Genomic DNA, 57,671 nt, shown 5'->3' on the forward strand with positions numbered 1-57,671 from the left:
TCCCGACTTCGCTGAGTTTGACGAATCCGCGGATCTTTTCGCCGAGGCGGATTTCTGCAAAGTTGCCTTGCTCGCCGATGACTTCAAAGCTCGTACCTTCGCTGAGTGTGTTGAGCGTTTGCGACTTGTCGCTCGGGGCGCTCGTCACGTCGGCGCTTGAGGCTGTTACGACGCCTGTGATGTCTGTTTCGAGCGTGTACATTTTGTAGAGAGCGCTTGCGCCAATCGTGCAGAGAATAACACTCATACCGAATACGACGCCTGTGCAGATGTTCTTGCCGCGGCTGCTGTTCACGAAACGGCGGGCGAGAATCACGAGTGCAATTGCCCAGAAGAGTACGAGCGAAATGTTCATCTGGCTTTTGAGCGAAAGCGCGTGGTGCAAATCCATGAGTCCTTCGAGAATCGGGTTCTCTTCTTCGTCACCTTCCTTGTCGCGGGTCTTGGTCTGGGCGAAATTTAGGTTGTGCTGGATATCGTCATCGCTTGGGTGCAAACGCAATGCCGATTTGTAGTAGAAAATGGCGAAGCCGAGTTTCCCGCTGCGGTAGTAGGCGTTACCCAGATTGTAATAGAGGTCTGCATTGACGATGCCTTCGTCAACGCATGTGCGCCATTCGTCAATTGCGCGTTCAAAATCGTTTTCGTTATATGCCTTGGTGCCGGCTTCGAGGCCGTTGCATTTGTCGGCAGCGCTTGCTGCGGAGGAGAGGAGGAGCGCTGCGGCGATCGTCAAAATAATCTGCTTAAAGTTCTTCATGTTTTTACCGACGCTACTTGAGTTTTTCGAGGCTTTCGCAGAGCTTTTCGACATCTGCGAGCATTTGGGACTGTTCTTCGGTCGATGCTGTGACCGGAGCAAAACGCACAAACGAGCATTTTTCAAGCCAACTGTTGATGGCTTCAATCGTTTCTTCCTTGACGCCACGCTTTGAAAGTTCCTGCTTCATTTGCGGGCGGGTCATGCCCTTGAACTCGACGTTCGTCAAATTGCTGAGGTAATCGATGAGGCCGTTTTCAAGTGCGGCGAAGAAAGCCTTGCCGTCGCCGTTCTTGAGGGCTGTGCGGGCGTTCGCGAACTTTTCCTTGAGCAGCTTGTTGGCCTTGCCCTTGCGGACGAGAGCTGTGTTGCTGTTGCGCTTACGCTTGCGTGTGATGGCGAAGTTCACAATCAGGTAGAACGGAATCGCTGCTGCAAACAGAATCCAGAAGAGCACGCTCCTGTGCGGGGCGCTAGATTCGGACTTGTCCGTAATCGGGTGGATAAAGCGGATGTCGCTGCCTAGGAATTCAATTTCTTGCTTTTGAACGACAGGAGCCGAGGTGCCAGTGCCTGCGGAAACCGGAGCTTGATAAATAGGTTCTGCGGGGGCATCGCTCTTTTCAACTTCGATAGTCCACGGGCCTGCCGAAGTGGTTTCATATTTCTTTTTAGCTGGGTTGAACCAGGAATATGTAATGGCGGGGATTTCGAAAGTTCCCTTTTTCTTCGGGTAGAGGAAAACTTTGATATCCTTCGAGGTGATGACCTTGTTGCCCTTGACCTTCTTGTTGATGCTGTTTTCGGGCGGAACAGAGCGGAATTCGCTAAAGTCGGGGAGTTTCGGGTCCGTGATGGTACCCGGGGTGCCGTCGCCCTTGATGCTGATGGCGAGTGTCAATGCTTCGCCGACCTTGAGGTTTGTGCGGTCGAAGTTGGCGCTAAAGCTGTAGTTACCGACCATTCCCGAGAAATCGGCGGGCTTGCCTTCGGTCGGGAGCGGGAGTACGGTGATGGAAAGCGGGGCGGTGGAGGTTTCCGTTTCGATGGATTCCTGTTTAACGCTTCTGCTAGAGAACGACATGCCGCCCATTTGCTTCTTTTCTTCGACAACTTTGGGTTCACCGAGCTTGGTGTACTTGAACTTGAAGGACGGAATTTGGAGCGTACCGCTCTTGGTCGGGCTGAGCCATGCGTATTTGGCGGATGCCTTCATTTCGCGACGGGCGCCTTCGACTGGCTTGAAATCCAGATTCGAGAGGTCGTTGCGGTGGACGATGAAATCATTGCCGGTGCTCATGTCGGTGGCCTGGAGGCCGCCCTGGAAATGCTCAAAAGTGTGGAGGCTGAGGGTGACGCTGAACTGTTCGCCTTCGTAAATGGACTTTTTGCTCGGGGTAAGGCTTACGGCGAGTGCGTCATCGTTGTAGGAACGCTGCACGCTGACCGGAATTTTGCTGCTGATGGTGTTGGCTTCACCGTTAATCATCCAGGTAAGCGTTCCGAGGTCTTGTGTACCCGTCTTTTTCGGGGCTTTAATCTTGAAAGAATAGACGCGAGCCTTGTAGGCTCTTCCACCACCGCTGAAAAACGAGTTGAAAATATCGTCCATGTCCGGGCGCATTACCTGATCGGCACTGTCGAGCCCGAGGAGCTTAAAGTTGTTGCGTGTTTCGAGGCGGAGCGCGCCTCTGTTCTGCGGCAGTTCCTGAGTTGGAACGATGAACTGCAAATTGAATGTCTGACCCGCTTCGATGCGGTCGCTATCGACTTGAAGAGATGGCTTTGCGTTTACAAATGCTGTTAAACCGAGACATAAAAGCAAAAATCGTTTCATAGCCCATAATTTACCAAATTTCCACCCCGGAGATTGCAATATATATAGAACAATTGCAAGAATTGTGTTCTATAAGTCTTTTTATGGAATTTGCGAGATATTGTTTTAAAATGAAAAAAGTTGAAAAACGTCGAGAGAATAAAGCGTCGGCCAAGGATGGGGAGGGTGCAGGGAGGGGCCCGTGCGGCCTTCGCAACTCCGAGCTGGGGCCCCGCCCGCATGCTTTTACATTTGCAAAATGCACGTTTCAAAAAATTTGCCCAAATTTATATTTTTCCCCCTTGAAACGTTAGTAAAAAATTGTTATCATTGGCGCCGTCAAAAACAAGGAGTCAAAAAACAATGTACTGCATTCTCGCCGCCCTCTTGATTAAGAGCTTTAAGAAATACGCAAAGCGTGCTTAATCGAAAAAGATTTTCTCTCTCCAACTAATGAACGCGACGCCACGGAATTTCCGTGGCTTTGCTTTTTTATGAAGATGTGTATGGCGACCCCGGCACCCCGGAACCAGTCCGGGGCAGGCTCCAGCCGGGGTGACAAGTGCGGGGCGACATTTTGTTATGGACGAAATGTCCAAAAAAGTTGCTAAAATATATACTAAATTACCTTGACGTGTTAGTAAAACTTTGTTAATATTGGCGCCGTCAAAACAAGGAGTCAAAAACAATGTACTGCATTCTCGCCGCCCTCTTGATCAAGAGCTTTAAGAAGTACGCTAAGCGCGCTTAATTCTATAAAGAACGATTAAGAACAAGAATTGGTCTCGGGTTTCCGAGCCTTTTTTTATTTGCTAGCAATTTAAAAGATTCTTTTACAAAATTAGAGTTATATTTGAAGCATGCGATATGGTGATTTAACTTCCTTTCAAACCGGCGTAGCCGTTCCCCTTTTCAGTCTTCACAGCAAGCACAGCATTGGCATTGGCGAATTCTTGGATTTGATTCCGTTCGCCCAGTGGGCCAAGTTCTGCGGATTCAATATCATTCAGCTTTTGCCTGTAAATGATACCGGCTCCGAGCCGAGTCCTTACAGTGCCCGCAGCGCATTTGCCTTGAACCCGGTGTTCATCAACGTGCAGTCCGTCGAAGGCGCTACCGTCCTCGAACATGAAATCGAAAAGGCGCGTGAACAATTCGCTGAAATTGAACGTGTGGACTACTACCGCATTACCACATGGAAGCGAGCCATCCTCCGCAAGATTTTTGATAATCAGTACGATGTCCTGAAAGCTTCGAAGAAGCTCCTTGCCTGGATCGATAAGAATTCATGGGTCAAGTCCTATTGCGTCTACTGTACGCTCAAGGCTCAGAACAACGAAGCTAGCTGGAAAGACTGGAAAAAGTTCCAGAACCCCTCCGCTGCCGATGTCGACAAGCTTTGGATGAAGAACTACAGGGACGTGCTGTTCCAGGCTTGGATGCAGTACACTGCCGAAGGCCAGTTTACCGCCGCTGTGAACGAAGTTTCTAAGTTCGGGCTCCGCTTGAAGGGCGACGTGCCTATCCTCATCAACGAAGACAGCGCCGATGTGTGGTTTGACCGCAAGTATTTTTCGCTTGCTGACCGCGCGGGCGCTCCTCCTGACATGTTCAGCTACGGTGGCCAGAACTGGGGCTTCCCGACTTACCGCTGGGACGTTCTCGAAGCCGATGACTTTGGCTGGTGGCGCCGCCGTTTGGCTCAGGCTAGCAAGTTCTATCACGCCTACCGCATTGACCACGTGCTCGGATTCTTCCGCATTTGGGCCATTCCTGAATCTGAATCGACGGGTATCTTGGGCCGCTTCCAGCCGTCCATCCCGCTTACATGGGATGTGCTCCGCAATGCTGGATTCTACCGCGAAACGCTTGAATATTTGCGCCGTCCGAACTTCTCTGTGGACCAGTTGCGCGAGTTCCTCGGCAAGGAAACGGACAGGCTTATCTCTCTGTATTTTGAAAATTTGCCGGGAAAGTTCGACCGCTTTGTCATTAAGCCGGAATACTTGTCGGAACGCGCAATTCTTTCGCTGGACGAACCGCAAGAAGTCAAGGATTCGATGCTCCGCGTCTATTGGAACCGCGTGTTTATCCCGACGGGTGACGAAAATACGTTCTACCCGTACTGGTACTGGTACAACCAGCCGGTGCTCTTTACGCTCCCGCAGAACGAACAAGATAAACTCCACGATTTGATTGGCCAGAACGAACAGGCTCAGAACGCTCTCTGGGAACAGAATGCCATGAAGCTTTTGTCTGTTCTCGCCAACGAAACGGATATGCTCGTTTGTGCCGAAGACCTTGGCGCTGTGCCGCCGTGCGTGCCGACCGTGCTCAAGAAGCTCGATATCATGTCGCTGCGTATTGAACGCTGGGCTCGCAACTGGAATGTTCCGTATTCTCCGTACTATAGCATGGACGAATACCCGCGTCTCTCCGTTTGCACAACGAGCTGCCACGACACTTCGACCTTGCGCGGTCTCTGGGAAGAACCTGACTTTGACAAGGGCTTCTACTGGTCTCATGCAGGCTTGCCGGGTGTTGCCCCTGAAAAGCTTACACCGCCGGTGGTGCACGACATCTTGTCGCATGTATTTACTGCAAATAGTTTGTTCTGCATCCCGCCGATCCAGGACTACTTTGCACTTTCGGCTTCGCTTTCTGATTGCGACCCGAAGGAAGAACGCGTCAACATTCCGGGAACGGTCGGTGGCAAGAACTGGACATATCGCACACCGTGCAGTGTCGAGGACTTGCTTGCCAATGCGGGCTTGATTTCGGAGATTAGCAAACTTGTCGAAGAACGTAAGTCCCGTGCTCTCTGGAAGATTTAACGCTCCCGCCTGGGTTAAGGACGCAATTTTCTACCAAATTTTTCCGGACCGCTTTTGCCGTAGTGCAAAGTACAAGGCGGTCGGAAAGTTTGTGGATTGGGAGACTCTCCCGACCCGTGAAAACATGTTCGGCGGAAACCTCGCTGGCATTTGCGAAAAGCTTGATTACATTGCGTCTTTGGGCGTGAATGCCATTTACCTTTGCCCGATTTTCAAGAGCAATTCGAATCACCGTTACCATACGGTTGATTATTTTGAAATTGACCCAGTTTTGGGGACTCTCAAGGATTTTGACAAGCTTGTCAAAAAGGCGCACAAGCTTGGGCTTCGCGTGATTTTGGACGGCGTGTTCAACCATTGCTCACGCGGATTTTTCCAGTTCAACAGCTTGATGGAGCTGGGCAAGAATTCCCCGTATGTGGACTGGTTCCATGTGCATGGCTGGCCGCTTCACGCGTATTCGGGCAAGCCCAATTATGATTGCTGGTGGGGTTACCCTGCGCTCCCGAAGTTCAATACCGACAATCCCGATGTTCGCGATTACCTTTTCTCGGTGGGCGAATATTGGATGAAACGCGGCATAGACGGCTGGCGCCTCGATGTTCCGAACGAGATTGACGATGATAGCTTCTGGCAGGAATTCCGTCGCCGCATCAAGGCGATTAACCCGGATGCGTATATTGTCGGTGAAATTTGGGACGAGCCTTCGCGTTGGCTGCAAGGCGACCAGTTCGATGGCGTGATGAATTACCCCTTGCGTAAGGCGGTGCTTGCTTATCTCTTTGATGAAAAGCCGATTGACCTTGCCGAGTTTGCAAAGCGCCTGCAAGAGGCGTTCCCGAAGGGGCGTTTCGGCGTGCCGATGAACTTGCTTGGGAGCCATGATACGATTCGGCTTGCGTCACTTCCGTGCTCAAATTTGCAGCGCGTGAAGCTTGCGCTTACGCTGTTGTTCTTTTTGCCGGGCGCTCCGTGTATATATTATGGCGACGAAATCGGCATGTTGGGCGGCAAGGATCCTGACAATCGCCGGGCATTCCCGTGGGATAAATTTGCGGAAATGCAGAAGGCGCCTGTCTATGATTATTTAAAGGGTTTGATTGCGCTCCGTAATAAGGAACGCGTGCTGCGTGATGGCTCGCTTGAAATTGCCTATAGCGCGGGGCGCTTGGAAATTGTCCGTACCCTCGGCAAGAAGAAATTGACGCTTGCGATTACCGAGGCGAAGCCCGATTCATTATTTGAGATAAAATAAGCCGGGCGTTATGGGCTTGCTAAACAGAAATTAGGGGGTGTTCATCCCCCTTTTTTAATATTTAATGACTATCGACTAATAACTAAATTGCTATCTTTGTCCCGCAACTAGTATGTATAATGCCTTATTAAGGGATTACAAATGAATAAACATAAATTCGGCTTCCGAGAATTCATCATTCTCGCAGTCATCATTCTTTCGGCCTACACTGTATGGCCTTCTATTCAGGTTCACTCCAAGAAGGGTGAAGCCAAGCAGACCTTCCTCAAGGAAAATCCGAAGCTGGGCACAAAGTCCATCAACTTCGGCTTGGACCTTGCCGGTGGTACGAGTATCACTCTCCAGATCGACAAGTCTAGCCTCAAGGATGGCGAAGATATTAAGGACATCCAGGCACAGTCTCTTGAAATTATTCGTAACCGTGTTGACCAGTACGGTCTTTCTGAACCGCAGATTTCTCCGACTGGCGACGACCGCATTGTCGTTGAACTGGCTGGTGTGGATGACTCCACGGCTAAGGCTCTCGTGGGTTCTACGGCAAAGCTCGAATTCAAGATCCTCGCCGAATCTGAAAAGTTTACGCAGGTTGTTGGCCTTATCGACCAGTACCTCACTCGCCAGACGACCGACATCATTGCTGATTCCGCTAAGACGGACTCCGTCAAGACTGATTCCGTGAAGAAGGAAACCTTGTCTGATGATGAACTTCTCGCTGGTGGTGTTGCCAAGGCTGAAGAAAAGAAGGACACCGCTGCTGCAGAAGCCGCTCCGGCAGACGTGGTCGGACAGTCCCTTTCCTCTTTCTTCCTCTCTTTCGGCAATGGCGGTTTCATTGCTGAAGAAAGCGTCGAAAAGGTTAAGAAGCTCCTTGCCACTGAAGGCGTGCAGAAGCTCATCCCGCGCGATGTCGCTTTCGCTTTCGGTAGCGGTCTCGAAAAGCTCCGCCGCGATGCTAACATCAAGGCCAAGCGTCTTTACCTCCTCAAGCGCCGTGCAGAAATGGGCGGTGACGATATCACGGATGCTCGCCCGTACCGCGTCAGCGATGGTATGAGCGCCGGTGAAGTTGCCGTGAACCTCAAGTTCGGCGGCATCGGTCCTAAGAAGTTCTCTGCTGTTACTGCTGCTAACGTCGGTAAGCAGATGGCTATCGTTCTCGATAACCAGGTCATCTCCGCTCCGGTCATCCGTGACCGTATCCCGAACGGCGAAGCTCAGATTACAGGTCTCGACGACATGGCTGAAGCAAACCGCCTCGCTGTTGTGCTCAAGGCTGGCGCACTCAAGGCTCCGATGCAGATCATCGAAAGCCGCAGCGTCGGTGCTACTCTCGGTGAAGAAAACATTGTCCAGGGCTTCGGTTCCGGTGCTATCGGCCTCTTGCTCTGCTTGGTGTTCATGGTTGCCTACTACCGCCTCGGTGGTTTCATTGCAAGTATCGGCGTGATGGTCAACGCTCTCGTGACTGCCGCTGTGATGTCCGTGTTTAACGCCACGCTTACTCTCCCGGGTATTGCTGGTTTCATCCTCGTTGTCGGTATGTCTCTCGATGCGAACGTGATTATTTTCGAACGTATCCGTGAAGAACTCAAGAACGGCCTCACGGCTCGCGCCGCTGTCGCCAAGGGTTACGAACGTGCATTCAGCGCCATCTTGGACTCCAACTTGACGACTGTTTTGACGGGTCTTATTTTGTACAAGATTGGTACGGGTTCTGTCAAGGGTTTCGGTCTCACTCTTACGATCGGTATCCTCACTTCTCTCTTCTGCGCTATCACGATTTCCCGTGCCGTGTTCGACTGGAGACTTGCTAAGCGCGACAGAACAACGCTCTCTATCGGTTCTGGCTTCAAGACTTTGAACAATGCTAACCTTCAGATCATGAAGAACCGTGGCAAGTTCAAGGCTCTCTCTATCATCCTCCTTATTGCAAGTATCGCTTGCATTGCTGTGAAGGGCTTTGACTTCAGCATCGACTTCACGGGTGGTCAGGTCTATACGATCCAGTATCAGGATGACGCCAAGCACGAAACCGACTTGAACAAGGCTTTGAGCAAGGCTGGCATCCAGGGTGCTCGCGTCCGCTCTCTCGGCGGTACGTCTGCTAACTCCTACCAGATCAGCGTTCGCGGTGATGACACAAGCTTCGAACTCGCCATGGCTAAGGCTTTCGAAGCCGCTAACCAGAAGTGCGAAATCGTGGCTAAGGACGCTGTCGGTCCGACCATCGGTAAGGAACTCCGCTTCAATGCTATTTTGTCTGTGATTCTCGCATGGCTCGGTATCGCTCTCTACGTGTGGTTCCGATTCGGTAAGCTCGGCCTTGGCTTCGGCGTTGCTGCTGTGCTTGGCCTTATTCACGATACCATCATCACGCTCGGCTTCATCTCGGCATTCAGCCTTTCTTTCGATGGCGCCTTGATCGCTTCGCTCCTCACGATGATTGGTTACTCTGTCAACGACACCATCGTGAACTTCGACCGTATCCGTGAAAATACCGCTATCTTCGGTTCTGCTAAGTACGAACAGACTATCAATAGCTCTTTGAACCAGTGCTTCAGCCGTACGGTGATTACCTCTCTCACGACGCTCTTCGTTTGCGTGGTTCTCGCTGTTAAGGGTGGCTCTTCCATCCGCGACTTCGGTCTCGTTCAGTGCTTCGGTATCCTTATCGGTACTTACTCTTCTGTGTGCGTCTGCTCTCCGATCGTTCTCTGGTGGAGCAAGAAGTTCAAGAAGGGTGTGTAATTAGACGAGAGTACGCCGCTTAGGTTGGTGTGTCTGCCGAACCACGCGGCTACAGATTTAAGACTAGAGAGCCCCGGCTTAGTGCCGGGGCTTTTCTGTTGCTATTATCTGCTGTTTTTAATGGAATTTTTTCATCCTTGGTCTTTCGACTTTCGACTAATTTTCTATATTGCCCATGTTCGATAAAGGGGGCGGTATGCTCAAGTATTACAAAATCGAATCCGGTCGTCTCTCAGTAGCTCCGAACGAAGAAGCTGCTGACATCGTTATGATGGGTTCTTTAAGCCAGGAACAGCGCAGCATCCTTGTTAAGGAATATGAGATAACGGAACATACGATTGCCTCCGCATTTGACTCGGACGAACTTTCCCGTATCGAATATGACGATGATTTTACGACCATCGTGTTTAAGAAGCCCAAGAATTACTCTGCCGAGGATAATTTCCAGTTCCGCGTGGAATCTTTTGGCATCTTCATTTTCAAGGACTGGGTTTTGCTCCTTACGGACAGCGACATCCCGGTGATGGATGAACGCAAGTTCTCGAAAATTGACAGCCTGAATACGTTTGTGCTTCGCGTGTTGAGCTTTGCGATTGCACACTTCAATGAACACTTGAAGATCATCAACCGCATCAATGACGACTTGGAATTGCGCCTCAATACGTCGATGGAAAACAAGTATTTGCTCTCCATGTTCAGCTTGAACAAGGGCTTGATTTACTATGTGAGCGCCTTGAACAGTAACGATACGTTGCTTCGTAAGTTGCAGCTTGGCCGCAGCCTCAACTGGACTGAGGCTGAACGCGAACTCCTGGAAGATATTCAGATTGAAAACGGGCAGAGCTTGCAACAGGCAAACATCTACGCGAACATTTTGACATCCATGATGGATGCGCGCGCAAGTGTCATCAACAATAACGTGAACCAGTTGATGAAGAACCTCACTATCGTGACGATTTCTATATCGCTCCCGACATTCTTCGCAAGCTTGTTCGGCATGAACGTGAAGCTCCCGTTTGGTATGAACGGCGATGCGACCGTCGGCTCTCCGGTGGCGTTCTGGATTATTATCGCCATCTGCTTCCTCTCCGTGTTTGTTTTCTTGGCTGTCTGGATGCGCAAAAAGTAAACTGGATTTCGGCATTTGAATTGAAAACGCGACCGTTATGGCCGCGTTTTTTGATGGCTTAATTCAGAATTGGAGTCTCTTCGAGACTCTTTTTCACAAATTCCGCGACGCATTTTTCCCAATGCTTACGGTGCATGGCGTATGGGAACTTGTTGTGGAATGCTTCGTGCCCAAAGGCGACTCGTTCGCCGGACTGGTTGTAAATGGCGTAATCGGCGAAGAACCAAAGTCCCCTGTCTGTGATGACGTTCCCTGAATTTTTTACGTAGCTAGAATCAAGTGCGCTACCGAATAAATAATTTGAATTATTATAGGCTTGGTAAGCGTAAGAATCTTCTTTGCGGCTGAAGCCCGCATTTGAAATGGCGATGTAGTAGCCTTCGTTCATGTTGATCGTTGACGGCTTTGGTATGTTGAATTCCGTTGTTCCTACAGAATCGTGCTCAATGCTCATGCCTGCAATATTGACTTGCCTGAAATCCACGTCTATGGATTTATGGACTAGGCTGTCGTAGTTTTTCTTAAGTTCAGCCTTGTACCAATCGGTAAATTTTTCGGTGTATTCTTCTAGATCGTCTTCGAGGTCGTCAACATTATCTACAAAAGGTTCTGTAAAGACAACGGTAATTTTTGTTGGTTTTTCAGTCCAGGTCGGGTTTATAGATATGGTTGGATTATTTTGTGCACAGCCTACAAAGAAAAACGCCGAGTATAACGGCAAAATGGCAAGCCCCCAAAGCTTGTTTTTCATAAGATCTCCTTCTTGTGCCCCATAACACTTGTAAAGAAAATAATATAAAAGACAACGTTTGGTACGTTGTCTTTTTTAGAAAGCGTTGTAAAAGTGGCTTTAGTCTACTTTGTATTGCTTCGTAGTCGCCTTAGTTCCCGCGTTCCGACATGCTGGCAAACATGGCGGTGATTTCTTCGGTGAAGTTGCTCTTCGGGAATTTGTCGGCAATGGCTAGCGCTTGTTCCAAGTGTTCCTGGGCTTCGGCTTTTGCCTTCGCAAAGCTCTTCTTTGCAAACAGGCGGTCCTGAATCTTTTCGGGAATGCCTTCTGCAGATGCCTTTGCGATAAAGCCTTCCATTTCACGACGTTCTTCAGCTGTGCAGTCCTCAAAGTAATAGAGGAGCGGCAATGTGATAAGACCGTTCGAGAGATCGGTGAACTTTGCCTTGTCCATGTTCACGGAACCATAGCCATAGTCCAGCAGGTCGTCGATAATCTGGAAGGCAATTCCAAAGTGCGTTCCCATCTTAGCGCATTCATCAACCATCGGCTGATCGAAACCTGCCAAAATGCCACCGATGCGTGCTGCGGCGTCAATGAGCGCTGCGGTCTTTCCATCGATGATTTCGTTGTAAGCCTTGCGAGAAAGTCCCATGTCGCCGCAATGGTCGAGTTCCATGATTTCACCGATGATGAGCTTGTCAGCGGCATCAGAGATGATGACTGGAATGTTGCGAGCTTCTTCGTCAATGACGCAGCGCATGGACTGCGAAAGCACATAGTCGCCAATCAACACGGCCACTTGCGTACCCCATTCGCGATGGGCTGTCTTTTGCCCGCGGCGGACGTCTGTGCCATCGATGATGTCATCGTGCACGAGGCTTGCGAGGTGCAATAGTTCTACGGCAGCGCAGGCATGTGCAACACGGTCTATGTTCGGTTTCTGAGCACCGCAATTTGCGAGCAGGCAAAGGAGTGTCGAACGGATGCGCTTGCCTTTACGGCTAAAAAGCGTTACAAGGCGGTCACTAATCCCTGCGGGGGCATTCTTTGCCACCTGCATAATGACCTGTTCCGTCTTGTCGAGCTCGACTTTTACCAAGTCACGAGCTTGGGATAAAACGGCTTTGAAGTCTGCTTTCGTCGGACTCATTTAAATATCCAAATCGTTCAAGACTTTATATGCGTTCGTTTCAATGAACTTGCGGCGCGGTTCCACGTCTTCGCCCATGAGCATGCTGAAAATCTGGTCGGCAAGCACACTGTCTTCCACATGGCACTGCTTGAGGAATCGTGTCTTCGGGTTCATTGTCGTGTCGTTCAGCTGTTCCGGCGACATTTCGCCCAAACCTTTGAATCGGGTAATCGCGACATTCTTCTTGTCTTCGATTTCGGCCATGACCTTGTCTTTTTCGTTTTCGTCGAACAAGTAGCGTTCCTTCTGCCCAATCTTGAGTTTGTACAGAGGAGGCATAGCGAGGAAGATATGTCCTGCATCTATCAACGGACGCATGTAGCGGAAGAAGAACGTCAAGAGAAGTGTCTGGATGTGAGAGCCGTCCACATCAGCATCGGTCATGATGATGATTTTGTCGTAGCGGAGCTTTTCAATCTTGAATTCCGTGCCGATGCCAGTACCGATAGCGTTCACCAGGTTCTGGATTTCTTCGGTGTCGAGCACGCGATGGAGGCTTGCCTTTTCGACGTTCAAAATCTTACCGCGGATCGGGAGAATGGCCTGGAATTCACGGCTACGACCCATCTTTGCTGAACCACCTGCAGAGTCACCTTCCACGATGAACATTTCGCATTCCTTCGGGTCGCGGCTGGAGCAGTCGGCGAGCTTGCCCGGAAGGCCGCCACTTTCGAGGACGTTCTTGCGGCGGGCGAGTGTACGTGCACGGTGGGCTGCTTCACGAGCCACGGCGGCGTTATAAACCTTGTCCAGGATAATCTTGACAGCGGCCGGATTTTCCTGGAAGTATTCTTCGAGCTTCGCGCCAAATGCAGAAGCGACATAGCCTGCAATTTCGGAGTTGCCGAGCTTGCGCTTGGTCTGGCCTTCGAACTGCGGCTGAGAAACCTTGATGGCGATAACAGCTGTAAGACCTTCACGAATATCGTCCGAGGTAATCTGCGCTTCTTTCTTGCCCTTCGGCATGTCTTGTGCAAACTTGCTGATAACGCGGGTGAGTGCGGTCTTGAAACCCGTCACGTGCGTACCGCCATCGTAAGTATTTACGTTATTGACGAAACTGAAGAAGTTTTCCTGATAACCGTCGTTGTACCACATGGCGACTTCGAGCGGATATTGTCCGTCGGGGAGAACCAAGTGGATCGGTTCGTTAAAGAGCGGAGTGCGGTGTTCATCGACGTAGCGCACAAATTCAGAAACACCACCGGGGAAGCAGAACGTGTCGGTCTGCTTGTGTTCCGGATCGCGTTCGTCGGTAAGCGTCAAGCGAAGACCGCTCATGAGGAATGCGAGTTCGCGGAAACGCGTGGCGAGCGTGTCGTACACGTAAACGGTTTCGGAGAAAATTGTATCGTCCGGATAGAATTCAACAGACGTACCGGTCGTTCCGTCGGATTCTCCGATATCGACCTGCGGGCCGCATGGAATGCCACGTGCAAATTCCTGACGGACGACGCGGCCATTGCGGCGCACGGTCACGATAAGCTTGTTAGAAAGTGCGTTCACGCAGCTCACGCCCACGCCATGCAAACCGGCGGAAACTTTATAAGAGCTGTTGTTGAACTTACCACCGGCGTGGAGTTTGGTCATCACGACCTGGATGGTGCCCACCTTTTCCTTGGGGTGGATGTCGGTCGGAATGCCACGGCCGTTGTCGGTGACGCGGATGCCGTTACCCGGCAAAATCGAAATTTCGATATGGTTGCAGAAACCAGCCAAAGCTTCGTCCACGGAGTTATCGACCACTTCCCAAACGAGGTGGTGAAGCCCGCGAATATCGGTGGAACCAATGTACATTGCAGGGCGGACACGAACTGCTTCTAGACCTTCGAGAACGGTAATGCTTGAACCGCTATAATCTGCTTCCGCCTTCTTTACTTCTTCTGTTTCTTCTGCCATAATTCCTCTATTAAACCCCTCTTAGACGAATCGTATTCCTTGAATAAAAGGCTTCCCTAAGAGGGCATTACACTTACCAATAATAGCTTTTTTTTGGAGGTTCATTTCGAACTTTAACGCCGAATTGGCGACCTTAAGCACCAATATATTTTTGTCGATTTTCTCAGGCTTTACATGGTCTACCAAGAGGGGGCCAACCACCTCTGAAAACCGCTCCGAGATGGTCTTAAAGTTCATATCTTCGGTGATATGATTCTTCTGGAGAACGCGCTCTAAAAGGACCTGAATGTCCTGAACTTTGTTCCCCGTATAGCTCTTGTTGCTCGTGCGTTTTGTTTCGAACATTTGTACAAATTTATCGCGTTAAACAAGCAGCAATTTGGAGAGGGTGAACCCGCCAATAAGGATGCTTGTCATGCCGGCAACCACGGTTGCCTTGGTGCTCTTGCCCACGCCTTCTGCACCGCTATGGGTGAAAAATCCGAAGAAGCAAGCGTAACTAGAAATAAAGAATCCGTAAAGTGTTGCTTTGATAAGGCCCACGACCAAGTCCCAGTTCTGGTAGAACATGCGCACGCCGTAAAAGAACACCGACCACGAGACTTCCTTGTAGAGGTGGGCGACTTCGTAACCGCCGACAATGCCGATAAAGATGCTCAAAATGGTAAGCACCGGAAGCATGATGACGGTTGCAATCAGTCTTGGCGCAAGCAAATATTTGTAAGGATTGAGCCCTAATACTTTGTATGCATCAAGCTGTTCTGTAACCGCCATGGTTCCTAGTTCGGAACACATCGAAGCGCCGATACGCCCTGCAAGCACCATCGCCGTAAGAATTGGGCAGAGTTCCACCATCACGGACTTGCCGACGGCCATGCCCACAAACATCATGGGGATCATGTCGCCAAACTGGTAGGCAAGCTGCCAAGACATGATGGCGCCTGTTGCAAGCGAGGCGGCGAACACCACGGGGATACTCGTGATGCCCACATGGTGCATCTGTTCTACAGTCGTGTGCAAATTGGTGAAGGCTCCGGGAATGTTCTTGAACAGTTCCCAGATGAACAGCACGTAACCCACCACCTTGTTCAGGAAGCGTCTTACGGCTCGTCCGAGGCCTTCGGCCATTTTGTTCATTAAAGAAATCAAATTGAACCGTTACTTCTTAGGCTTTGCAGCGTTCTTCTTCTGTTTCGGCGGAGCGCTGATGGCTTTCTTGTAAAGCTGCGTGTCACTCAGGTACTTGATGGCTTCGTTCAGCTGCTTGTCGCGCTTGAGCGAGAAGGCCGTGCTGACGGAGTCGTTCACAAATGCCGTGAGAAGTTCGCGCTTGATGCCGTCCTTGATGTAGTCCTTGTTGGCTTCGAACTGGGCATCGCGGTTATCTTCAAGAGCCTTGCGCATTTCGCTGATGCGCTTCACGAGCGTAGAATCAGAGATGGTCTTGGCGCTGTCACCCATGTAGTTCTGTTCACGGATGATGCTCTTTTCAAGCTGGTCCACGCCGACGAGAGCGTTGCTCTTGACCTTCATGAAGTTCGTGTCTTTCTTGCAGAATGCCTTGAACTGCGTGAAGAGAGAATCCGGCACGGTCCATTCGGAGTTCACCTTGACCTGAGCCTTTTCGAGACTCGGACGAATCTTGACGGCGAACTTGAAGTACATGGCCATGCGTTCCTGGACTTGGACAACCCACGGCATCGGATCGAGTTCCACATCGACGTCCGGCTTAATGCCGCCACCGCCGAACATCATGCGGCCGTTGTTCGTGTAGAACGTGTCGCGCTTGGCAGTGTCGGCCTTCACGGAATCAGTCTTGGCGGCGTCTTTTTCTTCATCTTCGTATTCTTCGTCTTGCAGGGTGAGGCCCTTGATGCCGTTTTCAGGCTTGTTGATGCAACGACCGAAGGGGAGGTAGTAGAAAGCTGTTGTGAGCTTGAGTGCGTTGCCAGCATTGTCCAGCGGGAAGATGGTCTGCACGGAACCCTTACCGAATGAGGTCTTACCGACGATCAAGGCGCGGTCCCAGTCTTGCAGTGCGCCAGAGACAATTTCTGCGGCGCTGGCGGAACCTTGGTTCACGAGGACGACCATCGGAACTTCCGGCTTCACGAGCGGAGTCCTGCGGGCGGCACTTTCGGTCTTTTGGGTGCGGCCACGGGTGCTCACGATGACGTTACCCGGCTTGAGGAAAAGTTCACTGATTTCGATAGCCTGGTTCAGAAGTCCACCCGGATTGTAGCGCATGTCGAGGATGAGCTTCTTCATGCCCTGCTTCTGGAGGCTGCGGAGGGCGTTTTCGACATCGCTTGTAGTCTTGTCGCTAAAGGTGGCGAGCTTGATGTAGCCGATGTCTGGAGTGACCATGCCGTAATACGGAACAGCGTGGACGATGATTTCTGCTCTGGTGATGGTGTAGTCCATGAGATCGGGAACACCTTCACGTTCAATGGCGACCGTCACGTCGGTGCCAATTTTACCACGGAGCTTGTTGACGGCGTCATCAAGCGACATGCCCTTTGTTTCTTTGCCATCGATTTTGCGGATGCGGTCCCCAGCGCGGATGCCGAGCTTGAATGCCGGAGTGCCGGAAAGCGGCGAAATAACCGTGAGGATGTTGTCGCGGAGGCTGATCGTGATACCGACGCCACCGAACTTACCTTCCATCGAAACGCGGAGGCTTTCGTAATCCTTGGGCGCGAAAACCGTTGTGTGCGGATCCAAAATGTTTCTGATGCCATTGATGGCGGCGTCCGTGAGTTCCGTCGGGTTGACGTTTTCAACGTATTTGCGGTTGACTTCGGAAAGAACCTTGTTCAAACGCGAAACTTCATCGTAAAAATCTCCAGGAGGAGTTTTCTTTTCGGTTGCAGCGTTCGCGAAGCAAAGCGCGGACAGCGTAGCCATAAATACAGAGCGGAAACAAAAAGATTTAAACATCATGCGATAAAGATACAATTTCCTATAAAAAAACACCACTATATACGGAAAAACCGGCTATGAATAGCCGGTTTTTTTACGAAAGGAGAGAGTATGAAACTTGTTGGGAGCAAAAATTCGTGTTATGCAGCTTCGCAAAGGAGGCGTTCGACGTTGGCTTCGCGGAGCTTGTTCAAGGCGTTTTCCTTGAGCTGGCGCACGCGTTCCTTGGAAAGACCCACCATCGGAGCGATTTCTTTCAAATTCAGGTCGGAATCCATCTTGAAACCGTAATAGAGCTTGATGATTTCTTTTTCCTGACTGGAGAGGTTCTTGTCCATGACCTTGTCGAAAACTTCGGTGCGGTTGTTGCTATCGGCGAGTTCATCGGTACGGCTCTGAGAATCGGAAATGGTATCGCCAAGTGTTGCATCGCCATCTTCGTTGACAGGGGCGTCGAGTGAAGAAGTGGTGTTGCCCATCATCAAAATCTTTTCGATGTCGTTAGCCTTGTACTTGGAAAGGCCTTCGAGCGACTGGGCGTTGACGGTGTAAGTTCCGCCAATGACCTGCTGAACGTCCTTTGCGTGACGGTTGAAACGGCGAAGCATCAGTTCCTTTTCGGCGCTAATGCGGATCATGCGGCCTTTTTCGGAGAGAGCGCGGGTGATGTTCTGACGAATCCACCACACGGCGTAGCTGATAAACTTGATTTTGAGGGAGCGGTCAAAACGGCGAGCCGCTTCAATGAGTCCCATGTTCCCTTCGTTAATCAGTTCCATGATGTCGAGACCGCGACCCTTGTAGAGGTTAGCGATGTTCACGACAAAGCGAAGATTGGAGTTGACCAGCATGTCCAAGGCTGCCTTGTTGCCTTCGGCGGATTTCTGGAGCAATACCGTTTCCTGTTCTCTTGTGAGCAACGGGTAACGAGAAATGTCGTTCAGGTATTGCATGTAGATGTCTTTCTGATCTCGATTGTTAAGGGTTTTCATGGTGACCTCCTCATTTTTACATTATCAAATTTACCTCCAGATTGAATTCCTTGTGTCATTACTTAGAATGGTGCGTGCAAAAGTTAAATTGAGTTTTTGTTAAAAAAGTTCGTGATTTTTGTCACGAAATTGTCATGACGGGCCAAAATAGTGGTCAAATGACTAAATTTTTTAGTATGAATGACAAAGTTTCTACAAATAACACTGAAAAGTGTGAAGGTCTTTTCCAAAGAACTCGTAACAAATTCGCCGTTCTGCAAGAAATCGGCTTTGAACGCAATGAAAACAGGCTTCGTGAGCTCTTGAAAGACGAACGCGACTTGGTTCAGTTCCCTATTCCGCTCTTTTTGCCCGTGTTTTTAGTTTGGCTGTTCATGCTTTTGTTCCCGTTGGTACTTATTCTGGATCCGACAAATGCGCTGAATATGAGTGTGAACATTAAAGGGCTTGTGGGCTTTTATTTGCCCATGCTGAGTACGGTTTTCGTTTTCATTTTGAACCAGAAGTTCTTGGTGCCGCAGCTTGTGTTTAAAAAACGCTATGCGACGTATTTTGTCTGTAATTCCGTTTTAGTGGTGGCAACGTTGTTCTTTAGAGAAGTGGCGTTCTTTGTGATGGAACGTTCTCCGAACGAAGGGGTTGGTGACTTCTTTAGTTCCTATTGTTTCTCGTTTGTTAAAGGACACTTTGGCGTTTGGCCCGTTATATCGTTTACTATCCTTGTTGTGTTTGTTTGCATTCTTTGCGTGCTGTACCACGTGATGTTCCGACAGATTGTGCGTGCGTTTATTTTGCGCGAACAGAAACGCTCGGAATTGCAGTACGAGCTGGATTTTTTGAAAAACCAGCTGAGTCCGCATTTTCTCTTTAATACTTTGAATAACATTTCTGCTTTAATCCAGATTGATCCGAAGCGGGCTGAAAGTTCGATGAACAAACTTTCGCAACTTTTGAGAATGATGCTTTACCAGGTCAAGGACAAGTATATCCCATTGCAAGAAGATGTGGAAATTTTGCAAAAGTATGCGGACTTGGAAAAACTCCGTCTCGATGAAAGTTTTGATTTTGTCTTTGATGTAAAACTTGATAATCCGAACATGATGATAGAGCCGTTGCTGATGATGCCTTTGATGGAAAATGCGATGAAGCATTGTGTGAATCCAAACGGCAAGAGCTTTGCGCATATCACCATTACGCAGGCTGGCGATGAACTCCACTTCCATTCTGAAAATTCCAATTTCCCGAGAAAGTCGAGCCGCAAGGGAAGTGGGCTAGGGCTTTCTACTTTTGAAAAGCGTCTAGATTTAATTTATATGGGAGCTTATGAGTATTCTGTGAATATTGTCGATGATGTTTATATTAGTGACTTGATTATTCATTTGAAAAAATAAAAATCACAAAATTTTTTATTAACCCCTTTACACAATTAAAAAATTATTGTAGTTTATTTATCGCCTTGGGTTATCCTAAGGCGATTTCTTATATAGTTACTTACATTCTTTCATATATCGTTCTCTATATAATCACGGCTGAGTAGGCCGAATCATCAAAAAAATATAAAGGGAAATCCTATGACGTATAGGATGTTTAAGGGCATAGCCTTAGCGGGAGCCTTGTTGGCTTTCAAAGGCTTTGCTTCGGAATGTAAGGGCGTCGCACTGTATACTGACGGTAGCGACAATGGTCAAATGGTTGAAGCGGGGAGAAGTTTCCCGGAGCCGCCGGAATGGAAGGCGAACTGGGGAAACCTTGATGGAATGATTGCTCCGTATATCCGGTTGTCGGGCATTAAGAATGTGCAAGGGGACTGGAAAGGATTGCTTTCGTTTCCTTCGCTTCCGTTGCATGTGGATGGAGGAGTCCTTCGTTTGAAGGTGCGTGCAACGCAAAATGCAAAACTGGGTGTATGGCTGAAGAGCGCTTCATCGGAAAGTGGCGTTTATTATGCAACGCTTACGGCTGATAAAACGCATTCGCTTGAAATTCCGCTTGCAAGCTTTGGTGTAACAGGGGCTTTTGATGTTGCTAATGTGGGCGTGGGGCTGTTCCATGTTCCGCAATATCAATATACGACGCTTTTTATCGATGATGTTGAATTCAGTTGCGTAAAAAGTGGTGCTGCTGGTGGTTCTTTGCCAACGGGAACTGTTGCGGATGCGGTCTCTTGGGAATATGAATTTACCAATGTGGAATCGTGGTCGGAACATCGCGATGCGCGATTGTTGCCTGCGGTAGAGTCTGAATTTAGCGCCGCATACACGCCTCAAGAGAGAAATAATTTCATTGCTACAACGAATGCTGATTTTCTCGTGAGTGAATTCGAGCACATGAAAATCATGAACAATGTTCGTGCGACGGAGATGACTCCTAGAAATTCAAGAATGGTATGGTACGATAACTTGTATTCTGTTGTGCGCAATCGTCTGCGTGAAAATGCGGTGGCGAATCCGAAGCAACTTTATTTTGAGGCCGAAGCGGTTGCCGCAAAATCGGACTATACGGTTATTCCATTGCTTGTTGCTGATTTGGATTATGTCTATAGTGCATGTGCAGATTCTGTATGCTCCATGAATCAGAATGTAAATGCACATTTGCTCATGGCGGGGCTTCCGACGTCGTATGTGCGATGTTCTAAAATAAGTCTTTTGCTTGACCCCTATTTTATTGTGACAAAGCTAAGGGAATTGCCTTCGGTCTCGGTTTGCGTTTCTGGAACGTGTAAGGCTCTTCCGCTAAAGGGGCGGCTCGAACTTGAGTTTCCGTCCTCTGGTATACAGAAGATTGTCGTCATGCTTAAAAATGACGAAAAGGTTGTTGAACAGAATCTGTTTGTGGAGGTGAAATAATGATTCGTTGTTTGTATTTTACTCTTATAGTCTTTTTATCGACTCATTGTTTTGCTGCGATTAAGGATTACCCTTTTTATGTGGATTCTGAGGACCGCTTTTGTCTAAGCACTTTGCTTTTGGCCAAGTCAGGTGTAGATGCTGTTGGGAATCCTTGTGGTGATGGCAAGTTCGTGGTGGGCGTTCGTTTTATGGATGCTCCTGAAGATGGAACATCGCCGTCCGGGATTTATCTGGAACGTCCGTTCTTGATTATTGACGGCATTAATCTTGACCCTGTTGAAAAAAGAACGTTGACGGATTTGCAAAATGATTTGCAACAGGTTGGATTGCCTCAGATTCTCAAGAGTCTTGGTTATACTCCTGTCCTTGTGCAGTTTATGGAAACGGTTCGAACATCGCTTCAGGATAATTCCGAGACCTTGAGACGTTTGCTTTCTTTTTTGAATAACAATCTGCATTTCCCGTTCCCTGGTGCCAAGGACGATGGCTTTGTCATTATGGGGATTAGTCAAGGCGGTGTTATTGGAAGGTATGGTGCTTATTTGTACGATACGCACCGACAAAAAACGGATGCGCCAATTCGCTTGTTCTCGTCGCTGGATTCGCCTCATCAAGGTGCTGTGATGCCTCTTGGGCTTCTTAGTACGGTTGCTTTTTGGGGGCAGGTTGGCGGATCTTCTGCGGCGGAAATGTTTAAGGATGTGTTGATGTCGAAAGGAGCACGAGACCTTTTATTCTATGAGAATACATGTTTTGGGGTGGTCTGTGAATCTCATTTAGGAACGGAAGGAAGGTTTCTCTTCGAAGATTATCGCAAGGCTGCGGAATATAAGGGATTCCCGGCGGTTCTTATTGCACAGGGGCAACTGAAAGGGGAAAGTCCTGCTCATAAGAATGAATATTACCGATTACAGCGTTCTGTAAAGAAAGGGCCGTTTACGTTGGGATCTGTGGTCAGCCGATTGTCGTATTCTGATAAAGATGGAGAAATCAGTTATAACCGTTTAAAGGAAAAGACGGGAAATGCCCAATATAGGGAACGCAAGGGCTCTTCAACGTATGACTTTATTCAGGGCTCGACGTATCCGTTTGCAGCGACTATCTACAATTCGCTTCGAAATGGATTTTTGGATGCCATGCCCGAAAATATGAAGGCTCATGCCCTTTTCTTTGACATTGATTTGGATGCTTCTTGGGAAGAAGATGTGTTGAAACAGGATAGAAGTACTTTTATTCCGACGGTGAGCGCCATGGACATGAAATGCAATGGTGAACTGGCGATGCTTTCGGACTGCGGCTTTACACAATCTCATCAGGGATTCCCGTTTGAAAATCCAGGAGAAAGGAGTACGGCGAATGCGACATTTGCCGTTGATCCGACGCATCCGCGTTTTGCAGAAACGATTAGTGGGCGCCATGTTGAGATGCCTTTTGAAAATGGCGCTTTGAATGCGGCTGTATTGAATGGAATGCAGGTCGATATGTGGCGTATTTTGTGCGAAGTGGCGAAGTACGATTATGATTATGATCTTGGACGGTATAGGAATCCAAAACTGGTCGGCTATTTCTCTCCGAATACGAGTTGCATGGATTGGACAAAAATGCCGGATATGATTCTTAATGCTGGCGCTGTTCAGGAAATACCTTTTGCCTATGCTCGTTATGATTATGACGCTGCTGCGACGGAAAAGAATCCTGTTGTAAAATTTAAGGCTCCGGCGGGCTGGAAAAAGGTGGCGTTATGGGACCATGGTGGAAATATCTTGCCGAATACATCTTTTGAAGTGGACGTCAAGGTAGAAAATCCGAAGGGAAACTGGATGAAGGCTGAGTTGCTTGTCTGCCGATTGAAAAACTGTTCCGGCTTTTTGCAACTTAACGAGGTCTCTGTCCCTGTTGATGGAATGTCCCATACGCTCCGCTGGCAGATGCCTGCAAATGATGGGGCGCTTAATGGAATGCGCTGGTTCCGTCTTGTACTGAATTCGGATGGAGGGGATGTGACTGTCGCAAACCCGCATATGGTATTGAATACCCGTGGTGAAACTCAGGTTCCGCCGAAAATAGCTTCGGCGACAATTTTGCCGAACTCGTATGAGTATTTCCCTTGGGATTCGGATGTCCATGTCGGTCTTTATGCCGATGAACTTGGTTCAGGACTTGAGATTAGGTATAACCGGGCACGCCATGGCGTTTATATTGAATTGGGCAAGATGGTTTCTATGGATGATTATGACAATCTTGTCGTTGATTATTGGCCTGGAACTTGCCAGCGAACACTCGTTTATTTTGACTCAAAAAAGCTTTTGAAATCAAACCTTGATAACGGTAGTTTGCAAAATGGATTTGTTCGAAAAATTTTACCGTTGGATGAAATTATCGATACGGATGTCACTCCGAAAAGCTCCAAATCCGCTCACCGCTTGAATCTGCAGTCAGTGGAGGTGAACGAACGTTGTGTTATTAAATCGATAATGCTGAATTAGCGTGGCTTGTTATGCTAAACGAAATAAGATATATTGTTTGCATAAAACAAATAAGTTGGAGAACAAAATGAAAAAATCAATACTTTTTTGTATGCTGTCTGTGGCAGCTTTGTCGTTGTGCGGTTGCTTGAATCCGCATTTGAGTTCGATGGGGTCGTCTCAGATGATTGTGGCTCATCAGCCTCGTGTCGCTGTTAATGGAGATTCGTCTTCGATGGCGTTGTCAGTTGATGCTTATGGAGGTGCGAAGATGACGGGGCTTAACGTCAAGGATGGCTTTTCTGCTGGCGGAACGGCGGCCTTGAATTATAGACCTCTTGGAGCTGCGTCTCCGTTGTACGTAGAAGCGGCTTTTGGAGGCAAGGGCGGTAAGGCTTCGTTCGATTGCTCGGAAGCGAGCAAGTGCAATGATGGCTATATGGCTTGGCTTGCGTCTTCGGAAGGGAAGAAAAAGTATTCGTTTTGGAGCTTGCAGGAACGTATCGCCATCGGTGCTGACTTTGACGTTGGCCCTATGATTTTGGGACTTGGCGCCGGTATTCAGCTGTTTGAAGGTGGTGGCGATTTCGATGACGTTCGTGACGATCTTGGGAAGATTCTTGCCGAAAATGACGATGAAGGATATGGCGTAAAGCTTTATTCTGCAGCTCGCGTTGGCGCAAGGCTCGGACAGTATGGCGTGATTGCTCTGGATGCGGACTTCATGTGGCTCAAGACGATGAATATCGGCTTCATGCTGAATTACTTCCATCCGTCTGGATTCCATGGCGGTATCTTTGCCGTAGAAAAAGTTGGCTATGGTGTGAATGTCGGCAAGACGTTTAGCTTTTAGCGTATGCTCGCTGAATGAAATGTTGGTCTAGTTTGTTCTGAATATTTCTCTGTTCATATATTTCCTTCATTTCCTTTGAAAATAAGGACCACAAGAATTTTCTTGAGGTCCTTTCTGCGTTTTGGGGAATATAAAAAAGGCTTCGAGCGGATGCTCGAAGTCTTTTTTGTAAAGTCTTGAACGAAGCCCAGAGGACTTCGCGAAAACTCTTACTTGCTGAGGGTCTGAACCTGAACGTCCCAGCTCTGGTTGCCGAGGGCGATACGGTAGGTGCTTGCTGCACCGGCCTTCATGTTCTTGGTGTCGACAGCAGGTGCTGCGTTCGGATCCTTCTTCGGCACGCCAATGTGACGGTTGCCCTTGAGGAATTCGATACCCTTGTTGCCAGCCTTCGTCTGGAGGCAGCCCGTGATGAAGATGGTTTCGTCGTTGACCGGGAGACCATTTTCTTCGAGGAGCTTCTTTGCAGCAGGAATGCCCGGCGGAAGAATTTCTTCTGCGCACTGGACGCCCGGATAGGCTTCCTTGAACGGCTTCATGTTGAACTGGTCAGCTGCAATCTTCACGAGTTCCGGATCCGGTTCGCACGGAGTCTTACCCTGGTAACCGAGGAGCATCTTGCCGTAGCCTTCGGTCATCTTGAACCACGTACCGCGACCGGCAGCCTGGTTCAAGGTGTTCATGTAAGCCTGCTGGAAGTAGAACTGAGAAACCGGCGTCACAGAGGAAGCGAAGCCACCGCGGCGGACGCATTCACTCATGTTTTCGATAACCTTCGGGAAAAGGTGGAAGGTCTTGGTTTCGCGCATCATGAGCGTGTTAGCCGTGAGAGCGCCACCCGGCATCGGGCTGAAGATAACGTCGGTCGTAATCTGACGTGCTTCAGGCGGGAAGTTGTAGTCCTTGAGGCATTCAACAGCGACGTTGTTAGCTTCCATGAGTTCCGGAATGTGATCGTCGACGATGCTGTCTTCACCGAGGGCGAGCTTGTATTCTGTACCCTTGAGGGCGTGGAACATGGAGAAGAGGTCCGGCTGAGCCGTACCGCCAGAAAGCGGCTTGCGGCCGAGGTCGACGCCATCAGCGCCACCTTCGATAGCAGCCTTGTACTGAGCCACACCAGTACCGCAAGTGTCATGGCTGTGGATGCGGAGTTCGACCTTATCGCCAAGGAGCTTACGAGCGCGCTTGAACGTTTCGTAGACCTTGGTCGGGTTCGTCGTACCGGAAGCGTCCTTGAAGCAGACGGAAGCGAACGGAACACCGGCGTCCAAGATGTTGCGGAGGATGCGTTCGTAGAATTCCGGGTTGTGAGCGGCGTTGAGGTCGCATCCCGGAGGAAGTTCCATCATGGTGACGACGACTTCGTGTTCAAGTCCTGCGTCCGTGATGCACTTACCGGAGTAAATGAGGTTGTTGACGTCGTTGAGAGCGTCGAAGTTACGAATACGAGTCATGCCGTGCTTCTTGAACATGTCGGCATGGAGCTTGATCATATCGCGCGGCTGCGGAGCGAGAGCAACCACGTTGATACCACGAGCGAGAGTCTGGAGGCGGATCTTCGGACCGACAACGCGACGGAATTCGTCCATCATGTCGAATGCGTCTTCACCGCAGTTCTGATAGAGAGCCTGGAAACGGGCGCCACCACCTGCTTCGAAGTGGGTGATGCCAGCCTTCACGGCTGCTTCAACGGCAGGCATGAAGTCCTTCATGAACACGCGAGCGCCGAAGATGGACTGGAAGCCATCACGGAACGAGGTGTCTTGGAACAGAATCTTTTTCATAATGTTTTCCTGTGGGATTTAGTCCCTTGTTTTACTGTACAATAAAATACGGGGTCAAAGATAGAAAAGACGAGAGACTAGAGTCGAGTGACGAGGAAAAATGTGGGATGATTTAGAGCTCAAAAATTAGAACTTGGAGCCTGAAGATAGGAATTTGAATGTAAACAAAAGTTTTCTTTTTAAGTGCTGTTGAAACTCTTTAATTCATTGGATCATCAAAAAATACGTATTGTGAAAAATGTATTTTTGTCCTAATCAAATATTACACATCAATTGTGTTGGAATACGGAGTCTTTATGAATAAAAAGTACGCTCTAGCTGTAGCTACTACTTTTCTTGCTGCCGGTTCGGCGTTTGCCGCTCCGTCTGGCGACAGAACCGTGATTACCTGTAGCTTTGACGATATGTTCGGTAATTCCTGCTACTGGCGCTGTCCGGATATGGAGGACACGTATAGAACGGAAAAGAAGGACGATCGTTGCGCCAATGTGCTCTACAGATGCGTCAATTATCCGCGTTCTTTTATGCGTTCGTCTGTTGGTAGTAGTGAAATCTGGATTACGCCGGATAAGTACAACTATTATTTCGGCAAGCTTCCGCAGGAATATGACTGCAGCATTTCTGAAGAAGAACGTGCCCTGCAGGGTTTGCGTCCTACTCAGCCGGTTCAGCAGAACCAGTATGCTTCGAACAAGTACCAGAATACTTCGACATACGATGAGTCGAAGAACCTCTTGATCGACAACCGCGATGGCGAACGCTATTCTACAGTAAAGATTGGTGGCCGCGTCTGGATGGCCGAAAACTTGAAGTTCCGCTTGCCGGAAAGCTACTGCTATGACAACAGTACCCAAAATTGCGAAAACTACGGTAGACTTTATACGTGGAACGCTGCAAAGAAGGCTTGCCCGGATGGATGGAGCTTGCCGATGGGCGATGATCTCAACTACCAGGACTTTAATCTGAACGGCTTTAGAGTAGTTGACGGCGGTTACTATGTCGATGGCGAACGCTATATCGACCTTGGCAACCGTGCATTCTTCTGGCTTGGCGATGAAAAGGGCGGTGACCGCGCTGATGCCATGAGCTTCAGAGGACAGAATCTCGAAACGTTTGCGTTCCAGGGCCGTAAGGCGAATGGCTATTCTGTGCGTTGCATCCAGAATTGGGAAGCGGCATGCAAGGACCGTTTAGGCGGCGTGATGGACAAGACCGGAAAGACTTATAGGACGCTCAAGATTGGCGACCAGGTGTGGATGGCTGAAGACTTGATTCTCGATCGCTTGGACGAAATGGAAGCCAGAAGCCTTGGTCGTGCTTGCCCGAGTGGCTGGCATGTCCCTGAACAGGCTGAATACGAACAGCTTTTCTCGAAGGCTTCTGATTTTGACTTGCGTGCAAACGACAAGCGTGCAAGAACCAATCGCGATGTGAAGGAAAATCCGTGCAGCTTGAATTTTGACTTCAAGCGTGGCTACTGGACGGCCTCCAGCAACGGTAACGAAATGACCTATGTGGACTGGAAGTACAATGCCATTCGTGAAAAGGCTTCTCCGTATTTCAAGCATGGTGACGCTTATACGAATAAGCTCCGTTGTGTGAAGAATGCTCCGTCTTCTGCAAAACCGGCTGTGAAGACGTCTCAGGCTCCTGCTGCTCCGGCGAATAACGTTAAAAATGAGGCGAACAAGACCATCCTCGAAAAGTTCATTTTGCAGGGTGTGACGTTCGGTGTGGGGCAGTCCAAGTTTACGCGCGAATCTTCTGACGGCTTGAACAGACTTGCTAGCCACTTGAGAAACTATAACGGCAAGACGATTGAAATTGTCTCTCATACGGATAACCTTGACCGTCCGGAAAGAAGCCGTGTACTTGCTCTGAAGCGCGCCGAAGAAGTGAAAAGCTACTTGCTGATGGCAGGCCTCTCGGGTCAGGACATCATTGCGACGGGTAAGGGTGGCGATGAACCGCTCGTTCCGAATACAACTCCGGATAACCGCATGAAGAACAACCGTATTGAAGTGTTCGTGTACTCTTATGATGCTCCGATCAAGGCTGCCCAGCCGCAACAGCAGAAGGCTCAGCCGGCTGCCGAAGCCGCTCCGAAAAAGTGCAAGGAACGCGATATGGCTAATAACAAGCTTGGCGAATGTTATTCTTATGTTGAAGGCACCAAAGATCACAGAAGGTGCATGGCCGCTTATAAGAACTTGCTGAACCTTGCTAATTCCAAGTGCAAGTAATTAAAGCTTAAAAAAGAAAAGCCCGCAAAGGGCTTGACAAAGTAATTAAAAAACGCAGCTTTTCGAGCCGCGTTTTTTTGCTATTTCAGAACACCGATTTCTTTGAGAAACAGGTACGTGCAAAGTATTGCCGCCCCGAGCATGATTAGGAGGACGACAACGAATTGCACAGGATGCTCGCGAAAGCTGTATTCAACGTTGGCAAAGGAAAAATACCCGTGAATGAGCGCGCCCACGACGAATACGATGAACATGATGGCGAGAAGTAAAGTCATTGGGACGGGTGCTTTCCTTGTGGTTGCCTGTTAAATGAACATCATCGTGTTGAGCTTTGCGCGGTACTTCCAAGTGAGCTCGTGTTTGGGGCCGAGAACGCCGAAGAGCGTGAGCATCGCCTTCTTGGCTGCGCCGTCGTTCCATTCCGGAGCTTCTACGTACAAGTTCAGGAATGCCTGGAGAGCACTTTCGAAATCTTCGGCGCAGGCGAGCTTGCAAGCTTCGTGATAGACGATAGCTTCTTTACCTTGGACATCCTTCTTGGCAACTTCGGCGTGGAAGTCGAGAAGTTCCAAAAGCGATTTGGCTTCGCGGTACTGGTCGTCGCTTTCGACAAACTTGGAGAGGATATCTTTTGCCTTTGCGGTATCGCCGAGACCAAGGCTTGCTTTTGCCCACAGGAGCTGGAGCTTCTTGTCGTTTGGGTTCTTGGCGAGAGCTTCATCGAGCATCGGGAGCGCTTGGTCGAAGTTCTTTTGTGCAATGGCGTCTTCGAGTGCGGTCTGGAAACGGGCTTCTTCGGAGACGTAGAACTTTTCGAGACGCTTCTTGAGGTCTGCTTCGGGGAGCACGCCCTGGATGACGTCTGCAATCTGGCCTTTGTCGACCACGTGAATCTCGGGGACGGACTGCACGCGGAACATCTGGATAAGGCGCATGTTTTCGCGGTCATCGCAGCTTACGACGCCGAGCGTAAAGTCCATGCTTGTGGAAAGCTGACCTGCCAACTGGGAGTACGGAGCGCAATCCGGATATTCTGCGGAAGAGAAAAGAATCGCGACAGCGCGCGTTTCAGAGGCCTTGATGACCTCTTCTTCAAAATTTTCTGCTGTAATTTGAACTACTTTAGCCATGCGGTTAAATATAGAATTAACTATATTCAAAGTATGTGTAAATGTTCTTTTTGCGGTTCAGAAGTCGAGTCCCTCAGAATTGTCAATCTTGATCTGAGGATTTGCCCGAAGTGTTATTCCATCTATTTCCCGTGCAACCAGACGTTTGCCTTTTACGGCGGACTCTCGGACAAGACGCGCGAATTGTGGCTCAATGACTTGAACAAGAAAAACGTGCAGGACCCGCCCTGCGAAAATCCGGTGTGCATCGATCACGGTCAGCCGCTTGTGAAAGGCAAGCTCCCGCATTACGGTTTCGATGGCTACGTGACGACTTGCTGCGAAACGTTCCATATGCCGCCTTCGACGGTGAAACAGCTTTTGCAGTGGTCTTTGGACATCAAGGCGGCTCCGCAGGCAAAAGAAGGCAAGCATCACTTCTTCTTTATCCATTGGATTGATTCGCTTGTGAACAAGGTCTTTGGTGAAAAGCCTGTGGAAGAAGATCCGCTGGATTACATTCAGTACAATAGAACTTTAAGGAAATTTTTTGAGTAAATGAAAAAATCATATACGATTTTAGCAATCATTGCGATTATTGTTGTTGCCATCTATGTAATGCTTCCGAAAGAGCGATTTGCTGAAACGGTGTTTCCACTAGGGGATGGTGCAAAAGTATCTGCATTTGACGACAATGCAGCCGGGGGAACGTCTGTTGTCCAGTTCAAGTCGATTGATTCCTTGGCTTTGTTCCAGTGTGCACTGGGGACTGATGAAAAGAAACCGACTTGGTGTGGACTTGTATTTGACTTTGATCCGGCAGGCGAAAAGAAATTCCACAACTGGAAGAATGTCGATACGCTTTATATGGACCTTGATATCGCCGGGACAGATGAAATCCTTGTGAAAGTCTGGACGTATGACCCGGATGTGACGGACATGCAAAAGTCGAATACGTTCAAGATGTTGCTGAAAGAAGTCCCTGTGAAAACGGGGCGCAACAAAATTGCTATTCCGTTTGAACATTTCTACATCCCGGACTTTTGGTATGACGATCTTGGTGTCAAGCGCTCGAAAAATCGTTTGCATCACGAAAGCGTTGCGCGTGTGGAAATTTCAGCAGGGTGGAAACAGCCTCGTGGAAAGAACTTTGTCGTAAATGTCCGAGAAATTTTTGCAAGCGGTATAAGCAATACGGCTTACGGAATTTTTTTGTTCATGATTCTTGGGCTTATGATCGTGGCGATTGGGCGTAGCCACCCTGTGAAGGAGTACGATGAAAAAAAGTAGGTGGATTGGAATTTCGATTTTCCTGGTCCTGCTGATTGCTTGGGGCTTTTTCTATTCACGCTGTGGGGGAGTGGCGGTGGAGCTTTTCCCTGAGCGGACGTTTGAAGTTTTTCCGTTGAACGATAGCGCTGTTGGAGGATTTTCGACAAGCGAAGTCCAATTGACGGATACGCTCTTAACCTCTTCTGTGGTCATCCATTCGGGCAAGGCGTTTACGTATGCGGGCGTTGGCTTTAACTTGAAGTCTGTGGACAAACGGCCTGCCGGAGTTTTTGACCTGACGAAGTTCGATTCCATGGAAGTGCATGTTGCTTCGAAACGCATGAATTCCATGAAACTCCGCATTTTGACGGATGACCCGGTCTATACGCGGAATGGAGATTATGCGAACCTTCGCGTTCTGGAAAAGGAAATCCCGTCGGCGCCCTACTTGCTGATGGGAGGCTCAAAAGAACGCTTTGCGGTGAGTAAAATTTCGCTCAGTGAATTTCGAGTTCCGGAATGGTGGCTCTCGCAGCAGGGACTTGAAGAAGATGATGGCAAAACGTACTTGAACCGTGCCGCCTTCTTTGAAATTGTAAGTGGCGCTTCGACGCTTCGTGGCATTCCGGATGAAATGGAAATCCGCTATGTGCGACTCTGGGGTGCAAATGAAGGCCAAAAGAAAACGATGTATATCGTACTCGGTGCCATTTTGCTTGGGCTTGTGCTATTTTTAGTATGTTCTGCGAAACTATGCAGGAGGGAAAATGCAAAGAAATTGGACGCTTGATAGGGTGATGCGCTATGTGCTGATTGCTGTTGCAGTAGCGGTTTCTCTTGTTGTACTGAATTACTTGAGCGGAGTCTTGTTCCCGTTTTTTGCGGCGTTCTTGATTGCCTACATCATGGACCCGCTTGTCTGTAGATTGCAAATAAAATTCCGCTATCGTGTTATTGCTGTTGTACTTGTTCTTTTGGGAGCCGCAATTATTATTGGCGGTTGTATGTATTTCTTTATTCCAAAAGTCGTGCATGAAGTTCAATACTTAGGGACGCTTATTTCTCGAATCTTTACGGACTCCACCTGGAGTGATCGAATCATGACGTTCTTGCCTGCAGATACGTGGGCCTCCGTGAAGACGATGATTTCTTGGAATAGCATTGCCGAGGCGATGGAATCGCTTGATGTGTGGAGCGTGGTGCAGACGGTCTCTGACCGCATTCTTCCGGGCGCTTGGGATATTCTCTCGAAGACATCTACGATTGTTATGGGCATCTCCAGTGCAGCAGTCGTGTTCATGTACCTTGTCTTCATTATGCTTGATATGCATAAAATCAGAAAAGGCATTCGCCGCTTGATTCCGCGTCGCTATCGTCGTGAAGCGGGTGAGTTTGCAAGCTCGACAGACCAGTTCATGGGTACGTACTTCCGTGCTCAATCGATGGTTGCTTTTACGGTTGGCGTTTTGTATGCAATTGGTTTTAGCGTGATGGGACTCCCGATGGGCATGGCGTTTGGACTTTTCTCCGGGGCGTTGAACATGATCCCTTACATGCAACTCACGACCATTCCGCTCGCCTTACTACTGGCGGTGGTTTACGCTCTAGACAAGGGCATGCCGTTCTGGGAAGTGGCTCTGATTATCCTCACGATTTACCTTGTCGTGCAGATTATTCAGGACTTCTTTTTGGTGCCGCACATTGTGGGTAAGTCCATGAATTTGCCGCCGGTGGGGATCCTTTTATCTCTCTCGATTTGGGGCAAGTTGCTTGGCTTTTTGGGACTTTTGGTGGCGATTCCCTTCACGTGTATTTGCCTTGTCTATGTAGAGAAATTAAGGACTAGAGCCGACCAGTACGTAGAAGATGCGGGCAGACTGGCTCCTAAGGCTTGATTTTATGCGGTTTTAAAAACTTTTTTCAATAAAAAACCATCTTATCTAAGAAAAAAAAAGTATAATATTACCAAACAATTCACAAATCTGACTCAAGGAGTTATAAAATGAACAAACAAGATCTCATTGAAGCCGTGCTCGCTAACAAGGAAGCTGGCATTGAATCCAAGGCTGCTGCTGCTCGCGCAATCGACGCAGTTCTCGACGGCATTGCTGCTGGCATCAAGAAGGACGGCAACGTTCAGCTCATCGGTTTCGGTACTTTCACTGTGAAGTCCCGCGCTGCACGTACTGGCCGCAACCCGCAGACTGGTGCTACCATCAAGATCAAGGCTTCCAAGACTGTCGGCTTCAAGGCTGGTGCAGCTCTCAAGGAAACCGCTGCTAAGAACAAGCCGGCTAAGAAGTAATTTCTGAGCTAGATTTGCTTTTTGCAAAGGTTGGGTCGCTTTAGGGCGGCCCTTTTTATTTTGATAGAAATTTTTTTGCGATGAGTTTATTATATTGACGGATAACAACTTAGAGGTTTTATATGGGACGCAAAATTCTTGTTTCGATTTTCGCCACTGCTGCTTTTTGCCTTATGGCATGTTCTTCTAATTCTGGTACGAATACTCCGGATGAATGCTTGGATGATCCGAGCCTTCCGATTTGTCAGGACAATCCGCAGCCGGATGATCTTGATGATTCTGTGGATGAAGACTTATAAAATAGTCGTTTTTTGTAACCCGCTATTGAAAGGATTTATCACTTATTCTATATTTGCACAAGTTTAAGTCTTTGCGAAATAGGAAAGTGATGAACGTGATTACAAAAAATGTAATGTACACCTGTGACATGCACGATGTTGCGCCGTTCGCTGGTTTTTCTATTTCCATTTTTGATTTTAAAGATGCTGAGCCTTTTGGTTCAGCTTTTTTGTTTTTTAATAAATAATTAGTCAACGGAGATAAACAAAATGAAGATTGAAGGCATCGACAAAGTCCTTATCATCGGTTCTGGCCCGATCGTGATCGGTCAGGCTTGCGAATTCGACTATTCCGGCACCCAGGCTTGCAAGGCCCTGCGCGAACAGGGTTACAAGATTGTGCTCGTGAACTCTAACCCGGCTACCATCATGACCGACCCGGTCATGGCCGATGCCACCTACATCGAACCGCTGAACGTCGCCCGTCTCACCCAGATTATCGAAAAGGAACGCCCGCAGGCACTCCTCCCGAACTTGGGCGGTCAGACCGGCCTGAACCTCGCCTCAGCACTCAGCAAGGCTGGCGTGCTGGACAAGTACGGCGTGAAGGTCATCGGTGTGAACCTCGACGCTATCGAACGCGGCGAAGACCGTGAAATTTTCAAGGAAACCATGCAGAAGCTCGGTATCGACACCCCGCGCTCCGGCATTTGCCACTCCGTGGAAGAAGCCGAAAAGATCGTTGCTGAAATCGGCTACCCGGTCGTGGTTCGCCCGGCATACACCATGGGCGGTGCAGGCGGCGGTTTCTGCTACAACGTGGAAGAACTCCGCACCATTTGCTCTAACGGTCTTGAACTCTCCATGACGCACCAGTGCCTCATCGAAGAATCCATCCTCGGTTGGGAAGAACTCGAAGTCGAAGTGGTTCGCGATTCCAAGAACCAGATGATCGCCATCTGCTTCATCGAAAACATCGACCCGGTGGGCGTGCATACCGGCGACTCCTTCTGCGCAGCCCCGTTCCTCACCATCGACAAGAAGCTCGAAGAAGAACTGAAGGAAAAGGCCTTCAAGATTGTGGAATCCATCGGCGTGATTGGCGGTACCAACGTGCAGTTCGCTCACGACCCGAAGACCGGCCGCGTGGTGATTATCGAAATCAACCCGCGTACCAGCCGCTCTTCCGCCCTTGCTTCCAAGGCTACCGGCTTCCCGATCGCCCTCATTTCTGCAAAGCTCGCCGCAGGCCTCACCCTCGACCAGATTCCGTACTGGCGCGATGGAAGCCTCGAAAAGTACACCCCGAGCGGTGACTACGTTGTGCTCAAGTTCGCTCGCTGGGCATTCGAAAAGTTCCGCGGCGTCGATGACTGCCTCGGCACCCAGATGAAGGCCGTGGGCGAAGTCATGGCTATCGGCAAGACCTACAAGGAAACCCTCCAGAAGGCTATCCGCGGTCTCGAAAATGGTCGTTCCGGCCTCGGCTTTGCGAAGGACTTCAACAAGAAGAGCAAGGAAGAACTCCTTGAAATGATGAAGACCCCGAGCTCCGAACGCCACTTCCAGATGTACGAAGCCATCCGTAAGGGCGCTACCGACGAAGAAATCTTCGCCGCCACCTACGAAAAGGCCTACTTCGTGCAGCAGATGCGCGAACTCGTGGAACTCGAAGAAGAAATGCTCAAGACTCCGGGCCGCCTGCCTGCCGACGAACTCCTCGTCAAGGCCAAGAAGGACGGCTTCAGCGACAAGTACATTGCCAAGATTCTTGGCATCCGCGAAAAGGACGTGCGCAAGAAGCGTACCGAACTCGGCGTGGTGGAAGGCTGGTGCGCAGTGCCGGTGAGCGGTGTGGAAAACCAGTTCTACTACTACAGCACCTACAACTGCAAGGACGAATCTACCGCTTCCAACAATCCGAAGAAGATCATGATTCTCGGCGGTGGCCCGAACAGAATCGGCCAGGGCATCGAATTCGACTACTGCTGCTGCCACGCAGCAATGGCTCTCCGCGAAATGGGTTACGAAACCATCATGGTGAACTGCAACCCGGAAACGGTTTCTACCGACTACGATACTTCCGACAAGCTGTACTTCGAACCGGTCAGCCTCGAAGACGTTCTCCAGATTTACCACAAGGAAAAGCCGGCTGGCGTGATCGTGCAGTTCGGTGGCCAGACTCCGCTGAACATTGCCCGCGCCCTCTCCGACGAAGGCGTCAAGATTCTCGGTACGAGCATTGACTCCATCGACATCGCCGAAGACCGCGACCTGTTCCGCAAGATGATGGACCAGCTCGGCATCCCGATGCCGGAAAGCGGCATGGCTACGAACATCGATGAAGCCCTCGCTTGCGTCAAGCAGATCGGTGGCTACCCGGTGATGATCCGCCCGAGCTTCGTGCTTGGCGGCCGCGGCATGGAAGTCATCTACGACGAGAACATGCTCCGCGAATACGTGGCCAAGGCTGTCGGCGTGACCCCGGATCGTCCGCTCCTCATCGACCGCTTCCTCCACAACGCTCTCGAATGCGAAGCCGACGCCCTCTCTGACGGCGAACACGTTTACATCCCGTCCGTGATGGAACACGTGGAACTTGCCGGTGTCCACTCCGGTGACTCCGCCTGCATCATCCCGCCGGTGACCATCACCAAGGAAAACTTGGCAACCATCAAGGATTACACCCGCAAGATTGCTGAAGCCCTCCACGTTTGCGGCCTCATGAACATGCAGTACGCCATCGAAGACGGCAAGGTGTTCGTCCTCGAAGCCAACCCGCGCGCCTCCCGCACGGTGCCTCTGGTCTCCAAGGTTTGTAACACGCAGATGGCCCGCCTCGCGACCCGCCTCATGCTCGGCGCGAAGCTCGAAGACCTCAAGCTCAAGGACAAGAAGTTTAACCACCACGGTGCCAAGGAAGCTGTGTTCCCGTTCGACAAGTTCCCGAAGGTGGACCCGGTTCTCGGCCCTGAAATGCGCTCCACGGGTGAAGTGCTCGGCCTCTCCGACGACTACGCTCTCGCTTACTACAAGAGCCAGGAAGCCGCAGGCTCCTTCCTCCCGAACGAAGGTGCCGTGCTGATTAGCTTGTCTGATAAGGTGAACCTCTCCGAACAGGCCATCGAAATCGGTAAGGAATTCCAGAAGCTCGGCTTCAAGATCTACGCTACCGAAGGTACCGCCAAGTTCTACGAAGCAGCCGGTGTCAAGTGCGAAGTCGTGAACAAGATTGCTGAGGGCCGCCCGAACGTTCTCGATATCATCCTGAACAAGCAGGTGAACCTCATCATCAACACGCCGTGGGCAAAGCGCGACGCCATCAAGGACGAAAGCGCTATCCGCAAGGCCGCCATCAAGTACAAGGTGCCTTACATCACGACGCTCGCCGGTGCCTACAACACCGTCAAGGGCATCGCCGCCGCTCGTAATGGCCACGGCGCTGTGAAGAGCCTTCAGGAATATCACGCCTCTATCGAGGAAGTTTAACGCCTAAAGTGTTACCCCGGGCCTGTGCCGGGGTCGCCTTTAAAAACGTATCAAAACATTCAAAGGACTGCATCTCTGCAGTCCTTTTTTGTACATCATCTATCCTAATTTACCACTCATCTCTTTTATCTATATTTTGTGCGAATTAGCAATTGATATTTAGTATTTTAATCCAATGTCCTTGTTTTCTCGTATTTTTTCTTTGTTGGTGTTCCTTGCTGCATTTGCGGGAGCGGTTGAAGTGCAGGTCATTGAAGGCGATAGCCGTGGCCCACGAGACCTTTCGGCGAAAAAGCTGAAGGCTATGGCGACGGTCTATTTGGCGGAATTGGGCTATGTTCCCAGCCATCATATTGAAAAGGTTGGGGTTTCTTTTTCATCAACGAACCCTGTGATGCATCATATACAGATGAAAAAGTTCTTGGCAGATGGTCAAATCGAAACGGATTCTTCTGTGGTCGCGGAAGTGGATGACGTTGACAACGCCGTGGAAACCATGCTCAAGATGTCTTTGGGAAAGGCGTCAAAGATTTACAAAGGCGAAAAACCGGACGAAGTATATTTTATGGATCCCGTATTTGTAGATGTTGAAGACCGTAAGGCGAATCTTGCAACTCAAAGGGCGGAATCGGCTCTTGGGGTGCTTGGGTATAAGCTTTCCGAAAACAGCAACAAGGTCAATGTCCAGCTGTTCCTGATAAAATTGAAAGATTATTACTGGGCGGGGATGGTACGCTTGCACGGTTCCAAAGTCGTCAAGGGCGTTCATAAAAAGTTCTCGCAAGACGAAAATCTGCAATCCGTTGTTTATTCGTTGACGTGTTTGGTCATGAATCAGGATGTGGAGCCCGATAGCCCCAATACCGAAGTGGTGGATTACTCCAATACCCATGAGGCTCGGTGCCGCGCTACAGAATCTGCGAGTACTGCCGGTGGCGTCTTTGCGGGGATTGCTGCCGATCTGTTGTGCTATCTTTCTGATTATGTTGGATTGGAGGTTGCGGCTGGTAGCAAGGATCTTTATGGTAAATGGTATCCGAATATGCGTTTCGCTTTTGTGTGGGGCTTTTCGGATCATCACTCATGGCTTTGGGAACTGGATTATGCGGGCACTATGGGACAGACCCAATCTAGATGGGCGTTTGAATCGGTCCATAGATTCTCGCAGCGTAAGGGGCTCTTTGTCGATATCGTTTGGGGTGGCGCTTATGATAGATCGTATAAAGGTTGGTTCTTGGGTGGCGATATCGGGTATAACCTTTTAGCGTCTAGTTCCAAGTCTCATTGGCTTTCGTTGATGTTGCGCTACGATTGGACCTTGGGAAAGTCTTTTTCGAATTCTGGCCGAGTTTCGGTCAACTTGGTTTACGACCTTCGCGGTTATTACAGCGATTGACGTAAAGGCGTTTGATCCCCTACATCTTGGCGACTCCCTCTATTATCTATATTTCTGCTGTGCAGATTTGTCCGATAGGTACATTTTACGGTGATGCCGTTTACAAGTACGATGCACCCCGACAGGGGCGCCTTTTTGCTGGGCATCCTGGCCGCATTGTGCTGAAGCCGGGGATGAATTTCGAAACAGCCCTCCGTGATTTGGATGGCTTTGAACGCATCTGGGTGATTTTCCAGTTCCATGAAAATGAAGGCTGGCGTCCGACAACGCGCCCTCCTGTACCGCCCAAGGGCAAAGATCGCGTAGGCACTTTTGCTAGCCGCAGTCCATATCGCCCAAATCCGATTGGTCTTAGTTGCGTGCGACTCCTGAAAGTCGAAGGGCTGACGCTTTATGTCGATGAGGCTGACTTGCTGAACGGAACGCCCGTGCTTGACATCAAGCCGTACATCCCGATGGCGGATGCGTTTCCGGATGCTAAAGCAGGCTGGGTCGAAGAGCAAGTGGGGGAGCTGTGGACGGTCGAAATGTCTACCGAGTTTGCCGAACAAAATCGCTGGATTGCAGAACGTAGCGCTTTTGATTTGGAAAGCTTTGCTCATGTGCAACTTTCTCGTGGAAATTTTTCGAAAGATGTTTTTGACAGTTCACGCCGTCGCTTGACAGTCGATGAAAATTCCAAAATGGGCGTGCTCGCTTATCGAACGTTCCGCATTCACTTTCGCTATGATGATGCGAATCGCAAAGTCTTGCTTTTGCGTATTTCGAGTGGCTATTCCGAGGCTGATTTAACCCCCGGTGCCGAAGACAAGTACGGTGATAAACAACTTCACCGAGACTTTCTCAAGATCTTTTAATAGATTCTTGTCTAATTGAATTTGTTATATTTTGCTCAAATTAAACGTTTCTTGTCAGAAATATGAAGAATAAACTTATTGCGATATTTACTTTGTGCATTGCAACATTTGCTTGCGCCCAGTCTGTCCCTACAATCGGCAAATATGCCCCGCGTGAACATCGTGGATTCTACAATAGCACCTCCTTTGGTACGGCCTATAACTGGTTCTACAACAGCCTTGACGATACTGGTAAATACAATGATCGTCAACGCCATGATGTTGAATATTATGAGTTTAGCGGCGGTTCTTTTGCTCTCGGTGAATTTAAGTTCGGTGTCGCCATTGCTGATTTGGTAGCTTTCCATACTGTTTTTAATGTCGGATTCTTTATGGGAACGGTAGATTATTTCAATGAGAGATATCATGAACGCTGCACGGAAGTTGGATGTATCAATGTTCCTGAAATAGAAAATGTAGATATTCCGACTTCTAACGATGCATACAACTTTAGAACGTATTTTGGCTTTGGCGCAACCTTCTATCCGATTCGCGACAAGAATTCGCCAATGAATGGATTCTTTGTTGGTGGCTCGTTGGGATACACCTTGTTTGTGGCTGTGATAAATGGTGGTCATGATAGTGCTACCGGAAATGGCGGATTTGGTTTTGAATTGGAAACGGGCAAGGAATGGTGGATTAATGACCACTATGCGATTGGCTTTGGAATAGGCTTTGCTCATAGCAGCTTGGTTTGGGAAACCGTCAAATCCCATAGGTCCGATAATGTTCTGTCGCTTTCGTTCCGTATGACGCGTGGTTAATTGACAATGAAGATATTTAAAGTATTGATCGTTGCGTTAATGGCTGCGTCGGTAGCTTGGGCTCAAATCCCAGAAGAGAATAAGCCTGCGGTTCCCTGTGAACATCGCGGCAGTTTTTTTAGCGTAGGCCTTGGTTTATCTTACATGAGCTTGTCCAAAGACGAATATAATTCTCATCGTGATGAAAAAGGCGATTGGGATAAAACTTTGGGTAGATATGTTGTAAAAAGTGTTAGATATTGGGGCCCGAAAAAACATTGGGATTTTAGTGGCTTCGAATTTCCTTCGCTAGATTTTAGATTTGGCGGTGCTATTGGAAATGTAGTCTCCTTGTACTTTACGTTTATGGGCGGCCTTTACAGGGGTACTGCGATACGCGAAGAAAATAATATCGAACAACATTATATCGCCGATGAAAATGGCGAATTGATTTTCCAGTCAGAAAGTAGCGAATCTTATTATAAGCGTGAATTCGATGCGGTTGCTGCTTATGGCTGGTTTGGTGCCGGTTTCTCTGTTTATCCGTTCCGCAATCCGTCTTCGCAGTTGAGGGGACTTTATTTTGGGTTCTCCGGCGGGCTTGATATTTTAGGTGTCCGTGTAGAAGACAACTTCGATGATGTGGTGACGGAAAGTTACTTCTTGCGCTATGAAGTGGGTAAGGATTGGTGGGTGAGTGAAACCTGGTTGATTGGCGTTGCGCTCGCTTTTACGAGTGTTATCGGATTTGAAGATGATTACTATGGTAGCGATGGTGGCGGCCGCAAATCGTTTACGCTCTTGTTCCGCCTAACTCGCGGATAAAAAACGTATTTACTCCGTTGACAAGCAAGCTTGTGATAGCCTCATCGCTGCCCATTTTACGTTTGTCTTTAATATTGCGTCCAAAAGTTTTGTGCCAGTCGAAGCTGTCGGGCACGAGCCAGTCGAAAGCGGGCCAAGGCTTAATGAATCCTGGCGGCAGCAATTTGTAGAGCTTTTCTGAATTGATGCTGATATCTCCCACGCGTGGAGGCATCGGACCGCCTTCAATTCGCGGCACTCCGTGGAGGAGTTCGGCGGGGTAGCCGCCAACGGCATTTACGATTTGGCCGACATTGTAGAGTGAAACGCGACGTGGACCGCCGCAGTTGTAAATGCCTGCGGGAAATTTATGTTCCAGGATGTATTGTACGGTGCGGCAAAGGTCCGGACCCGAAAGCGGATTGCGGTATTCGTCGGTGAACAAGGTCGCCGGGCGACCGGGGCGGAACCGGTACGTAATCCAGTCAATAGCGCCGGCGCATCCGCCGGGCGCGTAGTCCATCGGAAGCGGCACGCGTAAAATCACGACGTCAGGCTTGATGGCGGTAATTGCATCTTCGGCTTCGGCCTGGTGCTTGCCGTAATTGTGGATGGGGTCTTTCGGGTCGGTTTCGACGTATGGGCGGTTTGGCTTTGTCTTCTCGTCACCGCTAAAGACCATGTCGGCTGAAATGCGGATAAGTGTCGCGTTATAGCGGGCCGCAAGCGTGGCTGCGTCGACTCCTTGGCTGTAATTCAAAAGCCTGCTGCGGGCGGGGTCGCATTCGCAAGCTTTGAGCGCGCAGTTTCCACTTGCGTCAATGACGGTCCCAAAGCGGAATTTCTTGAAAAGCTCGCCCAAGCGTTCGGTCTCTTCGGCATCTACGCCGAAGACATTTTCGCCAAAAACGCAAGGGTGTTTAATCGGCCGGATGCCAATAACGCCCGGCACGTTCTCGCGAACGGTCACGTTGCCGTACAGTTTATTGAAATGCCTAAAAAGCGCAAAGCCTGGAACGCCGTTCAGCCCGAGAATTAAGATCGGGAGGCGGATTGCGATAATTTCCACTTGAAATAGCCTGCGATTTGAAGCGGGTGATTGAATGTACCGTCGGCAACTTTTGCCTGAAATTCTTCGTCCGTGTACAGGAACGTCTCGATGTCTTCCGTGTCGTCAAAGCTCGTTTTGCCAAGGCGTTCCACGCCATCGATAAACACTACATGGAATTTTCCGCGATGCCTATCCGGATTTACCGGGAACGACCCGAGATACATTGTCACCCCGGCCTCAGTGCCGGGGGCGCCTTTTACCCCGTACCCGCATTCTTCCTGTAATTCGCGGATTGCCGCTTCTTTCGGCGTTTCGCCTTTGTCTATAATCCCTGCCGGAAACTCAAGCGCAATCTTTCCCGTCCCGTGGCGGTACTGTTCCGTCATGACCCACTTGCCTTCCTTTGTGCGTGCAAGAATCAAAACCCAGTCGGGTTGCCATAACGTATAAAAATCATCGATGACCTTGCCGTTTGGCAGTTCGCATGTTTCCTTTGCGACCTTCAGCCACGGCGCATCCACCAAAAATTCAGAATCCAACAATTTCCACGGTTTCATACCCCAAATTTAGAAAATACAATGTCATGCCCGCCAGAGCCTGTGCTGAGCGCAGTCGAAGTAAGCGGGCGCCACCCTCTCGTTATGCATCGTCATCTTGAGCGAACCCCGGCTTTGTCATTCCCCACTTGATGGGGAATCTCCTTTTCGTCTCTGATTCATCTACATCTACTACTGATTCATTAAATTTTAAAAATTTTCGAAATTTATAAAATTTGCGTATTTCTGCAAAAAATCAAGAATTTTGTATCATCTTGCCTATTGCGAGGTGTATACAAATGACGTATATTTGAGTTTGTAAGGAGGTTAAAACATGAAACCGATAACCGAATATCAAGATTACCGAAAGTACATGCTTGATTATTTCGACTGGCGAAAGAGAAGTTCTGCGTTTTCGTGGCGCGAATTTTCCAAAATCGCCGGGTTCTCGTCGCCATCGTACTTGAAACTTGTATGCGATGGCAAGAGCTCGCTGAGCCGCGTGGGCGTCCCGCTTGTGGCTGCTGCGATGGGGCTGAATGAATTTGAATGCGAGTATTTCAAGCTCATGGTTGAATTCACGAATGCCAAAGACGATGACAAGAAAAAAGAGGCGTTCCTCAAGATGAAGGGGCTTGCAAGTGAACAGCATGCTCGAGTGTTGAATGCGGATGCATTTGATTATTATGAATCGGCGGTGAATTCTGTTGTTCGTGAACTTGCGCCGTTGATGCCTGGCGCGCTTCCAGGTGAAATTGTCAAAAAAATCAAGCATACGTTTACGGCGCAGCAAGTCCGCGATTCGCTAAAGCTTTTGGTGAAACTCGATTTGCTCAAGGCGCTTGGTGAAAACGTTTATGAACAAACGGATAAAGTTATTACGGGTTCTGGAGAATCTCTAACGCTTGCTCTCCGCTCCATGAATGGTCAAATGATTGATCTTGCCCGCGAAGCTATCGAAAAAATCGCTCCGGGTGAACGTAACATCTCGGGTGTGACGATTGGCGTGGACGAAGCTACGGTAATACGCCTCTCCGAAGAGGTGGACCGTTTCCGCAAACAAGTTATTGCCATTGCTGGCGAATCCAAAAAAATCAACCAAGTTTATCGTTTAAATTTACAGCTTTTCCCGCTGTCGGAAAAAGTATAAGGAGGAAACCATGAATATCAAAAAAATCATTCCGCTTTCGCTCGCAGCCATGAGCGTGATGGGCGCCTTTACCGCTTGTTCCGATAATAAGGTGGTGGGGGCTGATGAACAAACGAACACGATGGCTGAACTCTCTAGTTCGTCTGTAGAGCCTGGGTCATCGAATTCTCTAATTGTACTTTCGTACCTACGAGATGAAGGGACTGTGGCCGCTCTTACAAGTGTTCGTAAAGGAACTGCGGTGACTTATAGTCATATAGCAGGAGAAACCGGTTATCAGACAGATTCGGTTACTGCTCATGAATCCTTTGACAGGGCTGTTCAATCAATCCTTAATATCGATCCTACCGTACGTCTTATAGATGAAAAAATTCCCAGTGATTATAGTACATATAAAATGAATCGGCAAACCTACATGGCAATGAAGGATGAGGATGGTTTGGTCCATGGCGATATTTTGTTTAGACATGGCTATGAGTCTTTTCCTGAAATTGGAATAGATGTTAGCTGTGGAATTAATTATGTTGATATAGATGGAAACTACGTGCAAATGAGTAACGAAGATTATTTCAACAGCTATTTTCTCGATAACCATTTTAGTTTTATGCCTCGTTATGAAGTTCACTTTAACGGAAAAGATCATAAATTCTATAAAGACCTTACTGCTATAAAATATTTGCTATCGGTTGATTCTACTGTCAGAGAAGAATTCAGAATGGATTGTGCTCTCGAAAATGGTGAACTTGTTGAGGATGACGGTCTTCAAATGACATGTCATGCCAATGCCGAATTGAAGGACGGCGTTCAAACTTACACAGATCCTTATTGGAAAAAGTATGCTACGTATATGATTGAAAGTTGCGTTTTAGCTCGAAGCATCGATGATTTTATTCAGTTCTTTTAAAATTTTTATATAAAGAAAAAAGCTCCCGCTCGTGAGAGCGGGAGCTATTTATTAATCCTTTAGGATCAAGACGATGCGAAGCATCGTCTTTAACAACCACCCGCATGCGGGTGAGATTGAAGCTTCAGCACTAACGAATGAATGAAAAAGGATGTCCCCAAAATTGATAATGTTTAGTTGTTCAAGCCGACACTATCAACAGGAGACATCCCAAAATGGCAGAAAGTCTAGCGCACAAAAAATATGTGTGCAAATATCATATAGTATTTACTCCTAAGTATCGCCGCAAAATAATCTATTATCAATTGCGGGCCGATATACGTGAAATTATAAAAGATTTGTGTAAATGGAAAGGAGTGACAATTATAGAAGGTCATTTAATGAGCGACCATGTCCATCTTCTTCTCTCAATACCGCCTAAATATGCGGTGTCAGACATTATGGGCTATCTAAAAGGCAGATCGTCGATGATGATTTTTGAACGCCATGCAAATTTGAAGTACAAGTTTGGCAGCAAACACTTTTGGGCCACGGGGTACTATGTCAGTACGGTTGGATTAAATTCAGCGACTGTAGAAAAGTATATCCGCGATCAGGAAAAAGCTGACCAGATAGAAGATCGTTTAACAACCAAGGAATACGTCGACCCTTTTAAGGGTGGCCGGTAATCAGTCCACAAGGCTTGAACGAAGTGAAAGCAAGCGTCTTTTAGGCGCTCGGTAGTAATAAAGCCTTCTAGGCTCAGTGCAAACCACCCCTTTTAGGGGTGGTTTGTGATTTAACCGTATCAACCGAACAAGAAGCCCACTTCTATCGTAGTGGGGTTTCATTTGAATACAAACTTCTATGAATTTTTCAAAAAACATTTTTCTTTCGATTGTAACATTGAGTGTCATGGCGACATTCTGTGCTTGTTCCGATCTGGAAAATACAGCACCAGAAATGATGGTTGATATTTATAAAACTCAATCTGGTAAAGCGTATGCTATGGGAGGCGTAGGCAGTCAGAAATTTATTGATTCTGTTGATGCTCAAGAATCCTATAATAGATTGGTTCAGTCGTTTTTGGAAAATGGTTTTGTTGATTCTTGTATGTCTTGCGAACCGAGTCCGGCTGATAATCCTGATCTTGATCCGCTGTACTATTTTTCTTTTGTCTCGATGAAGGAAGAATCTGGTGTTGTGCATTTGCCTGTGGAAATGATAAGTTATGCTTCTTTAAAAGAATTTAGATGTAGTTTGAAGTTTGAACTTGAAAAAAAACAACCCGAATTGTATAAGCTTGGTGCGGTTGCTACTGCGGATGGAGTCGTCTTTTACAAGTCCTTGTACACTTACGATTTTGACGATGAGATGGAATTTAAGGCGGATTGTATTCTCGAAAACGGCTCTTATTCAGAATCTGCAGTAGGGTGGGTTGATCTTGATGATGGAACCTTTAGAGCGAATGCTGTTTGCAAAGTTTTTGCGAAAATGGATGTCTATTATGATCCATATTGGAAAAAATGGGTTTCAAAGCTTATTGATCATTGTAAAACCGAAGAGGAAGTCCTCTAAGAATTCCTTGAAAACGTAGAAGCCCGCTCCGATTGGAGCGGGCTTTCCCTAAACCACAAACTTTTTTGAACTACTTGATGTTCATTGTCCAAGCTCTGTTGCCGATTTTTACGACATACATGCCCTTGGCACCGGTATAGACTTTCTGCAACATGCCGATACCCTTGGTGGTGCGGACAACGTTGCCGAGGCTGTTGAACACCGTGATGTTCAATCCCTGGGCGTTCTGCACGGTGATGTAGCCGCTTGCGTCAACGTATGCAACGAGGTGGCGACCGTCAAGTGATTGCGTCGGGAGAGCGATTGTGCCGTTCGAGCTAGAAGAGACGACTTCGCTAGAGCTGGAACTTGCCGGCGGCTCAGAACTGCTGGAAGATTCCGGAGCAGCAGCGTTTGCGTTCTTCACGATAATTGTGCCTGCGTTCGGGACTGCGTCAAAGTAAACGTAACCGCCATCTACTTTGGATTCAAGCTTTGCTTCGCCCTGTGTGACTTCCACCTTGGTCCAGTCGGTCTTCACCTTGATGGAAAGCGGGTAGTCATACTTGGAAATGTTGTCGGCAATATTGTGCTTGAGTTCGAACGACATGGTGTTTGCTGCACCGCCATCCTTCGATTCAATCTTGGAGGCATTGCGTTCCTTGAGGTACATAGCGACATGGCCCATCGGGGCAACCCAAATGTCCTTATCGTTCTCCTTTGCCCACTTCAAGGCTCCTTCGATAGCGCCGAGATCGGTCGGGGAGTAGTTGGCGTTGCCGTTGTTCTTGCCCTGGAAACCGTGCGTGAGGAATGCTGCCCAGCCATTGCTCTGGATAACTTTCTGCATTCTGCCGGTAAAGTCGTTCGTGCTCTTGAGCTGGCCTTCGGCACCAGTCATGGTGGCGGGGACCTGAGCCCAGTTGGATGGACCGTCCTTGCCCATTTCATCATTCATGCCCTTCCAGCTGCCGTTGCAGATACGGCCCACGATGTAGTTCTGCTTGACGGCGCTTTCGTTGGGTACGTTGCAGTTCGGGTAGGCGACCGTGATGATGCCGTATTTCTGCGTGATATGGTTTTCGATGCTCTTTTTCGAAGATGCTTCTTCGCCACTCATGTTATTGCCGTGGCTATTGCTGTGGCTTGCGATTTCGTGACCTTCGTCGGCCAAACCCTGGAATCCGCTCCAGTTGGGGTTCCAGTTTACAACGAGGTTGAAAGTGGCCTTGTAGCCATATTTTTTGAATGTCGGACCTGCATCGGTCACGTGGCTCGGTGCGCCGTCGTCAAATGTAAAGGAAGCAGCGCCCTTGCGGAAGCCCGACCAGGTTGCAATTTCTGCATTCTGAGCGAAAGCTGCGCCTGCTGCGAACATCCCAACTGCGACAGAGGCAATAGAAATTTTTTTGTAGTTCATTATCCACACCTTGTTAATAGTATTATGCGAAAATAATTTACCCCCATATATAAAGAACCGTCCCACGTTAAATTTCTTTTTGTTGTATAGTAATGCAACAGTAGACATTGTCATTCCCGGCTTGACCGGGAATCTCCTCTTGTTCCGATTTCTGCACTGTCATTCCCCACTTGATGGGGAATCTCCTTCTTGTAACATTTATTTATCAATAAATCTTGATCAATATCTCTGAAAAAAGCGTGTTAAATAAGTAGACATGCATTGTCATTCCCGCCTTTGAGCGGGAATCTCCTTATAAAACTAAATGGAGAAGCCCTATCAAGTAGGGCTTGACAAAAGTGCAACTGTGAGAATTGTGCTGTAATACCCTTCTAGGAGAAACAATGAATAATAACTATTACGTTTACATATTGACGAATAAATACAAGACTGTTTTTTATACTGGTGTAACTAATGATTTGTATAGAAGAACTCTGGAACATAAAATGAAGGTAAGTGATGGCTTTTCTGAAAAGTATAATGCAGATTGTCTTGTTTACTATGAGCTCTTTTTCAATATTACAGATGCTATAAAGCGAGAAGAAAGACTAAAGCGATGGAAACGTAAATGGAAGATGGATTTGATAGAAAACTTTAATCCGCAATGGAAAGACTTGTTTGGCGAAATAGGAGATGCCTGCTCGGAGGCAGGCATGACAGTATAATATTCTATATTTTTCCCTATATGAACCTGCAATCTATTCTCTCCTCCGTTCTAGACGAAGTTTACGAAAAAAACGAATACCCCGCACTTGCGGCGCTTGAAAGCGAATGGACGCATACCCGTCCGTTCGATGGCCTCCGTGTGCTGGTGGCAACCCCGATTTACCGCAACACCATGACCGAATACCGGGCTCTCGTGGCGGGCGGTGCCGACCTTCTCGTGGGACTTTCGGAATTTAACGACCCCGATGTCGTGGACTTTATGAGGGAATGGGGCGTGCCCGTTGTAACGCCTGCCGAAATGCTCGAAGCTGAATCCCACGGCGAATTTGTAGACTTGGTACTCGACTGTGCGGGACCTTTTGCGGTGCTCCACCCGAAAATTGGCTTTGTGGAACTCACGCGTTCGGGTGTACACTATTATAAAAATGCCGAAAAACCGGTTTACGTTGCCGATAGTGGTATCGTCAAGCGCATCGAGACTTCCTTGGGCACGGGCGATGGCTATTTCCGTGCTCTCGAAAAGTTAGGCTTTGGTGGCGATTTCGAAGGCAAGAAGTTCTTGGTTTTTGGTAGTGGCAAAGTTGGTTCGGGAATTGCGCTCCAGGGTGTGCGCCGAGGTTGCAATGTGACCGTTGTGACGGATTTGAAACGCGGGCAGTCTCAAACAGCGAATTTCGAAAATGCTGAACATTCCGCGGCTCCTGAAACAATGCCCGCAGGCGATTTTTCTGCCGTCCTTGAGCAAAATGACGTGGCTGTCGTGGATTGCCATGACTATGCAACTGTCGCCTCCTTGATTGAAAATTCCGATTTTGTTGTGACGGCGACGGGTGTCAAAAATGCCCTTGCTGCCCCGGAATTGACGGAAGCACTTCTCTCGACCCAGGCAAATCTCGCCAATATGGGCGTTGAAGATGAATACGGCGAGACTGTTCCCGCTGAAAAAGTGCTCAACGATAAAGGCCCGCTGAACTTCATTCTCGAAGAACCGACGCACTTGAAGTACATTGATACGTCGCTTGCGCTCCATGCAGCCTTGGCCGAACGCTTGGTCCAAGAAACCGCGACTCTCGAAGATGGTCTCCATTTCCCGCCGCAAGAAATTGAACAGCGCTTGCTCACCATCGCTATCCAAAATGGCGTCATTGGCCCTGAAATTTGCAGCATGCTTGGTGGCATCCCCGCCGAAATAGATTAATTCTGTCACCCCGGCCTCAGTGCCGGGGGCGCCTTACACAGTACATTTGAAGGAATCTCGATGACCCCCGAGAACATGAAAAAGGTCGTCGATCTCTGCAACCAGATTTCGAACATCACCTACGAGAATTTGACGAAAATCATCCGTCTGGAACAGACGGGGAGCGCCACCGGCGCCCGCAAGCTTGATGATAGCGACCAGAATGATATTGATTCTTGGATGGGCGGCGGCACCTGCTTCAGCATGACGTGGCACCTGTACCAAACGCTCACGGATATGGGTTTCAAGCCGCGTCTTGTGATGGGCCACAAACGCAAAGAGCGCAACATCCACTGCGCGCTTATCTTGCCGGACCCCGACGACAGCGTTGTCACCCCGGGGCAACTTTTTTCTACGAATGTCACCCCGACCTCTATGTCATCCCGGCCTTGTGCCGGGACGGGGTCACCTCTCTCGTCTCTCGTCTCTAGTCTCTCGTCTAATTCCTACCTTCTTGACCCGGGTTACTTGATTTTTGACCCGCTCCAGATGCCGCTCCCGCAGCCGTTCGGCACCGGCGAAGCGTTTTTCCCTCTTTCCCCGAACTGCGTTCGTCTCGTGCGCCCGACGCTCGAATCGATGGAACTCTGGACAGGTGGCGCAGGCGCGCCAATGAAGCTCCGCTTCGAGTACCCCGTCGAAGGCGTCTCTGTCGAAGAATTCAAGCATCACTGGAATGAGAGTTTCTACCGCGAAATGATGACCTACCCGGTCTTGAACCGCCTTGACCGCGAAAAAGGCATCCAGTATTACTACCAGAAAGGAAACCTCGTCGTTCGCAGCAGCACAGGCTCGAAAATGACGAAAATTGAGCCTGCCGACCGCGTGCAGACCCTCAGCGATATCTTCAAGCTGTCGCCCGCCATCATCGAGCAGGCCCTCCAGATTCTTGAGAAAAAGCACTAATAAATAAACTTGGCAATTGCCTATAAAATTTCTATCTTTGCGCCCGAAAATTGAGGTTTTTACGAAGTTTTCCGCATTTTGCGGTTATTTTGAGCGGCTCCGCGCATCTAGTCCAACCATTTGCGTCTTGCGGGCCTCACGGGTGTGTTTATGGAAGATGTAATAAACAATAAAAAACTTAACGCGATGGGGACGGCTAGCATCCCGAAGATTGTCTTGCAGTTTTCGGTCCCGGCCATCATCAGTATGCTCGTCGAAGCGCTCTACAACATTGTGGATCGCTATTTCGTGGGCCAGGGCGTCGGTAGCCTTGGCATCGGCGGCATCACCATCTGTTTCCCGATTGCCCTTTTCATTATGGCCATGTCCATGATGATTGGCGTGGGCGGCAACACGCTTTTTGCCATCCGTCTCGGCGAACGCAAGTACCAGCAGGCAGCCATTATCCTCAACAACTCCTTTGTATTGCTCATCATTATGGCGGTGAGCTCCTTTACGCTTGGCCAGATTTTCATGGAGCCGCTCCTCAAGCTCTTTGGCGCTAGCGACCAGCTTTTGCCTGTGGCCTCGAGTTACATGCGCATTATCTTGTGCGGTGCGATTTTCCAGACGATTGTCCCCGGCATGAACCACTTTATCCGCAGCATGGGCCACCCGAAAACGGCCATGACCCGCGTGATGATAGGCGCTGGCAGTAACGTGATTCTAGACTGGCTTTTCATCATGAAGTTTAACTGGGGCATTGAGGGCGCTGCTTGGGCGACTGTCTTGAGCCAGTTCATCGGCGGCCTTGCCGTGATGCAGTTCTTCGTGAAAAAGACGACGCCTATCAAGGTCAACCGCCGTTACATGAAGCTCCGCCTCCCGTATGTGCGCAAAATCTTCATTCTTGGCCTTCCGCCGAGCATTATGCAGATTAGCAACAGCCTTGTGAACGCCATTTTGGCCCGTAGCCTCACATCGTATGGTACTCGTGACTTGCCGATAGTGAACGGTATGACGGGTGGAGACCAGGCAATTGCCGCATTTGGAATCCTGATGAGCATCGTTTCCATGATTGTTTTGCCACTTATGGGCTTTGTGACGGGCTCTCAACCGATTATCGGGTACAATTACGGCGCAAAGTACAACAACCGTGTCCGTGACGCGCTCAAGTTCACCATGCTCTATGCAACGGCGTTCATCGTGATTGCGTGGATTCTCATGATGACGAATACGCTTGCGTTTGTGGCGCCTTTTGTGCCGAACGACCAGAACATGCAACAGCTCACGTGCAAAGCTCTCCGCACCTTCATTTGCATGATGCCGTTTGTACCGCTTGGAATGGTGTCGGGTAACTTTTTCCAGGGAACGGGCAAGGCTTGGCGTTCGATGTTCCTGAACGCTTGCCGTCAGCTCATTTTGCTGATTCCGTTTCTGTTTATTATGCCGCGTTTCTTCGGGCTTCGTGGCGTGTTCATGGCTCAGCCCATCGCGGACTTTGTGACGGCCTTTATCGCCATCATCATGCTCCGCGCCGAACTCAAAAACATCCCGCGCATCTAGCCCTGTCATGCCCCTAACGGGGCTTGACTTGTTCGCCTCGGATATAGAAACATGCAAGCATGTTTCTGCATCACTCGGCTCCTTTGTCATTCCCGCCACCGAGCTCTTTGATCACTTAGTGCTTTAGCACTTATGTGAGCATGATCCGCGTATGGGGAGGAAATCTCCTTCTTGTAAAGCATGAAAAGGAGGTGCCCGCTTTCGCGGGCATGACGATTTTAGCTGTTACATGTTTGCTGTGTTGAGCAATCCATCGCTTTCGGCGATGAGCTCGTTCATCTGCGAAACTTCGGCGCCTTGGCGCGATACAAGCCCAATGGAAATCGTTACTGGGATTCTCGAATCCATCCACGAGAATATGTGGCGTTCAATCACCAGACGCAACTTTTCGGCGCGCTTTGTTGCGTCTTCTGGCGAAATCCCGTTCATGAGGAGCAGGAACTTTTCGCCCTCGTAGCGTGCGAGCAAGTCCGAATCGCGCTTCTCGTCGTTCAGCAAACGTACGACTTCCTTCAAAATCAGGTCTCCGCACATTTCACCACAAGAATCCGTCAAGTGCTTAAAGTTGTCCACGCGGATCATCGCCACATGGATAAATGAGCCCCCGCGGCGGGCGCTGACAAGTTCGCCTGCCGAACGGTCCAAAAAAGCCTGCCGGTTCAGGACTCCCGTCAGTTCGTCCATTGTCGCCGCTTCGTACAGCTCACGGCTAAAAGCCTCCTCGTTCGGATCCTTGTAGGCAATCTTCAATACCATCTTGCCAATCTGGAGCCTGTTGTCCGAATCGAGAATCTGCTTGTGAATGTAGTTGCCGTCGACGAACGTTCCGTTCGTGCTACCGAGGTCTTCGACCGTCACGCTCTGGCCATCAAACGTGAGCGCGCAATGCCTGCGGCTCACTAGCTCGTCTTCGAAACGGATGTCGGCGTCTTGTCCACGACCGAGCACCACGGTCCCTAATTCGAGCGGAAGCTCTGCGAACTCGCTTTGAGGGTACAGCACGATCAAGTGCGGATGAACGGTCATCGGTTTTAAAATTTCCATAAAATCCCTTGTAAATCCCGACCCAAATATAGGAAGTCTTAATGGACCAAAGCGTTATAATACAATTATGATACGCACTATTTTGTAAGTGAAATTTTACTTATTGTAAAGCAAATTTTAAAACGTGATTTTAGTGTTGAAAACGTGTTGATATTTTATAGCGTTCGCCTATATAAATTTTTTTTCACATATCTTTAAAAGAAAAAATTTCCTTTTTTCAATTAAAAAAGTAGATTTCGTGTCTGTGTGGCTTATCAAGAAGGCCAGTCTTTTTGCTATGCCTCATTGGATTAAAAACCCAAATGGATGAAAAATATGAAAATACGTTATAACGCTTTGCAAAGTTTTGCATTGATGATGAGTCTGCTTCTCGTTGGAGTGTCAGGAGCATGGGCAGACTTGAAAAAATCACAGATGGGCAATGACGTTTGTTCACCCAAGATTCACTTCCAACTTCCTGATGGTTGGACTACCGCATATTTGATGATTGGCGGTCAGGGTGTAGCATTCCCTAAGGCTGATGCTGATGGCTGGTCTATGATTGACCTTGGCGCCACAAAGACGAATGACGGTGCTACGTTCTTCATCAACGACGTCAACAACAGTGCTTGCAATAACAGCAGATGCGTGACGACATCGGGCATTATCACTGGCCTGAATGGCGATGCCAATAGCGTAGGCTTTACCTGCAGCTCTATTGGTAAAGACGATGGCATGGATTTCTGGATTATGGCCCATCCGGACGTGAAGAAAGAAGGGGCTATTTATACGAAAAACTCTATGCCGGTCATTAGAGATTTCTACGTCTTCTTGCCGAACAATACGACATGGAAGAGCGCAGAACCGATGCTCTATGAAGTGGCTGCCGACGGCAAGGCTGTTGACACAAAGATGTACAACGATGCCGATAACTGCGGATGGTATTACAGACGCTATATCGATGAAGACATTCCGAAGAGCGTCCTCATTCATCGCGATGACGATGAAGATAGAGCAGATGCTATAGGTCAGAATGGTGCTTGGGAAGAAAACCCGACTGCAACGCCGATTCCTTTGTATGACTTTATGGAAGCTTTCGTTCCGCCTGAGGACTTCCAGGGCGCTGTCTACTTTGTTGCTGACGAAGAAGAAGCTAAAAAGCTTGCCAACAAGTCCAATCCGGGTTGGTCTACAACGCGCCCGGCCGCACAAGGTACTTGCGGTTACGATTTGGCTGCTATTATTTATGATACTGACGCTTCTTTGCATGGTGCATTTACTTGCGCTCCGAACTGGTCTCAGGCTATTGATGGTACTGAGAAGGTCAAGTACAATGCTTGCTACTACAATACAGCAAAGTTCCCGGTCAATTCCACGGGTGAAGCTGTTGTTCCGTGCGTTGGCGTGACTAAGGGCATGGTCGAAAGCACTCTCGCCACTGACCCGACGACTAAGAAAAAGTACATGGTCCTTACCGCAAAGGGTAAGCAGTGCTTCGGTGCTCAGGCCGAAGCCGCTTTCAAGGCTATGTTTAACTACACCGAAGGTGTGAACGAACAGTACTGCTTCAATATGGCCTTTTCCCAGGCTAAAGATGGCAAGTTTGAATTCGAATCTGACAATTACAAGAGCCCCGGTGCTCCGGTTACTGGCGGTTTCTATCCGGCTGAACAAGAACCGGATGCAACGATGATGATTTCTCCTCGTTTGGCTGCTGCCGAAACGAAGCGCAAGGCCGAAGGCCCGACATTCTTCTGCCCGGATGATCCGAACAATAAGACTTCTCAGACTCCGATGGGCCTCCGTACCCTTCATGAAGAACAAGGTGTTCCTCTGAGCGACCTTATCTGTAACGGTGGCGGCTGGGAAGGCGGCATTGACTGCGAAGGCCTCTTCTCTGCTGGTTCTGAATTCAGTAAGGATGGCACTCCGACCGAAGATGGTGAAAGAATTCAGGCTGCATTCAAGAAGTCCTATGGCAAGAACGTCACCTGGGGTGGCGATGGCTGGGGCTGGTCCTGCGAATGGATGGCTGGTGCTATTCCGGATACTTGGCCTGCTTTATATGATGAAGGTACAGAAAACATTGCAAAACCGAATGCTCAGGGACAGAATTCGGGTAAGCATCGTTGGACTTCTACGGAAGGCGGTAATGGTGATGACGGTAAGGGCTTCACCAAGGCCGGTCGTAACCAGCATTTCTGCTTCGAATCTCACGCTACGTTCCGCTTCAAGAAGAACTTGAAGTTCAGCTTCCGTGGTGACGACGATATTTGGGTCTTTATCAATAACAAGTTGGCTGTGGACCTCGGTGGTACGCACTTGGCTGCTCCGGGCTTCGTAGACTTGGACAAGTTCATGCCGGATGCTAAGGTTGGCGATACTTATCCGATTGACATCTTCTTCTGCGACCGTCGTACGACGATGAGTAACGTCCATATCAAGACGAATATGTTCATCGAACAGAAGAACGGTATCGACCCGCTTGCAAACCAGGATAAGGCTGACTACTTTGAAAATGGTAACAACCATTACCTCATCTGCTATACCGAATCTGGTGACGGTTCTTGCGCTGCTGCTTTGAGCGCCTCTGTTGCAGACTCTACTTGCGGTTCCAACATTAAGCAGCCGATTACCTACGAATTCACGAAGGATAAGACTGGTGCTAATCCCGCTGATGTGGTTGTCTCTGCCGAAGACTTTAAGGCTTCTCCCAAGCAGTATGGTGGTGGTATCGATGTCTCTAAGCCGGGTGAACCGATTATCAACAAGGATATCTTGAAGAACTACTTTGCCAAGGGCGGTCAGTTCTATCTTTTGATCCATATCGGCAACCAGACCAGAGCTATCGAAGTTAAGATTTCGGGTTCTATTGGTATTGCTGATCGCAATGCTGAATTCGTGGATGACAATGATAACCATATTCCGGGCTTTGATTTCAAGGGCCGCGCTATGGCTTCCAATCCGGCTGACGATGGTTCTATCGCTCTCAACCAGATGGTTCCGCTTTACATCGCCGCTATCAGCGATCCTTGCACTGGTGAAGGCACTTGCGACAAGAATCTCGAACTTTCTTCTGCTAAGGGTTCTCCTTACACGCTGACCGTAACCAATGATAAGGCCCTCTTCTATGAATTGAAGAATGGTGTTCTCTCTCCGTTTAAGCCCACGGACAACCGCAAGATTGGCGATGGCGGTGTCGATACGATTTACGTGACGATTCCGTTCGATGAAATGAAGTCTGCTGTCGAAACTGTTAGCATCAGTGTTTCTGGTACTACTCGTACTGCAAATGTCGACTTCTTTGTGCCGACGCTCAAGTTTGTGGATTCTGACTCTACATTCAAGGTCATCACGAAGGATGCTGATAGCTACATTCGTATGAAGGGTCAGTCTTACAATTTCTACGTTGTCGCTCTCAACCCGGACACGACAATTTGCACGGATTGTAACTTCTCGTTGCTCAGAAGTGCTTCCTTGTCTTCTACCGGTGTCGATCTCATTTCTGCTGCCGAAGTCGTGAATGGCCGTGCAACATTTACCATCCGTTCTTCTGTGGTCTACTTAAGAGATGACGCTGGTAATGGTACTGCAACGTTTACGATCCTTGGCCCGAGCACAAAGTTGATGTCTGCTTCTTACACGAACATGCAGTTCCAGGAACCGCCGGTTCCGACTCCGCAGTTTGCTGATATCTTTGACGTGTACGGTGCTCCGTCTTCGATCGAATTGAATATGCCTGAAAAGTACTTGTCTAAGACTGGCGAATACCTTGATGGTAAGGGCGACTCCCTCGTTGTTTACTACCATCGTCAGTTCAACAAGGACTCTCTCCCGAATAAGATTGTCGTCTATTGGAGCGACGATAAGAAGGATTCTGTAGTCTTTGATGAAACTGATATTGCAAGAGGTGTTTCTTGCGGTGCTGCATTCGGTCTTGATGAAGATGTCTGCTTGAATAGAATTGCTCTTAGCCGTGTTGAAGATGGCAAGCATATCACGCTTTCTAAGGATGTGAAGACGACTGGTACGGGTACGGTCAAGTCCTGGGCTACCTACTGTCCGAAGTTTAACGACGACGGTAAGACTTGCGCAACGGATCCTGTGACTGCCAACTATGAAGGCATCATTTATGACCGTATTGCTCCGATCATCGTCTCTGCAAGAACGATTGCTGACGGTACTGCCGGTGATTTGGCTCAGTTGAAGCTCACGTTCTCTGAAAAGGTCCAGAAGACCACTCAGGGCTCTCTCGAAGGTGACAAGGTGTTCTCTTACTACATCAACAATGGTAAGAACTCTCAGTATGCTGACTACATTCCGCTTGCTGCTAACATTACGCTTGCAGACAAGATTGCAGAAACGCATACATTGCTCTTCAGCAAGTCTTCGACCTTCCCGCAGTCTGGTGACTATATCCACTTCAGAGGTCTTGAAGGCGTTGGCTTTATGGAAGACCAGTCCGAATATAAGATTGCAGATTCCCTCCGTAACGCTTGGTCTGCTGATGACGCAGCCTTTGCTTGGAATACCGCTCCGGCTTACGATGCAACAGTTCGTCTGCCGTCTCCGTGGGTCCAGATTACTGGTGACGTGAACTCCTTTGTCAAGAGAATTCGCCCGGATGCAATTGGTTTCGTCCCGCTGACTGTTGCAGAAGCCGCTGTGCTCCCGCCGACCGAAGTCATCCCGTTTGATGCAAACAAGGATGAAGGTCAGTTCATGGAAGCCATGATCGCTAAGAGCTCTGTCGACCCGGCTATGGCTAAGTATGGCTTTGCTCCGAACGGCTGGTTCATCAAGAGCGATATGGGTGCTTTGATTGAATCTAAGGAACAGTACACCAAGCTCAAGAAGGAAGATGTGTACCTCGATTATGATATGCA

General features: G+C 48.9%; 44 protein-coding genes (1 of these 44 running past the window's edge). 29 read left to right on the forward strand and 15 right to left on the reverse strand.

Going from position 1 to position 57,671, the window contains the following annotated elements:
• The coding region (locus B7991_RS08915) for a tetratricopeptide repeat protein (RefSeq protein ID WP_088630509.1) at positions 1-760 on the reverse strand (760 nt) is incomplete at its 3' end.
• 13 nt (positions 761-773) lie between these two features.
• A complete protein-coding gene (locus B7991_RS08920) occupies positions 774-2,597 on the reverse strand; it encodes a BatD family protein (protein ID WP_254917910.1) in 1,824 nt (607 codons plus the stop codon).
• An 839-nt stretch (positions 2,598-3,436) separates the two neighbouring features.
• On the opposite strand from B7991_RS08920, the gene B7991_RS08925 reads away from it, so the two are divergent.
• The 4 genes from B7991_RS08925 to B7991_RS08940 all read left to right on the forward strand — a co-directional run bounded on the left by B7991_RS08925 (position 3,437) and on the right by B7991_RS08940 (position 10,542).
• Positions 3,437-5,410, forward strand: a complete 1,974-nt coding sequence (locus B7991_RS08925) for a 4-alpha-glucanotransferase (RefSeq protein WP_088630511.1) — start codon at positions 3,437-3,439, stop codon at positions 5,408-5,410.
• Positions 5,391-6,665, forward strand: a complete 1,275-nt coding sequence (locus B7991_RS08930; protein WP_088630512.1) for a glycoside hydrolase family 13 protein — start codon at positions 5,391-5,393, stop codon at positions 6,663-6,665. Before B7991_RS08925 ends, B7991_RS08930 begins: the two co-directional genes overlap by 20 nt.
• Positions 6,666-6,806: 141 nt before the next feature.
• Positions 6,807-9,413 carry a protein translocase subunit SecD gene (gene secD, locus B7991_RS08935; RefSeq protein WP_088630513.1) on the forward strand — a complete coding sequence of 869 codons (2,607 nt, stop codon included), beginning with the start codon at positions 6,807-6,809 and terminating at the stop codon, positions 9,411-9,413.
• 196 nt (positions 9,414-9,609) lie between these two features.
• Positions 9,610-10,542 (forward strand): magnesium transporter CorA family protein, encoded by a 933-nt coding sequence (locus B7991_RS08940; protein WP_014545607.1) that lies wholly within the window; start codon positions 9,610-9,612, stop codon positions 10,540-10,542.
• A gap of 58 nt (positions 10,543-10,600) precedes the next feature.
• Here B7991_RS08940 and B7991_RS08945 read toward each other — a convergent pair whose 3' ends face one another.
• From B7991_RS08945 to B7991_RS08975, 7 genes are all read right to left on the reverse strand, one after another.
• Positions 10,601-11,293, reverse strand: a complete 693-nt coding sequence (locus B7991_RS08945) for a hypothetical protein (RefSeq protein WP_088630514.1) — start codon at positions 11,291-11,293, stop codon at positions 10,601-10,603.
• A 130-nt stretch (positions 11,294-11,423) separates the two neighbouring features.
• Positions 11,424-12,428, reverse strand: coding sequence for a polyprenyl synthetase family protein (locus tag B7991_RS08950; RefSeq protein ID WP_088630515.1), 1,005 nt, complete (start codon positions 12,426-12,428; stop codon positions 11,424-11,426).
• Positions 12,429-14,369, reverse strand: a complete 1,941-nt coding sequence (gene gyrB, locus B7991_RS08955; protein WP_088630516.1) for a DNA topoisomerase (ATP-hydrolyzing) subunit B — start codon at positions 14,367-14,369, stop codon at positions 12,429-12,431.
• 21 nt (positions 14,370-14,390) lie between these two features.
• On the reverse strand, positions 14,391-14,714 hold the full coding sequence (locus tag B7991_RS08960; RefSeq protein ID WP_088630517.1) for a DUF721 domain-containing protein: 324 nt from the start codon (positions 14,712-14,714) through the stop codon (positions 14,391-14,393).
• 18 nt (positions 14,715-14,732) lie between these two features.
• A complete protein-coding gene (locus B7991_RS08965) occupies positions 14,733-15,506 on the reverse strand; it encodes an ABC transporter permease (protein WP_235002871.1) in 774 nt (257 codons plus the stop codon).
• Positions 15,507-15,527: 21 nt separating this feature from the next.
• Positions 15,528-17,276 (reverse strand): S41 family peptidase, encoded by a 1,749-nt coding sequence (locus B7991_RS08970; protein WP_254917911.1) that lies wholly within the window; start codon positions 17,274-17,276, stop codon positions 15,528-15,530.
• Between the two features lie 155 nt (positions 17,277-17,431).
• Positions 17,432-18,283 carry an RNA polymerase sigma factor RpoD/SigA gene (locus B7991_RS08975; RefSeq protein WP_088630519.1) on the reverse strand — a complete coding sequence of 284 codons (852 nt, stop codon included), beginning with the start codon at positions 18,281-18,283 and terminating at the stop codon, positions 17,432-17,434.
• Positions 18,284-18,459: 176 nt separating this feature from the next.
• Between B7991_RS08975 and B7991_RS08980 the strand changes: the two genes are divergently transcribed.
• The 4 genes from B7991_RS08980 to B7991_RS08995 all read left to right on the forward strand — a co-directional run bounded on the left by B7991_RS08980 (position 18,460) and on the right by B7991_RS08995 (position 24,450).
• Complete coding sequence (locus B7991_RS08980; protein ID WP_254917912.1) at positions 18,460-19,674, forward strand: sensor histidine kinase; 1,215 nt, start codon at positions 18,460-18,462, stop codon at positions 19,672-19,674.
• A 222-nt stretch (positions 19,675-19,896) separates the two neighbouring features.
• A complete protein-coding gene (locus B7991_RS08985) occupies positions 19,897-21,129 on the forward strand; it encodes a hypothetical protein (RefSeq protein ID WP_217898051.1) in 1,233 nt (410 codons plus the stop codon).
• Between the two features lie 119 nt (positions 21,130-21,248).
• The gene (locus tag B7991_RS08990; RefSeq protein WP_254917913.1) at positions 21,249-23,618 is read left to right on the forward strand and encodes a hypothetical protein; all 2,370 of its coding nucleotides are present in this window, start codon (positions 21,249-21,251) and stop codon (positions 23,616-23,618) included.
• Between the two features lie 67 nt (positions 23,619-23,685).
• Entirely contained in the window at positions 23,686-24,450 is a 765-nt protein-coding gene (locus B7991_RS08995) for a hypothetical protein (protein ID WP_088630523.1), read from the forward strand.
• A gap of 209 nt (positions 24,451-24,659) precedes the next feature.
• Here B7991_RS08995 and B7991_RS09000 read toward each other — a convergent pair whose 3' ends face one another.
• Entirely contained in the window at positions 24,660-26,237 is a 1,578-nt protein-coding gene (locus B7991_RS09000) for a biotin attachment protein (RefSeq protein ID WP_088630524.1), read from the reverse strand.
• 296 nt (positions 26,238-26,533) lie between these two features.
• On the opposite strand from B7991_RS09000, the gene B7991_RS09005 reads away from it, so the two are divergent.
• Positions 26,534-28,480, forward strand: coding sequence for an FISUMP domain-containing protein (locus B7991_RS09005; RefSeq protein WP_088630525.1), 1,947 nt, complete (start codon positions 26,534-26,536; stop codon positions 28,478-28,480).
• A 305-nt stretch (positions 28,481-28,785) separates the two neighbouring features.
• Here the strand turns inward: B7991_RS09005 and B7991_RS09015 are convergent, their stop codons facing one another.
• The gene (locus B7991_RS09015; RefSeq protein WP_088630527.1) at positions 28,786-29,610 is read right to left on the reverse strand and encodes a tetratricopeptide repeat protein; all 825 of its coding nucleotides are present in this window, start codon (positions 29,608-29,610) and stop codon (positions 28,786-28,788) included.
• 33 nt (positions 29,611-29,643) lie between these two features.
• On the opposite strand from B7991_RS09015, the gene B7991_RS09020 reads away from it, so the two are divergent.
• The 11 genes from B7991_RS09020 to B7991_RS15130 all read left to right on the forward strand — a co-directional run bounded on the left by B7991_RS09020 (position 29,644) and on the right by B7991_RS15130 (position 40,793).
• Positions 29,644-30,147: a hypothetical protein gene (locus B7991_RS09020; RefSeq protein WP_088630528.1), complete on the forward strand. Its 504-nt coding sequence runs from the start codon at positions 29,644-29,646 to the stop codon at positions 30,145-30,147.
• The gene (locus B7991_RS09025; RefSeq protein ID WP_088630529.1) at positions 30,148-30,879 is read left to right on the forward strand and encodes a CIA30 family protein; all 732 of its coding nucleotides are present in this window, start codon (positions 30,148-30,150) and stop codon (positions 30,877-30,879) included.
• Positions 30,866-31,651, forward strand: a complete 786-nt coding sequence (locus tag B7991_RS09030) for a hypothetical protein (protein WP_088630530.1) — start codon at positions 30,866-30,868, stop codon at positions 31,649-31,651. Before B7991_RS09025 ends, B7991_RS09030 begins: the two co-directional genes overlap by 14 nt.
• Complete coding sequence (locus tag B7991_RS09035) at positions 31,629-32,756, forward strand: AI-2E family transporter (protein WP_088630531.1); 1,128 nt, start codon at positions 31,629-31,631, stop codon at positions 32,754-32,756. Before B7991_RS09030 ends, B7991_RS09035 begins: the two co-directional genes overlap by 23 nt.
• A gap of 107 nt (positions 32,757-32,863) precedes the next feature.
• Positions 32,864-33,166, forward strand: coding sequence for an HU family DNA-binding protein (locus B7991_RS09040; protein WP_014545592.1), 303 nt, complete (start codon positions 32,864-32,866; stop codon positions 33,164-33,166).
• 122 nt (positions 33,167-33,288) lie between these two features.
• On the forward strand, positions 33,289-33,465 hold the full coding sequence (locus B7991_RS14850) for a hypothetical protein (protein ID WP_176421789.1): 177 nt from the start codon (positions 33,289-33,291) through the stop codon (positions 33,463-33,465).
• Between the two features lie 249 nt (positions 33,466-33,714).
• The gene (gene carB, locus B7991_RS09045; protein ID WP_088630532.1) at positions 33,715-36,933 is read left to right on the forward strand and encodes a carbamoyl-phosphate synthase large subunit; all 3,219 of its coding nucleotides are present in this window, start codon (positions 33,715-33,717) and stop codon (positions 36,931-36,933) included.
• 175 nt (positions 36,934-37,108) lie between these two features.
• On the forward strand, positions 37,109-38,329 hold the full coding sequence (locus B7991_RS09050; RefSeq protein WP_088630533.1) for a hypothetical protein: 1,221 nt from the start codon (positions 37,109-37,111) through the stop codon (positions 38,327-38,329).
• Positions 38,330-38,388: 59 nt separating this feature from the next.
• Entirely contained in the window at positions 38,389-39,186 is a 798-nt protein-coding gene (gene tsaA, locus B7991_RS09055; RefSeq protein ID WP_254917923.1) for a tRNA (N6-threonylcarbamoyladenosine(37)-N6)-methyltransferase TrmO, read from the forward strand.
• A gap of 62 nt (positions 39,187-39,248) precedes the next feature.
• Entirely contained in the window at positions 39,249-39,989 is a 741-nt protein-coding gene (locus B7991_RS09060) for a hypothetical protein (RefSeq protein ID WP_088630534.1), read from the forward strand.
• A gap of 330 nt (positions 39,990-40,319) precedes the next feature.
• The gene (locus B7991_RS15130) at positions 40,320-40,793 is read left to right on the forward strand and encodes a hypothetical protein (RefSeq protein WP_254917915.1); all 474 of its coding nucleotides are present in this window, start codon (positions 40,320-40,322) and stop codon (positions 40,791-40,793) included.
• Here the strand turns inward: B7991_RS15130 and B7991_RS09070 are convergent.
• Together B7991_RS09070 and B7991_RS09075 are read right to left on the reverse strand one after the other, a co-directional pair.
• Entirely contained in the window at positions 40,762-41,841 is a 1,080-nt protein-coding gene (locus B7991_RS09070) for a sugar nucleotide-binding protein (protein WP_088630536.1), read from the reverse strand. The genes B7991_RS15130 and B7991_RS09070 overlap by 32 nt on opposite strands.
• Positions 41,808-42,380: an NUDIX hydrolase gene (locus B7991_RS09075; RefSeq protein WP_088630537.1), complete on the reverse strand. Its 573-nt coding sequence runs from the start codon at positions 42,378-42,380 to the stop codon at positions 41,808-41,810. Before B7991_RS09075 ends, B7991_RS09070 begins: the two co-directional genes overlap by 34 nt.
• Positions 42,381-42,693: 313 nt before the next feature.
• Here B7991_RS09075 and B7991_RS09080 point away from each other — a divergent pair, with 313 nt between their 5' ends.
• The 4 genes from B7991_RS09080 (at position 42,694) to B7991_RS09095 (ending at position 45,970) form a co-directional block, all read left to right on the forward strand.
• Positions 42,694-43,509 (forward strand): TIGR02147 family protein, encoded by an 816-nt coding sequence (locus B7991_RS09080; RefSeq protein WP_088630538.1) that lies wholly within the window; start codon positions 42,694-42,696, stop codon positions 43,507-43,509.
• Positions 43,510-43,519: 10 nt separating this feature from the next.
• Positions 43,520-44,413 (forward strand): hypothetical protein, encoded by an 894-nt coding sequence (locus tag B7991_RS09085; RefSeq protein WP_088630539.1) that lies wholly within the window; start codon positions 43,520-43,522, stop codon positions 44,411-44,413.
• Between the two features lie 215 nt (positions 44,414-44,628).
• Entirely contained in the window at positions 44,629-45,081 is a 453-nt protein-coding gene (gene tnpA, locus B7991_RS09090; protein ID WP_088630540.1) for an IS200/IS605 family transposase, read from the forward strand.
• Positions 45,082-45,259: 178 nt separating this feature from the next.
• On the forward strand, positions 45,260-45,970 hold the full coding sequence (locus B7991_RS09095; protein ID WP_088630541.1) for a hypothetical protein: 711 nt from the start codon (positions 45,260-45,262) through the stop codon (positions 45,968-45,970).
• Between the two features lie 70 nt (positions 45,971-46,040).
• Here B7991_RS09095 and B7991_RS09100 read toward each other — a convergent pair whose 3' ends face one another.
• Positions 46,041-47,369 (reverse strand): polysaccharide deacetylase family protein, encoded by a 1,329-nt coding sequence (locus B7991_RS09100; RefSeq protein ID WP_088630542.1) that lies wholly within the window; start codon positions 47,367-47,369, stop codon positions 46,041-46,043.
• A 383-nt stretch (positions 47,370-47,752) separates the two neighbouring features.
• Here B7991_RS09100 and B7991_RS09105 point away from each other — a divergent pair, with 383 nt between their 5' ends.
• From B7991_RS09105 to B7991_RS09120, 4 genes are all read left to right on the forward strand, one after another.
• Positions 47,753-48,073 (forward strand): GIY-YIG nuclease family protein, encoded by a 321-nt coding sequence (locus B7991_RS09105; RefSeq protein WP_088630543.1) that lies wholly within the window; start codon positions 47,753-47,755, stop codon positions 48,071-48,073.
• Positions 48,074-48,093: 20 nt separating this feature from the next.
• The gene (locus tag B7991_RS09110; protein WP_088630544.1) at positions 48,094-49,272 is read left to right on the forward strand and encodes an NAD(P)-dependent oxidoreductase; all 1,179 of its coding nucleotides are present in this window, start codon (positions 48,094-48,096) and stop codon (positions 49,270-49,272) included.
• A gap of 60 nt (positions 49,273-49,332) precedes the next feature.
• Entirely contained in the window at positions 49,333-50,217 is an 885-nt protein-coding gene (locus B7991_RS09115; protein ID WP_088630545.1) for a hypothetical protein, read from the forward strand.
• A 150-nt stretch (positions 50,218-50,367) separates the two neighbouring features.
• Positions 50,368-51,762: an MATE family efflux transporter gene (locus B7991_RS09120; RefSeq protein WP_088630546.1), complete on the forward strand. Its 1,395-nt coding sequence runs from the start codon at positions 50,368-50,370 to the stop codon at positions 51,760-51,762.
• A gap of 225 nt (positions 51,763-51,987) precedes the next feature.
• On the opposite strand, the gene B7991_RS09125 is transcribed toward B7991_RS09120, so the two are convergent.
• A complete protein-coding gene (locus B7991_RS09125) occupies positions 51,988-52,806 on the reverse strand; it encodes a GGDEF domain-containing protein (protein ID WP_254917916.1) in 819 nt (272 codons plus the stop codon).
• A gap of 315 nt (positions 52,807-53,121) precedes the next feature.
• Between B7991_RS09125 and B7991_RS09130 the strand changes: the two genes are divergently transcribed.
• Positions 53,122-57,671, forward strand: partial view of a fibro-slime domain-containing protein gene (locus B7991_RS09130; protein ID WP_176421790.1) — the 5' portion only. Its footprint extends 292 nt past the window's final position; the window shows 4,550 of its 4,842 coding nt (coding positions 1-4,550); its start codon is at positions 53,122-53,124; its stop codon lies beyond the right edge, outside the window.

The sequence above is a fragment of the Fibrobacter sp. UWB3 genome, from assembly GCF_002210405.1.
Taxonomy (GTDB): Bacteria; Fibrobacterota; Fibrobacteria; order Fibrobacterales; family Fibrobacteraceae; genus Fibrobacter.

Bases quoted from the DNA above. Each gene is read 5' to 3' on its own strand.
- B7991_RS09020 (WP_088630528.1), top strand. From the start codon at position 29,644: ATGTGTAAATGTTCTTTTTGCGGTTCAGAAGTCGAGTCCCTCAGAATT.
- B7991_RS08920 (WP_254917910.1), bottom strand. From the start codon at position 2,597: ATGAAACGATTTTTGCTTTTATGTCTCGGTTTAACAGCATTTGTAAAC.
- B7991_RS09040 (WP_014545592.1), top strand. From the start codon at position 32,864: ATGAACAAACAAGATCTCATTGAAGCCGTGCTCGCTAACAAGGAAGCT.
- B7991_RS08940 (WP_014545607.1), top strand. From the start codon at position 9,610: ATGCTCAAGTATTACAAAATCGAATCCGGTCGTCTCTCAGTAGCTCCG.
- B7991_RS09015 (WP_088630527.1), bottom strand. From the start codon at position 29,610: ATGGCTAAAGTAGTTCAAATTACAGCAGAAAATTTTGAAGAAGAGGTC.
- B7991_RS09105 (WP_088630543.1), top strand. From the start codon at position 47,753: ATGAATAATAACTATTACGTTTACATATTGACGAATAAATACAAGACT.
- gyrB (WP_088630516.1), bottom strand. From the start codon at position 14,369: ATGGCAGAAGAAACAGAAGAAGTAAAGAAGGCGGAAGCAGATTATAGC.
- B7991_RS08950 (WP_088630515.1), bottom strand. From the start codon at position 12,428: ATGAGTCCGACGAAAGCAGACTTCAAAGCCGTTTTATCCCAAGCTCGT.
- B7991_RS09080 (WP_088630538.1), top strand. From the start codon at position 42,694: ATGAAACCGATAACCGAATATCAAGATTACCGAAAGTACATGCTTGAT.
- B7991_RS08960 (WP_088630517.1), bottom strand. From the start codon at position 14,714: ATGTTCGAAACAAAACGCACGAGCAACAAGAGCTATACGGGGAACAAA.
- B7991_RS09085 (WP_088630539.1), top strand. From the start codon at position 43,520: ATGAATATCAAAAAAATCATTCCGCTTTCGCTCGCAGCCATGAGCGTG.
- B7991_RS09120 (WP_088630546.1), top strand. From the start codon at position 50,368: ATGGAAGATGTAATAAACAATAAAAAACTTAACGCGATGGGGACGGCT.
- B7991_RS09095 (WP_088630541.1), top strand. From the start codon at position 45,260: ATGAATTTTTCAAAAAACATTTTTCTTTCGATTGTAACATTGAGTGTC.
- tnpA (WP_088630540.1), top strand. From the start codon at position 44,629: ATGGCAGAAAGTCTAGCGCACAAAAAATATGTGTGCAAATATCATATA.
- B7991_RS09030 (WP_088630530.1), top strand. From the start codon at position 30,866: ATGAAAAAAAGTAGGTGGATTGGAATTTCGATTTTCCTGGTCCTGCTG.
- B7991_RS09060 (WP_088630534.1), top strand. From the start codon at position 39,249: ATGAAGAATAAACTTATTGCGATATTTACTTTGTGCATTGCAACATTT.
- secD (WP_088630513.1), top strand. From the start codon at position 6,807: ATGAATAAACATAAATTCGGCTTCCGAGAATTCATCATTCTCGCAGTC.
- B7991_RS08965 (WP_235002871.1), bottom strand. From the start codon at position 15,506: ATGAACAAAATGGCCGAAGGCCTCGGACGAGCCGTAAGACGCTTCCTG.
- B7991_RS09005 (WP_088630525.1), top strand. From the start codon at position 26,534: ATGAATAAAAAGTACGCTCTAGCTGTAGCTACTACTTTTCTTGCTGCC.
- B7991_RS08945 (WP_088630514.1), bottom strand. From the start codon at position 11,293: ATGAAAAACAAGCTTTGGGGGCTTGCCATTTTGCCGTTATACTCGGCG.
- B7991_RS08975 (WP_088630519.1), bottom strand. From the start codon at position 18,283: ATGAAAACCCTTAACAATCGAGATCAGAAAGACATCTACATGCAATAC.
- B7991_RS08970 (WP_254917911.1), bottom strand. From the start codon at position 17,276: ATGGCTACGCTGTCCGCGCTTTGCTTCGCGAACGCTGCAACCGAAAAG.
- B7991_RS08980 (WP_254917912.1), top strand. From the start codon at position 18,460: ATGAATGACAAAGTTTCTACAAATAACACTGAAAAGTGTGAAGGTCTT.
- B7991_RS09115 (WP_088630545.1), top strand. From the start codon at position 49,333: ATGACCCCCGAGAACATGAAAAAGGTCGTCGATCTCTGCAACCAGATT.
- B7991_RS09000 (WP_088630524.1), bottom strand. From the start codon at position 26,237: ATGAAAAAGATTCTGTTCCAAGACACCTCGTTCCGTGATGGCTTCCAG.
- B7991_RS09125 (WP_254917916.1), bottom strand. From the start codon at position 52,806: ATGGAAATTTTAAAACCGATGACCGTTCATCCGCACTTGATCGTGCTG.
- B7991_RS08995 (WP_088630523.1), top strand. From the start codon at position 23,686: ATGAAAAAATCAATACTTTTTTGTATGCTGTCTGTGGCAGCTTTGTCG.
- B7991_RS09100 (WP_088630542.1), bottom strand. From the start codon at position 47,369: ATGAACTACAAAAAAATTTCTATTGCCTCTGTCGCAGTTGGGATGTTC.
- B7991_RS09110 (WP_088630544.1), top strand. From the start codon at position 48,094: ATGAACCTGCAATCTATTCTCTCCTCCGTTCTAGACGAAGTTTACGAA.
- B7991_RS09050 (WP_088630533.1), top strand. From the start codon at position 37,109: ATGTCCTTGTTTTCTCGTATTTTTTCTTTGTTGGTGTTCCTTGCTGCA.
- carB (WP_088630532.1), top strand. From the start codon at position 33,715: ATGAAGATTGAAGGCATCGACAAAGTCCTTATCATCGGTTCTGGCCCG.
- B7991_RS14850 (WP_176421789.1), top strand. From the start codon at position 33,289: ATGGGACGCAAAATTCTTGTTTCGATTTTCGCCACTGCTGCTTTTTGC.
- B7991_RS09035 (WP_088630531.1), top strand. From the start codon at position 31,629: ATGCAAAGAAATTGGACGCTTGATAGGGTGATGCGCTATGTGCTGATT.
- B7991_RS08925 (WP_088630511.1), top strand. From the start codon at position 3,437: ATGCGATATGGTGATTTAACTTCCTTTCAAACCGGCGTAGCCGTTCCC.
- B7991_RS09025 (WP_088630529.1), top strand. From the start codon at position 30,148: ATGAAAAAATCATATACGATTTTAGCAATCATTGCGATTATTGTTGTT.
- B7991_RS09075 (WP_088630537.1), bottom strand. From the start codon at position 42,380: ATGAAACCGTGGAAATTGTTGGATTCTGAATTTTTGGTGGATGCGCCG.